The sequence below is a fragment of the Marvinbryantia sp. genome (assembly GCF_047017445.1).
Taxonomy (GTDB): Bacteria; Bacillota; Clostridia; order Lachnospirales; family Lachnospiraceae; genus Marvinbryantia.
In genome coordinates, this window is sequence record NZ_JBKXTT010000011.1 from 1 (window position 1) to 57,671 (window position 57,671).

Here is a 57,671-nt window from a genome sequence, read left to right on the forward strand (position 1 = left end):
TTTTATATTCGTTTGGCGTTATCCCGTATCTCTTCTTAAATACTTTAATATAATATCCAAAATCTTTATAGCCTACCATTTCTGCTATTTCATACTGCTTGTACTTATTTTCCTGAATAAACTGTTCTACATGACGAAAGCGTACGTCTGTCAGATATTCAAGAAAGCTCTGTCCTGCATATCGTTTTAAAAGACGGCTTACATATGTGCGGCTCACGTGGAATTTTTCAGTTAAATCCTCCATAGACAAATCTTCTGAATAATTTTTATCTATATACTGCAAAATGCTTTGTACAAGCTTTTTATTTCTCTCGTCAGCTCCTTCTGTATTCTGCTTAATCATAGTTTCAAACAGAGAAAGAAGACATTCTACCACCCTTTCTGTATTTTGGCATTCCGAAATTCTTCGTACTCCATCTTGTAAAACCGATACATTCCAGTTTTTATTTTGAATTTCACTTTCCACGGCACATGTGTATGGAAATTTCATACAGCTTATCAAAAGCTCCATAGCAGAAAACTTTACTGCCGAAATATTCTGCGGAGCCCTGCTGTAAATCATCCGTAGTTCCTCTTCTGCTTTTAGAAAACTCTCCTGAAAAAGCAGCATCATAAAGTGTGTTTTCTCTCCCGTCGTAATCACAAATTCTTCCTGATTTTCATATTGCATTTCATCATACTTAAGAATCACATTTTTTCCCAGATATACACATTGACGACATGCTTTCTGCGCCTGCCTGTACTGCACATTTGCAAGATACCCGTCTTCGCATATGCTGCTGATGCCAAAATTCATGGAAAAATTCAAATATTTGTCCATTTCCTGCTGAATTTCCGCACATGCCTCTACAACCCGCTTTATACACTCCAAATTCTCTTCCTCTTTCGGAAACATAAGAATAAAATTATACTCCATAGCTGCCGTATTATAGTCACTAAGCACCTCCATTTGAAACTTATGAAAAATTTCCTCAAAAATATTAATACAGGCAAATTCCTCAATCCATTTATCGCATTTATCAATACGTTCTTCCTTAAATTTTCTTCCTACGCAGACAAGATATTTTTCTATATGAAGATGAAAGGAATCCTCCTGAGCTCGCATCTCCGCTCTTCCCTGAATACGTCCGTGAAGAAGATTTCCTACAAATTTAGAGCGAAGTTCCGGAAGAGAACTTTGAAAATATTTCTGTAAATCATGTACCTGTTTCTGCTTTGCTTTTTTCTCCCGGATTTCTTCTGAAAGACGCAGTATCATCTCCTTCATACCTTCATAATCCACCGGTTTTAAAAGATATTCTTTCACGCCAATGCGAATGGCCTGCTGTGCATATTTAAAATTATCATACCCTGTTAAAATTACAACTGTAGTATCCGGATATTTCTCCTTCGCCCTTCCGGAAAATTCCAGCCCATCCATTCCCGGCATTTTAACGTCACTTAAAATCAAATCCGGAACCGTCTCTTCCAGCTTTCTCATTCCCTCGACTCCGTTTTTTGCAACTGCTGCCACTTTACACCCATAATCTTTCCAGGGAAACGAACAAAGTCCGTCAAGTATAATCGGCTCATCATCTAATATCATTACCTGAAGTTCCATCTGCAACTGTCCTCCTTATTTCTTCAAAAGGAATTCTTAACACAACTTTTGTTCCTTTTCCCTCTTCTGATTCAATATTGATTTCTGCAGATTTATGATACACATAATCCATTCTCTTTTTCACAGCATAAATTCCAAGACGGGTATGTGTTTCTCCTGCTCCTGTTTTTCTCTCTTCTGTATTTTCAAACAGATTCGTAAGCTTCTCTTCTGTCATCCCCACTCCGTTATCTTCTATTGTAAACACAGCCATATTTCCTCTTTTCACTCCGGTAACCAGCAAAAAACAATCCCAGGTAGCATTTTCCACACCATGAACAACTGAATTTTCCACCAGAGTCTGTATTGTCATTTTAGGAATCTGAAGATCATAAAGTATCTCATCGACTTCTATATAAGAAGTAAATCTATCCCCGTACCTTGTCTCCTGTATATAAAGGTAATCCTGTATATATTTGATTTCTTCCCGAACCGTTACCATGCTCTTTTTATTACTGATGCTTGCCCTCATAAGGCTGCTGATTGCAGTAACCATGTGGCAGATTTTTTCCTCCCCCTTCTTTCTCGCCATCCAGTTTATAGTATCTAAAACATTATACAGAAAATGGGGATTTATCTGTGCCTGTAATGCCTGAAATTCAATATCTTTATTCGTAGTTTCCATCTCTACCAGCTGTTTTAAAAGTCTTTCTATTTCTTCAATCGTGTGATTAAATACAGAATTCATACTTCCAATTTCATCTGTTCTTCCTTCCGGAAGGCGTACTGTAAAATCTCCGCCTGCAAATCGTTTCATTGCTTTGCTTGTCTGCTCAATTGGTCCTGCAATCCCTCTTGCAAGCACTTTTGTTAATATAATGCAAAGAACAATGCTGACTACAATAAGGACAGACGCTATTTTTTTTAATTCTCCGGCAGTCTTCTCCAATACACTCATGGGAATCATTCCGACCAGAATAAATCCGGTATCTACGCTTTTCTGATATACACAATTATATGTTTTCCCATCCGCTTTCTCCTTGAAGCTTCCATTTATATCAGTAAGTTTTTCTCCCCATAAATCCGAAAAATCTTTTCCATTATTAAAAATCACCTGTTTTTCCTCATCAAGAAGAAAAATTTGAGCTGCCAGAGACTCTCTTGCAGATGCTGCCATCTTTTCCAGATAATCCACTTTGATAGATGCTCTCAGGATTCCCAAAGGCTCCATTGTCAACGCATCTTTTATCTGTTTTGCGATATATATCACATCTTTATCTTCTTCTCTGTCGTAATAATAAACGCAGCTTCCATTTGCTTCTTCCGCCATACTGCAGACGGTTTCTTCTATATTCTCTTTTTTCTGACGTTCATTTGAAAGAAGATGATTCGCCCCATTATAGCCATAAAGCTGAATATCCTTCATATAAACGCTGGTATATCCCTGTAAAAGAAGTCTTCGTATCTGTCCCGCCCTTGAATAATAAGAATATCGTTCCGTCCCATCTGAACGATAAGGTTCATCTGATTCCAGTTCTTCCTGAACCACATTATTATTTGCTATGTAATCAAAAGAGTTCTCTACCAGTTGAAAATAGTGATCCAGATTTACAGATAATTCTTCGATCACTCCCGCTGACTGTTTTCTTGTCTGAGCTGTCACAATTCTTGCTGCCGCTATATATAATGAAAGGCTGGCTGATAATATTAAAATGAGACTGATTCCTACTGTACAATATAGCAATTTTCTTTGTATGCTGAGATTTATAAACCACTTTTTGACACCTCGCATCTGCACACACCTCCGGTTCTTTTTATGTCGTATTTATCCCATAATAGCATAATTATCTGCAACATTCCATTTATCGTTTCACTTTCTCCCACTGCATTTTTCCGCTCTTCTTCTCATCTAGGCTTACTTTTCCCAGACCATAATAACCCCCAAACACAATTTTTAAATATTTCGCCTACACTCCCCTTGCAACTATGCTATAATATGACATATCAGAAGAAAATCACCTGGACTGCATAGCAGACATTTGATTTTCCTCACAAACCATAAAGGAGACAACTAATATGAATCAGAAACGTGAATGCGGGGTTCTGCTTCCTGTAAGCAGCCTGCCCTCAAAATACGGAATCGGCTGCTTTTCCAAAAGCGCCTATGACTTTGTGGATGCATTAAAAGAAGCAGGACAGAGCTGCTGGCAGATTCTACCTCTTGGACCGACAAGCTACGGGGATTCCCCCTATCAGTCCTTTTCCACCTTTGCCGGAAATCCTTATTTTATCAGCCTGGAGGACTTAATCGAAGAGGGTGTCCTCACAAAAAAAGAATGCGACCGCGCAGATTTTGGAAAAAACAAAACAAGTATCGACTATGCCAAAATCTATAAAAGCCGGACTACCCTTCTTCGCAAGGCATACGAGCGAAGCAAAATCAGTGAAAATCCAGATTTTGTAGAATTTCAGCAGAAAGAAGGCTGGTGGCTTAAGGATTACGCACTTTTTATGGCTGTAAAAGAACGTTTTGACGGAGAACCCTGGAGCGAATGGGCGGAGGATATTCGCTTCCGCTGGCAGAACGCCTTGGATTACTACAGAAGAGAATTATACTTTGACATTGAATTTCAGGAATATATGCAGTTTAAATTCTACGAGCAGTGGAAAAAATTAAAAGCTTACGCCAATAAAAAAGGAATCCGAATCATCGGAGACATTCCTATCTATGTGGCAATGGACAGCGCAGATACATGGGCAAGCCCGTGGCTCTTTAAATTAGATGAAAAAAATCAGCCCACACAGGTAGCAGGCTGCCCGCCTGACGGATTTTCCGCAACAGGACAGTTATGGGGAAATCCGCTTTATAACTGGGAGATTCACAGACAGTCCGGCTTTGACTGGTGGGTCAAGCGGATCGAGCACTGCTTCTCCATGTACGACATCGTGCGCATTGACCATTTCCGTGGTTTTGACGAATATTATGCCATTCCATTTGGAGATAAAACAGCAGAAAACGGCTGGTGGGAAAAAGGTCCCGGCATGGATTTATTCCGCGCCATTTCAAACCGCCTTGGAGAAAGAGAAATTATTGCGGAGGATCTCGGCTTTATGACAGACTCTGTTATTAAGCTTGTGGAAGATTCCGGCTATCCAAATATGAAGGTCATTGAATTTGCCTTTGACGAGCGTGACACAGGAAATGCCAGCGATTATCTTCCTCACAATTATCCGAGAAACTGCGTGGTATACACAGGAACACACGACAACGAAACGCTCGTTGGCTGGTTTAAGGACATTGCGCCCGGTGAGCAGAAGCAGGTTCGGGAATACTTAAATAACTTCCACGACAGCGACAAAGAAATTTATAAGGATATTATCTGCCTTGTTATGAGAAGCGTGGCAAATCTCTGCATCATTCCCCTGCAGGATTATCTGGGACTTGGGAATGATGCACGTATTAACAAACCGTCCACACTTGGCTGCAACTGGAAGTGGAGAATGACAGAAGGGCAGTTTTCAAAAGAGCTTCGTGCAGAAATGAGAGCTCTTGCCAAACGGTACGGTCGGCTGAATACAAAAGGAGTGTAATCCTATGAGGCTTAATACATTCTGTCTCTGCTGCCAGATCAACAAGCAGGCTTCCATGATTGGCAGCTTCCCGGACGAAAAAAAGAAGCTTGCCTATATGCAGGACGTCCTCTCCCGGCTTACAAACCTTCAGGAGGACGACAACTCTCCAAGCCTTTATACAGAATTTCAGAAACGCTTTACAAAAACATGGGGAATTGCGCCAAAAGATTACACGAAATTAAAAAAAGAATTTAATCAGCTTATGATGGATCTGGAAGAAGAACTGATGCGCTCCATACAGGAAAGCAGCGATCCTCTGGAGCGCGCGCTGATCTACTCCAGAATCGGCAATTACATTGACTTTGCCGCCCTTTCTCATGTAAAAAAAGAGGAGCTTTTGTCTCTTATTGAGGAGGGAAAAAGAGAAGCTCTTGATAAAGAAGAATACCGGCATTTCTGCGAAGAGCTTGTCTCTGCCCGCTCTCTTGTTTACCTTACAGACAACTGCGGCGAAATTGTTCTTGATAAGCTGGTGATCCGTATTTTAAAGGAGCGCTTTCCGAATCTTGATATTCAGGTTATTGTAAGAGGTTTTCCTGCAGCCAATGACGCAACAATGGAGGACGCTCTCATGTGCGGTCTTACAGAACTTGTGCCTGTCATCGGAAACGGAAACGATGTGGGCGGCACATGGCTTCCCCACATCAGCGAAGAAAGCCTCTTTCTCATTGAAAATGCCGATGTGATCATCTCAAAGGGGCAGGGAAATTTTGAAACCCTTCACGGCTGCGGTCTTAATATTTACTATCTGTTCTTATGTAAATGCGAATGGTTTATGAGAATGTTCCAGGCAGAGAAATTTCAGGGAATGTTTGTAAACGAAAACAGGATTTCATCGGATTGCTGATTCTTTTGACATAATGACGAAAAATCACTTCTGCTTTTTTCGTCATTATGTCAAGAAGCTGCAAAAAACTTTGTACAATTCTTCTCTAGCCCTTTTTTCCTGTTTTCGTTATACTGTTTACAGTGAATAACACAGAAAACTATAACAGTTTATATAATAATTTTTTTTGGAGGAAAGCAAAATGGCAAGTTTATCTTTACAGCACATTAACAAAACTTATCCAAACGGTTTCCAGGCAGTTAAGGATTTCAACCTGGACATCGAAGACAAAGAGTTCATCATTTTCGTAGGTCCTTCCGGATGTGGTAAATCCACAACTCTTCGTATGGTTGCAGGACTTGAGGAAATCACAAGCGGTACTTTAAAAATCGGCGATAAAGTTATGAACGATGTTGAGCCGAAAGACCGTGATATTGCAATGGTATTCCAGAACTACGCTCTGTATCCACATATGACAGTTTATGACAACATGGCTTTCGGTCTGAAACTTCGTAAAGTTCCGAAAGATGAAATTGATAAAAAAGTTCGTGAGGCAGCAAGAATCCTTGACCTTGACAAACTGCTTGACCGTAAACCGAAAGCTCTTTCCGGTGGTCAGAGACAGCGTGTTGCTATGGGACGTGCTATCGTTCGTGATCCGAAGGTATTCCTTATGGACGAGCCGCTGTCAAACCTGGACGCAAAACTTCGTGTTCAGATGCGTATTGAGATTTCCAAGCTGCACCAGAGACTGGGCGCAACCATCATCTACGTAACACATGACCAGACCGAGGCTATGACGCTTGGTACCAGAATCGTTGTTATGAAAGACGGTATCGTTCAGCAGGTAGATTCTCCGCAGAACCTTTACAATCATCCGGGCAACCTGTTCGTAGCAGGATTCATCGGATCTCCGCAGATGAACTTCATGGATGCTGTTGTAAACGTAAAGGGCAACGATGTAGACCTGAAGGTTGGCAGCTTTGACATCAAGCTTCCGGCTGCAAAGGCAAAAGCTCTCATCGACGGCGGATATGCTGGAAAGACGGTTGTTATGGGTATTCGTCCGGAAGATGTACATGATGATGCGGCATTTGTTGCAGCTCATCCGGATACCAAGATTGAAGCTACCATCAGAGTATACGAGCTGCTTGGTGCAGAAGTATTCCTGTATTTCGATCTGGAGAACTTCCCGATGACGGCACGTGTAAACCCGACGACCACAGCAAGAACAGGCAGCAATGTTACATTTGCGCTGGATGCAGACAAGATCCACGTATTCGACAAAGAGACAGAACTTACCATCACAAACTAGTATTTATAGATATTTCGGGAGATGCTTATGCGGCATCTCCCTTTTTTGCAGCGAACTCAACTCTTGTGGCACCTTCTTATTCATGGTATACTTATAATATAGGATCGTTGGGGCTTTTGACCCCGACATCATACTTGTAACCCCAAAAGAGGAAAACCTATGAAAAGATCATTTTTCCCGGTCACGGCGGGCATTTTACTGTGTGCCGCGCTGACCATCGGCATGTGGATTTATTTTCAAAGCAGCACACGCAGCATCGACCTGCAGGAGAACGGTACACAGGAAAGGTACGACCGGCATTATGTGCTTCTGGCGGACGGTATGCGCTCCAGTCTGTGGCAGGAGGTGTACGAGAGCGCCCGGGAGGAAGCCCTGAAAAGCGGCGCATACCTGGAGCTGGTAAACTCTGATACAATGACAGATTATACACTGGAGGATTATCTGAAAGTCAGTATTGCGTCCAAGGTGGACGGCATTATCATGCAGCCGACGGGGGAGCAGAAAATACGCGACCTTATCCACGAGGCGACGGAAAACGGCATCCCGGTGGTAACGGCGCTGGAGGATGACCCGGAGAGCGAGCGCATCAGCTTTGTCGGGATAAACAGCTACCAGATGGGAACGGCATATGGCGAAGAAATTCTGCGGCTTTTGAAGAAAGCGCGCACCAGCGTATTGATTCTGGTAAATTCGCATACGCGCGACACCGGCACGAATCTGGTGCTTTCGCAGATATCAAACGTGGTGAAGGAAGGGGCAGGCGCGGACCGCACGGTAGATATTTCCGTTTATGATATAGATATTTCCGGAAACTTTGACTCTGAGGAGGCAATCCGTGACATTTTTGTAAACCGTGGGAATATCCCGGACATCCTGGTCTGTCTTGACGAAATCATTACGGAGTGTGCCTGTCAGGCGGTGGTTGACTATAATCAGGTGGAAAATGTGGACGTTATCGGGTATTACACCTCAGATACGATTCTGGACGGCATCAGAAAGGGCACCGTCACAACGACGGTTTCCTTCAGCACGGAGGAAATCGGCCGTTACAGCGTGGATGCGCTGGAGGAATATTATTCTCTGGGGCACGTGAGCAATTATTTTAACGTCGGGCTGAATGTCGTGAGCCAGCAGAACATTAACACATTCCCTGTCGGGGAAAGCGGGCAGGAGGGATGAAATGTGGAAAAAACTGAGAATAACAGACAGGAATAAATCCATCCAGAGCAAGCTGATCTGGACGCAGGTGCTTATGATGGTCTGCATTTTATTAATGAATCTGTTTATCTACCAACAGATTAATCAGACGGTTCAGCGCATCGACGCCGTGTTTTCCAGCAATGTGACGGTCAATGAGCTTTCCGGGACGCTGGAGCAGATACAGAACAACGTGTATGAGTATCTGACAACGAAAAGCTCCGCTGCGCTTGAAGACTATTACCGCTATGAGCAGGAATACCGGACGATGATTGAGCGGCTGAACAGCCAGAATATGGACAGCGAAGTTAAGATGCTGGAGAAAAATATCCGCAATATGTCCGAGACATATCTTGAATGTACGAATGACACCGTGCAGGCAAAGCGTGGGCGCAATGTGGAGAAGTACAAGCTGCTCTACGAAGAAGAGACGCAGCTTTACGAGTACATCAATACCTATATGTACAAGCTGAATAACCTGCGGTTTCACCTTAATTCCAGCAATTACCAGGTGCTTCTGCACGTGATGAGCATTCTGGAAATTATGAGCATCCTTATGATCGGAGTCGTCGGGCTGATCTGCACCTTTATAGCGGTGGCTGTCATACGAAACATGATCAGACCGCTGACAGGTCTGTCCGTGGCGGCGAATGAGGTGGCGCAGGGGAATTTCGAGGTGGAATTTCCGGCGGTTATCTCGGACGACGAGGTGGGAATCGTGACAAACGCCTTTCACCAGATGGTCGACAGCATTAAGGAATATATTGAAAAGCAGCGCGTCAGCATGGAAAACGAGGCGATGATGAAGGAGAGGGAACTTTCCATGGAAGCGCATTTAAAGGAAGCGCAGCTTAAATACCTGCAGGCGCAGATCAATCCGCATTTTCTGTTTAACTGCCTGAACGCCGGGGCGCAGCTTGCGGCGATGGAGGACGCCGAGCGGACGGCTGTCTTTGTGGCGAAAATGGCGGATTTTTTCCGCTATAACGTGCGCAAGATGGAAGAAGACGCCAACCTCTACGAGGAAATCGAGGCGGTGGATAACTATATTTACATATTAAATGTGAGATTTGCAGGGGATCTCTGTTACGAAAAAGAGATTGACAGTGACGTAGAAAATATCCGTGTGCCGAGCATGATTCTGCAGCCAATCGTGGAAAATGCCGTGCAGCACGGTGTCCGCGACCGCATGGAGAATGCCAGGATCTGGCTGCGCGTGGCGCGCGAGGAGGGGCAGCTCTGCGTGACGGTGCGCGATAACGGTGTCGGCATGACGGAGGCGCAGATCCAGGCGGTGCTTTCCGGAAATATCCGCCAGGAGCGCAGGGAAGGGGATTCCACCGGAATCGGTCTGGATAATGTGATAAACCGGTTAAAGCTGTATTACAACCGGGAAGGTCTTTTCGATATTTACAGCGAGGGACCGGAAAAAGGAACGGAAGTGACGATTTTGCTTCCGCTGGAAACAGAGGCAGGAGGAACGGATGTATCGGATATTAATAGCTGATGATGAGGGAATTATGCTGGAATCCCTGAAGAATATTATTTCTCAGAATTTCGGAGGACAGTGCGAGGTGGTGACGGCAAAATCGGGGCGGATCGTTATCGAACAGGCGGAGATCTGCCACCCGGATATCGTGTTTATGGATATCCAGATGCCGGGGATCAACGGCATCCAGGCGATTAAAGAGATAAGGAAGTTTAACACGTCGGCATTATTTTATGTGATTTCCGCGTATGACAAATTTGATTACGCGAAGGAAGCGCTCAACCTGGGTGTGGAAAAATACCTCACCAAGCCGATTACAAAAAGCACGGTTATCGCTGTTGTGGAAGAGGCGATGAAGAAGGTGGACCAGAATCGCAAGGTGCGCAGCGACCAGCTTCAGATACAGGAAAAGCTGGAGATTATCGTTCCGGTGGTGGAGAGCGGTTTTGTAAACAATGTGATGTTTCAGAATGACGCCAGCGATATGGATTACTACAGGCTCCTGCTGGACATCAGGGAGGACTATGGATATGTGATGGCTATCCAGTTCGGCACTTCGATAGAAAACGGCAGGCTTATCAGTCCGGTCGGCATGAACATTAAGGCGCAGGAGTTTTATCCGGAGCTTTCCGCAATTATCAAATCATACTTTCATTGTATTACCGGTCCGATGATGTCAAACCGGGTGGTTGCGGTGGTGCCCCATGCCGGGGATGCGATTCCGTATGACGAGCGCATTCGTATCATCGAGACGGCGAGGGAGATGGCGAACCGTCTGGAGGAGCGTCTGGAGGCGAAATTCCGCGTGGGTATCGGCAGAATCCGCAGGCTGGAGGAGCTGAGCGGTTCTTACCAGGAGGCGGTGCGCGCGCTCAGCGACCAGATCAGCCGGGTCGTTCACGCGGAGGATCTGCGGCTGGAGGGAAATTATGAGGAATCCTTTCCGGTGGACACGGAAAATAAGCTTTTCCGTATGCTGCTGAAAGGGGACTTAAATGGAATGGTGTCGGCGGCGAATCAGTTTTTTGACTGGATGGTGAAATGTTACCCGGAGGATAAAAATAATATTCGCCTGAAGGTGCTGGAGTTTGTCACCTGGGGCGAGCGCGAGGCGTTCCATGTGGGAGCGATGAATTATGGCTTTAATTCACGCCGCGGTTATCTGGATACGGTGATGGCGCTGGAGGATTACGAGGAGATCCGCGCGTGGTTCCTGGAAAAAATGATGCAAACGTGCTACAGCATCCGCGACAAAAATGAGGACCGTTCGGAGTCGCTGGTGGAAAAAGCGCGCAGCTATATGCAGGAAAATTACAGCAGGGACATTTCGCTGGACGACGTTTCGAAGGAAGTAAACGTCAGCCCGTATTACTTCAGCAAGATCTTCAAGGAGGAGTCCGGGGAAAATTTCACGGAGTACCTGACGAAAATCCGCATCAATAAGGCGAAGGAGCTGCTGGAGGATGCGGAGCTTTCCATCAAGGAGATCGGCGTGATGAGCGGCTACACCGATCCGAATTATTTCAGCAGGATTTTTAAAAAGCACACGGGGATAACTCCAAGGGAGTACAGGGAAAGGTATTGCGGATGAGCATGGAAAAACGGATGCGAAGATGGCTGTTTTTTGTGATGCTGGCACTTGCGCTGACAGGCTGCGGCAACAGCAGACAGGAAAATGAGAATACGGTGGAGAGAGACGCTCCGATGCAGATCGGGCTGAGCTTTGATTCATTTGTGATCGAGCGCTGGACGCGTGATCGCGATATGTTCGTCTCGACGGCGCAGGGTATGGGCGCGCAGGTGAATGTGCAGGTAGCGAACGGTGATGTGCAGGAGCAGATATCGCAGATTGAATATTTTATAAAGAAGAAAATGGACGTGATCGTGGTGATCGCGATTGACGGAAATGCGCTGACGGATGTCATGAAAAAGGCACAGGAGGAAGGCATAAAGATTATCAGCTATGACCGTCTGATCGACAATGCCAACGCGGATCTCTACATCTCCTTTGATAATGAGATGGTGGGGACGCTGATGGGCGAGAGGCTGGCGGCGGAATGTCCGGAGGGTGGAAATATTTTTACGATCAACGGATCGCCGACGGATAACAATGTGACGGATGTGGTGAAAGGCTTCACGGAAGCGATCGAGGGAACGGGGCTGCGGATAGTGTACACAAATTATTGTGATAACTGGCTCGCAGAGCTTGCGTATGATATGGTAAACGAGGGGCTTTCGCAGACGGACGACATTGTGGGTGTGATGTGCGGAAACGACGACCTTGCAAGCCAGGCGATCAAGGCGCTCGCGGAAAACCGCCTTGCCGGGAAGGTACCGGTGGTCGCGCAGGACGCGGAGCTTTCCGCCTGCCAGCGCATCGTCGAGGGCACGCAGACCATGACGGTGTACAAACCGGTGGAGGAGCTTGCGAAAAAGGCGGCGGAATTTGCGGTGAAAATCGGACGGGGTGAGGATATCACGGCGGAAATTGATGGGAAAACTGCTTTCGATGGAACCTACGACGTACCGTGTTATTACATTGAGCCGATAGCGGTCACGGCGGAAAATATGGACGACACGATCATCGAGGATGGATTTCACCGGGCGGAGGACGTGTATTTAAATATTCATTGAAGCAAAAAAATACCTGTTTTAGTGATCCGGAAATATCACAAAAGACAGGTATTTTTTCTCAAATTTTTGTAAATTTAACGGATTTGGCGAGTTAGCGGTTGCGAAAATAAAAAAAATGATTTATCATAAAACAAGAACCTTTACAGCCAATATGATGTTAGGAGGGAACACATGATTTCAGGGCAGGTAATACAGACATCCATAGATGAACTGCGCGCGATCACAAGAATCGATCTGTGCGTTTCAGATTTAGAGGGAAATGTTGTCGCTTCCACGATGCCGGAGGACGACATGCAGCGCGAGGCGATCCAGTTTTTCGTAAATTCGGCGGCGGACAGCCAGGTAATGCAGGGATACCACTTTTTTAAGATTTTGGACGACGGCGTTCCGGCGTATGTGCTGGTTGCGCGTGGTAACGGCGAGGACGCATACATGATTGGAAAAATCGGCGTCAGCCAGATCCAGAATCTCATTATTGCATATAAAGAGCGCTATGATAAAAATAATTTTATCCAGAATCTTTTGCTGGACAATCTTCTGCTGGTTGATATCTACAACCGCGCGAAGAAGCTTCATATTGATATAGAAGCAAAGCGCATCGTTTATCTGATCGAGACGCGTCAGGAAAAGGATACCAGTGCGCGCGAGCTGGTAAAGACAATGTTCGCAGGAAATCCGCGTGATTTTATCACGGCGGTTGACGAAAAGAGCATTATTCTTGTGAAGGAGCTGGCGGAGGATGAGGATTATGAAGCGGCGGAGCAGGTGGCAAAGACGCTTCTGGACATGCTGAACAGTGAGGCGATGTCGCAGGTGCGCGTTGCCTATGGCACGATCATCCATGAGATCCGTTCTATTTCCAAGTCCTACAAAGAAGCGAAGATGGCGCTGGATGTAGGAAAGATTTTTTACGAGGACAAAAAAGTCATCGCATACAGCACGCTCGGGATCGGTCGTCTGATCTATCAGCTTCCGCTTCCGCTGTGCGAAATGTTTATGAACGAGGTGTTCGGCGGCCAGCAGCTTCCGGATTCTCTGGATGAGGAAACGCTGACGACGATTAATAAATTCTTTGAGAACAGTCTGAATGTTTCCGAGACCTCCAGACAGCTCTACATACACCGCAACACGCTGGTGTATCGTCTGGAAAAGCTGCAGAAGAGCACCGGACTGGATGTGCGTGTATTTGAGGACGCGCTGACTTTCCGCATCGCGCTTATGGTATCAAATTATATGAAGTACATGGAGCGGGAAGAATACTAGGATTGCATACAGGAGGAAAATTATGATTAAATTATATGACGGCGGCGCTTATCTGGTAAACGGTGCTGAGATTATCGAGGATAACGCGGAGGCGGGTGCGAAGATCAGGCAGCTTACCGGAGATGTTCCTGCAAAGGAGGAGGCGGCGAAGGAGACGATCGCCTATGGCATTCTGGAGAGCCACAATGTTTCCGGAAATATGGAGAAGCTGCAGATCAGGTTTGACAAACTGACCTCCCACGACATTACATTTGTCGGAATTATCCAGACGGCGCGCGCGTCGGGGCTGGAGAAATTTCCGGTGCCGTATGTGCTGACGAACTGCCACAACAGCCTCTGTGCGGTCGGCGGGACCATCAACGAGGATGACCACATGTTTGGGCTTACCTGTGCGAAGAAGTATGGCGGTGTTTATGTTCCGCCTCATCAGGCGGTTATCCACCAGTTTGCACGCGAGATGCTTGCAGGCGGCGGCAGAATGATCCTCGGTTCCGATTCTCACACCCGCTACGGCGCGCTCGGCACGATGGCGATGGGCGAGGGCGGACCGGAGCTGGTAAAGCAGCTTCTCTGCAAAACCTACGATATCAACATGCCGAAGGTGGTCGGCGTTTATCTGACCGGCAAACCGATCGCAGGCGTGGGACCGCAGGACGTTGCGCTGGCGATCATCGGTGCAGTGTTTGCGAATGGCTATGTAAATAATAAGGTGATGGAATTTGTGGGACCGGGCGTTGCGAACCTGAGTGCAGATTTCCGCATCGGCATCGACGTTATGACGACCGAGACCACCTGCCTGTCCTCTATCTGGCAGACGGACGACACCATTAAGGAATTTTACGAAATCCATGAGCGCCCGGAGGACTATAAGGAACTGCAGCCGGGCAAGGTTGCATATTATGACGGTATGATCTGCGTGGATCTCTCCGAAATCCGCCCGATGATCGCAATGCCGTTCCATCCGAGCAACACCTATACGATCGAAGAATTGAATGCGAATCTTGACGATATCCTGGCGGATGTGGAAAAGCGTGCGCTGGTGAGCCTGGACGGTGCGGTTGATTTCACGCTGCGTGATAAGGTGCGCGACGGCAGACTGTACGTGGAACAGGGCATCATCGCGGGCTGCGCGGGCGGCGGCTTTGAAAATATCTGTGCGGCAGCCGATATTTTAAAAGGCGCTTCTATTGGAGCGGATGAGTTTACACTGAGCATTTACCCGGCGAGCACGCCGATTTATATGGAGCTGGCAAAGAACGGCAGACTTGCCGATCTGATGGCGACCGGTGCGATTGTAAAGACGGCATTCTGCGGACCGTGCTTCGGCGCGGGCGATACGCCGGCAAACAATGCGTTTAGTATCCGTCATTCCACAAGAAACTTCCCGAACCGCGAGGGAAGCAAGCTGCAGAGCGGACAGATTTCCTCTGTTGCTCTGATGGATGCCCGATCGATCGCAGCGACGGCGGCGAACAAGGGCTATCTGACGGCGGCGACTGACATTGATGCAAACTACACGAATCCGAAATATTTCTTTGACAGCACGATTTACAAGAACCGCGTCTTTGACAGTAAGGGCGTGGCGGACCCGTCCGTGGAGATCAAATTTGGTCCGAACATCAAGGACTGGCCGGCGATGCCGGAGCTGACGAAGAATCTGGTTCTGAAAGTGGTTTCCGAGATCCATGACCCGGTGACGACGACGGACGAGCTGATCCCGTCCGGCGAGACCTCCTCCTACCGTTCCAACCCGCTCGGTCTGGCAGAGTTTACGCTTTCCAGAAAGGATCCGGCGTATGTGGGACGCGCAAAGGAAATCCAGAAGGTGGAAAAAGCCCGCGAGGCAGGCGAGTGCATCGGCGAGGCGTTCCCGGAAATCTGCAAAGTGATGCAGAAGATAAAGGAAGTTTTCCCGGAAACCTGCAAGAAGAACACCGGTTTTGGCAGCACCATTTTTGCCGTGAAACCGGGCGACGGTTCCGCGCGTGAGCAGGCGGCTTCTTGTCAGAAGGTGCTCGGCGGCTGGGCAAACATCGCCAACAGCTACGCTACCAAGCGCTATCGCTCCAACCTTATCAACTGGGGTATGATGCCCTTCCTTATCGACGAGGGCGAGCTTCCGTTCAAAAACGGCGACTACCTGTTTATCCCGGACATTCGCGAGGCGGTAGAGGGCGGAACCACGGAGATAAAGGCATATGTGGTCGGAGATAGTTTAAAAGAATTTACCTTAAAGCTCGGCGAAATGACCGACGATGAACGCACGATCATTCTCGACGGATGCCTGATCAATTACTATAGACACTGATAACAGACCTCCCGCGGAAGGCGAAAGCCGGATGCGGGAGGTTCGTTTGTAAGGACATTCCCAAAGGTCCAGAAAAAGCGATTCTGCGGCAGGCAGGATTTAGGCAGACACAGAAATAAAACGAGAAAAATTTTCAATGGCGGTGGATTGCCTTGCAGGATATCTCTATTCTTGTAAAATGGATGGGGAACCTGTTCCGGATGCTTCTGAATTAAGTGATTCTTTGCTTGCGGATGTTCAGCGTGAGCTGGAGTTGGATGTGCAGGAAGAGTTTGTGAATATGGTTGCTGTAGATGTGGAAGAATATGCCAGACAGCATTTTAACAAATCGGTAAAAAAGACATTGACAATTCCGGCGTGGCTGAATAAGGCGGCGATGGAGCAGAATATTAATTTTTCTCAGGTGCCGCGTGATGTTTGCTGCTGATGCTGATCAGCAATGAAAAGTTGGAATGCGGGATAGGAGAATAATAATGGGCTTATATGAAGAAATCGAACGGTATCAGCCATTTAACGAGCAGGAAACGCGTGACCGGGAGCTGATGCTGCGCTACATCAGGAGCTGCTCTGATTATCTGGAGAGGGAAAATCTGGTGGCGCATTTTTCGGCGTCCACATGGACGGTCAATAAAGAACATACGAAGATCCTGATGGTGTATCATAATATTTATGATTCCTGGTCATGGAGCGGCGGACATGCGGACGGGATCGGGGATCTGGCGTCCGTGGCGCTGCGGGAGCTTACGGAGGAGACCGGCGTAAAGCATGCGTCGCTGGTCAGCCGGGACATTTTCAGCCTGGAAAGTCTGACGGTGGATGGTCACATAAAAAGAGGCATGTATGTGCCAAGTCATCTGCATCTGAATGTCACTTATCTTGCGGAAGCGGACGAAAAAGATACGCTGCTGGTAAACGAAGAAGAAAATCAGGCGGTGAAATGGTTTTCTTTTGAGGAGGCGCTGACGGCGCCGAGCGAGAAGTGGATGGTCGATCGGATATATAAAAAGCTTGTAGAAAAATGCAGACGTCTGGCATGAAACCAAATTATGCAACAGCAGTCAAAAGATACCACAAACGGCACTTTTATGAGTGTCGTTTTTCGTTATAATTATTATATGATGGAGACTCATTTTTCGGGTAACTCATATGATTTTGGGTATTGCATAAAAGGGGGAAAGCTTAAATGAGATATGGATATTTTGACGAGAAGAACCGGGAATACTGCATTGACCGCGTCGACGTGCCGGTTTCCTGGACGAATTACATCGGGGTGGAGGATATGTGTGCGGTGGTGAACCACACGGCGGGCGGTTATCTTTTTTACAAGACGCCGCAGTATCACCGCATCACACGATTCCGTCCGAACGGGGTGCCGATGGACCGTCCGGGGCATTACGTGTATCTGCGCGATGAGGCGGACGGCGATTACTGGAGTATTTCCTGGCAGCCGGTCGGGAAGCCGCTTGATAAAGCAACTTATTGCTGCAGGCACGGGCTTTCTTATTCCACATATGAATGTGAGTACAAGGGGATTAAGGCATCGCAGCGCCTGATGATTCCTCTGGGAGACAACGTGGAGCTGTGGGATGTGAAGATTAAAAATGAGAGCGCCGGGGAGCGGCATTTGAGCGTCTTTTCCTACTGCGAATTTTCATTCCACCATATCGACATGGATAACCAGAACTTCCAGATGAGCCTGTACGCCTCCGGCTCCTCCTGCGAGGACGGCATCATCGAGTACGATTTATTTTATGAGGAGTTTGGCTATCAGTATTTTACGGCAAATTTTGTTCCGGACGGTTTCGACTGTGTGCGCGATAAATTTATCGGCGCGTATCGGACGGAGAGTAATCCGATCGCAGTGGAAAAAGGTGTTTGCGGCGGTACGCATGAAAAGGGCGGAAATCACTGCGGAGCTTTGCAGAAACGCATTATTTTAAAGCCCGGAGAGGAAATCCGGCTGGTGTTTATGCTCGGTGAAGGAAAAAGAGAAGATGCAAAGACAATCCGCGAAAAATATAGTATAATGGAAAATATCGATGAGGCGGCCGAAAAACTGGCGGCGTACTGGGAGGATAAGCTTTCCAGACTGCAGGTAAAGACGCCAAGCGACGACATGAATACTATGCTGAACACCTGGAATCTGTATCAGTCGGAAATTAACATATTGTTTTCGCGCTTCGCGTCCTTTATCGAGGTGGGTGGGCGCACAGGGCTGGGCTATCGCGACACGGCGCAGGATGCTATGACGGTGCCGCATTCGAACCCGGAAAAATGCCGGCAGCGGATCGTTCAGCTTTTAAATGGGCTTGTGTCGAAGGGTTATGGATTGCATTTATTCGATCCGGCATGGTTTGAACCGCAGGAGGAGGCGCGCCCGTTTGCCTCGCCGACGGTGATTCCGGTGCCAGATAAAAACGATCGCATTCATGGCCTGAAGGACACCTGCTCGGACGACGCGCTCTGGCTGATTCCTTCTATCATGGAGTACATCCGGGAGACGGGTGAGAAAGGGTTTCTCGATGAGGTAATCCCCTACGCGGATGAGGGAGAGGGAACCGTTTACGAGCATATGAAGCGGATACTGGATTTCTCTGCGGAGCAGGTCGGCGCGCACGGCGTCTGCCTGGGGCTGCGTGCGGACTGGAACGATTGCCTGAACCTTGGCGGAGGGGAGAGCGCGCTGGTTTCCTTCCTGCATGTGTGGGCGCTGGAGCATTTTCTGGAGGCGGCAAAGCTCAAAGGAATGACAGAGGATATCACGAAATATCACACAATGTACGAGCACGTAAAAACAATATGTCAGACGCAGCTCTGGGATCAGGAGTGGTTTATCCGCGGCATCACAAAAAGCGGACGGCGCATTGGCACCAGCGAGGATAAAGAAGGGAAGATCCATCTGGAATCAAACGCCTGGGCAGTGCTTTCTGGCGCGGCTACGCAGGAGCAGGGCGAGCGGGCAATGGACAGCGTGGACAAATACCTGTACACGCAGTACGGAATTATGCTGAACGGTCCGTCGTACACTGTGCCGGATGAGGAGGTCGGCTTTGTCACCAGGGTGTATCCGGGCGTGAAGGAAAACGGGGCAATCTTCAGCCATCCGAATCCCTGGGCGTGGGCGGCGGAGTGCAGGCTTGGAAGAGGCGACCGCGCAATGAAATTTTATGAGGCATTGTGTCCCTGCAGGCAGAACGACATGATAGAGATCCGTGAGTCGGAGCCGTATTCCTACTGCCAGTTTATCATGGGAAAAGAGCACACGGCATTTGGACGGGCGCGGCATCCGTTCATGACCGGAAGCGGAGGCTGGGCGTATTTTTCAGCAACCAGATACATGCTTGGAATCCGTCCGCAGATGGACGAGCTGCAGATTGATCCGTGTATTCCAAAGGCGTGGGACGGCTTCGAGGCAGTGCGCAAATGGCGGGGCGCCACTTATCATATCCAGGTGAAAAATCCGCAGCATATCTCTAAGGGGGTAAAGGAGATTTCTGTGGACGGGGAGCGGGCAGAAAAAATTCCGGTGTTTGCGGCAGAAACGGAACATGAGATTGTGGTAATCATGGGGTGATGTGTACAGAAAGCTATATTGCAGCACAGAAGGAAGGAGAAGGCATATGATAAAGTTTGGAACGGGCGGCTGGCGTGCCGTCATCGGGGATGGGTTTACAAGACAGAATATCCAGCTTCTTGCAAAATCGATGTCTATTAAGATGAAGCGCGAGGGCATAGCAGACGAGGGCATCGTTATCGGCTATGACAGGCGGTTCCTTTCGAAAGAAGCGGTGAAATGGGCGTGCGAGGTGTTTGCGGCAGAGGGCATCCATTGCTGGTTTGTCAATCGTTCCTCACCGACGCCGCTGGTGATGTTTTATGTGGAAAAGCATCAGATGCATTATGGCATGATGGTGACGGCGAGTCATAATCCGGCGATCTATAACGGTTTTAAGGTGTTTACCTATGGCGGCAGGGACGCCAGTGTGGAGCAGACTGACGAGATCGAGGCGATCGCCGCGGAGGTGGAGCCGCAGGGAAGCATCGCGTACATCGAGTATGCGCAGGCGAAAAAAGAGGGACTGGTGACGGAGTTTAACCCGCTGAACGAGTACCTGGACAACATTATTGACAAAATTAATATGAGAGCAATCCGCGACCGCGGGTTACATATTGTTCTGGATCCGATGTACGGCGTCAGCCAGACATCGATCAAGACGATTCTCTCGACGGCGCGGTGCGAGATCGATCTGATCCACGAGGCGCATGACACCCTGTTCGGGCGCAGAATGCCGGCGCCGAGCAAAGAGGCGCTGACGGAGCTCCGCACGTATGTCACAGAAATGGAATGTGATCTTGGAATCGCCACGGACGGCGACGCGGACCGGCTCGGCGTGGTGGACGATCAGGGACGCTATCTTCACGCGAACGACATTCTGGTGCTGCTGTACTATTATCTTCTGAAATACAAGGGCTGGACGGGCCCGGCGGTGCGCAATGTCGCTACCACGCACACGCTTGACCGGATTGCAGATTCTTTTGGGGAGACCTGCTATGAGGTGCCGGTAGGCTTTAAGCACATTTCAGCGAAGATGACGGAGACGAACGCGGTGATCGGCGGCGAATCCTCCGGCGGTCTGACGGTGCGCGGACATATCAACGGCAAGGACGGCATCTATGCGGCGTCGCTGCTCGTGGAGATGGTAGCAGTGTCCGGCAAGCGTCTTTCTGAGCTTTACGCGGAAATCGTGGAGCAGTACGGCAGCCTGTATATGGAAGAAACGTCGTTTGCATTTTCGGCGGCCAAAAAGAGTGATCTGATGCGGATTCTCATGGAAGAAAAACAGCTTCCGGCATTCGATATCCCGATCGAGAAGGTTTCCTATCTGGACGGCTGCAAGGTATATTTCGAAAATGGCGGCTGGATCATCGTGCGCTTCTCCGGCACCGAGCCGCTGCTGCGCATCTTCTGCGAGATGAAAAATGAGGATGAGGCGAAAAAATACTGCCGTATCTTTAAGGAATTTTTGAGTGTATATTTATAAATGAAAGGAACTCATATGAAGGAATCAGTCAGAAGCAGAAAAAGATACTCTATGAAATGGAGGCTGGTCGGAATCCTGCTGCTTTGCTGGCTGATTCCTTTTTCTGTGATGTTCGGTGTGATGGTGGTTTATGTGGCGTCGAACAACGGAGCAGAGACGGCGGAGAATTTCCGGAACCAGCTTGAATTTAATAACACGATCTGTATGGAGCGTCTGAATGCGGCGGTGGAAGCGTCGAGGCAGGCGTCGTATGACGGGCAGCTCCTGGATGCGCACAGCCGTGCGGAGGCGGGCGCCCTGACGGAGATTGCAGCGCGAAGGGAGTATATGAATTATCTGGCGGCACATTATCTGAAAAATGCCGCCGCTTCCTGTACCTTCCTGTGGTTCTACAGCGATCCGGAGACGTTTTACAGTGTCTACAACGTGGGCGCGGAGGGGAGCTACCAGAAATCAAAAACCTTTCAGGAACGCGATGTTGATGAAATCAGGAGCTATGCGGAAAATCTGGATACGAAGGTAGGATTTCTTCTGCGGGACGGCAGGCTTTATCTGATCCGCAATCTGGTGGACAGCAATTTTCAGAAAAAGGGCGTGCTGGCGATCCGCCTGAATAAAGAATACTGTTTTCAAAGCCTGGCACAGTATCCATCCGGGGACGGTGTTTATCTGAAGCTGAATGATCTGGAGCTGAGCTTTCACGACCGGGACGGACTGGTGAAAGGCTGGTGGGAAGAGCAGGAGAAACAGGAGGCATTTGCATGGAGCGGCGGAAGATTGTATGTCTCCGACAGCCGTTTTGGAAACAGCTTTCGACTGGAAACGGTGATGCGGATGCAAAAAGAGATCACAAAATATCCTTTCTACGGTTATCAATATGTGATGGGCGGACTGCTGCTTAGCCTGATCCCTCTGCTTCTGGTAATGATCGCTGCGGTGCGCAGGCAGGTGACGATCCCGGTGCAGCTTTTAAGCGATGGCGCAAGACATATTGAAAATGGGGAGATCGGCTACCAGGTACAGGAAATTTCGGCAAACCAGGAGTTTTCCTATCTGAGAAACAACTTCAATGAGATGTCGAGCCACTTAAAGCAGCAGTTTGACCGCATTTATGAGGAGGAGGTGGCGCTGCGCGAGGCGAAGATCATGGCGCTGCAGTCACATATTAATCCGCATTTCCTGAACAACACGCTGGAGATCATCAACTGGGAAGCGCGTCTGAACGGAGACGAGAAGGTTTCCGGCATGATCGGGGCGTTGTCGGATGTGCTGGATGCGGCACTCGATCGCCGGAAATGCCCGGAGGTGCGGCTGTCGGAGGAAATGCGATATGTGAATTCCTATTTATATATCACAAAAGAGCGTCTGGGCGAACGTCTCACAGTAATGACGGACATTCCGGAAGAACTGCTGGACTGCATGGTGCCGCGGCTGATCCTGCAGCCGGTGATCGAAAACGCGATTGAACACGGCGTGGTGCCGAATAAATCCGGTCTGATCGTGATACGCGGTTATCGTGATGAAAATTATTTATATCTGGAAACGCAGAACGACGGCGGAATGACGCCGGAGGACAAAGAAAAAATAGCGCGTCTGCTCGCGCCGGATTATAGCAGCCGCAGCGAGAAGAGCGGAAATCTTGGCATTGCGAATGTGAATCAGCGCTTGCGGATTCTTTTCGGGGAGCCGTGCGGACTTTCTATTACGGAGATGGCGGACGGGCGCGTGTGCGCGAAGCTTACGATACCGTATAGCAGAGGAAGCCTTGATGTCACATATGAAAAAGATGTATAGACAGAGAAACAATTGCTTTGTAAAGAATGACAAGAAAATACAATAAATCACAGCTCCAGTTATTCAAATTTCACGAAGGATAGGGCATAATAACATTACAAAGCAACCGAAACGAAATTATAAAAAAGACTGGAGGGTATGAAATGAAGAAGAGATTAGGATGCATGATGGCGGGCGTAATGGCGCTTTCGATGCTGGCAGGAGCAGCAACCGTGCAGGCAGAGGGCGTGGAGCTGAACGTGACGACGACGTTCGCCGGCGAGGACGGAAACGCACAGAATTTTAAGGATGCTGTGGCAGCCTGGGAAGAGTCTACCGGAAATAAAGTAAACGACGCTTCCGCAACGTCAGACGAAACATTTAAAGCACGTGTGGAAATGGATTTCCAGACCGGCGCGGATCCCGATGTACTGTTTTTCTTTAACGGCGCAGATGCAAATTCCTTTATCGAGGCGGGCAAGGTTGTTTCTATCGACACCATCCGCGAGACGTATCCGGAGTATGCCGCAAACATGAACGACGATCTGATCACGCCGTCTATTGTGGATGGAATCAGATACGCGGTTCCCGTAAACGGATACTGGGAAGCAATGTTTGTGAATACGGAGGTGCTGGAGGCAGCGGGCGTTGAGGTTCCGGGCGCAGACTACACCTGGGACGCATTCCTTGCAGACTGCCAGAAGATTAAAGACGCGGGTTATTCCCCGATCGCGGCGGCTCTTGGCAATATTCCGCATTACTGGTGGGAATTCTGTATCTTCAACAATGGCGATGTGGTAAATCATCTGACGATTCCGGCTTCCATCGAAGAGGCAGGCGCATGGGTAAACGGCATGGAAGACATCAAGGCGCTGTATGAAGCAGGTTATTTCCCGGAAAATACGCTTTCCGCAACGGATGATGAAACCTTCGCTTCCTTTATCGACGGCAAGGCAGCATTCCTTATCGACGGTTCCTGGAAGGTTGGCGGCATTGCAGGCGCATGCCAGTCTGATCCGGAGGACGCATCCACACTGGATACGGAAAAGCTCGACAAATTTACCGTAACCTATGTGCCGGGCAAGGGCGAAAGAAAAGCAACCGATCTGATCGGCGGTCTGTCCATGGGCTATTACATCAGCACGGCGGCATGGGAAGACGATGCAAAGCGCGAAGCGGCAGTCAGCTTCGTAGAATATATGACAAGCGACGAGATGGTAGCAAAATTTGCACAGCACACGGCGTCTGCTCTGAAGGCAGCTCCGGAGGTAGACGAATCCACATTCAACTCCCTGCAGGTGAAGGCAATGGAGATGATGTCGGGCGTAACCTCTCTGACTGGCGCGGTACAGGATCTGTTCAACGGCGAATGCAGAGTATCCACCTTCGACGGAATGCCGCAGATCGTGACGGGCGAAGTGTCAGCAGAAGATGCAGTGGCAGAAGGTCTTGCAATCTACAATGGACAGTAAGTAACAAAGAGCATAACCTGCGGTGAGGTTTTCGCAGACAGAAACGCCGGACGCGGGTAAATCGGGGGCATTGCAAATAGGATAGGGAGTTTGCAGTGTCCCTTTTCTAATGGAAAACAGGGAACGGAAACATTCTCTGTTTCTGGATGGGAGGTAAAAATGGGAGCAAATATTTATCGAAACAAAAAGCCGCTGCTGTTTTTTCTGGTTCCGGCGTTTGCATTTATGGTCGTGTTTCTGCATTATCCGTTCGTCATGAATATTCTGAACAGCTTCCAGAATATTGGCGGTCTGGCAGCGCAGGGCAAGGGCTTTCTCGATCCGTGGTATTCTAACTACACGGAGATGCTGCATGACAAAAATCTGTGGACTGCGCTGAAAAACACGCTGATCCTGATGGCTTCAACCGTGGTGTTCCAGGTGGGGATCGCGCTGGTGCTGGCGATCATGGTCGACCAGATCACCGTCGGAAAGAAGTTTTTCCGGGTGGTTTATTTCTTCCCGATCGTTATTTCGGCGACGGCGCTTGGTCTTTTATTTAACCTGGTGTTCCTGCGTGACAAGGGCATGGTGAACCAGTTTCTGGAGCTTTTTGGAAGAACGGAGCTGATCGACTGGAAGGATAAGAGCCGCGCACTCGTGACGATGCTGCTTCCGGTTATGTGGCAGTATGTTGGATTTTATTTTGTGATTATTGTGACGGGACTAAATAATATCTCAGATGATTTATATGAAGTGGCGTCGATCGACGGGGCGACAAGATGGCAGAGAATCCGATACATCACGCTGCCTTTGCTGCATAATGTTCTCTGTACCTGCGTGGTGCTTGCCGTTACCGGCGCGCTGAAGGCGTTTGACCTGCCGTGGATCATGTTCCCGAAGGGGATGCCGCTCAACTCGACCTGGCTGACCAGCACCTACATGTATTATCATGCGGTGGAGTCGCGCAACACGGATTACGGCTGTGCGATCGCGGTGCTGATCGTTATTCTGGGTATTGTGTCGGCGAAAATCGTGAATGCGGTATTTAAAGAGAAGGACTATTGAGAGGAGGGAGAGGAATGCGTAAAAAATCAAGAAACGGCAGCGGGCTTTGGCAGGTTCCGGTGTATGCGGTGCTGATATTCTGGGCACTTACCACGATCTATCCACTATTCTGGGTGGCAATAAATTCTTTTAAAGTAAAAAACGAGATCCTTGCAAATTCCTTCTCAATGCCGGTCGGGGAGCTGTTTACGCTGGCGAATTACAGGAGGGCGTTCGACCGCGTTCCGATCCTGGGGGCTTACGTGAACAGCCTGATCCTGTCCGGCACGGTGACGGTGGTGGTGATGGCGCTTGCGGGGCTTGCCGCGTTTGCGTTGGTTCGCTATCAGTTTAAGGGACGGGAGTTCCTGATGTCAGTCGTGGTGGGAAGCATGATGTTTCCGGCGTTTTCCACAATCGTTCCGGTGTTCCGCATGGAGGCTTCCTGGGGGCTGGTGAACACGAGCAACCGTTGGATCTCGCTGTTTTCCTGCGCGCTGCCGCAGATTGCCGGAAACCTTTCTTTTGCGATCATCGTGCTGTCGGGCTATATCCGCTCGCTCCCAATCGAGCTGGAGGAGGCGGCTTATATGGAAGGCTGCACGACCTTTAAGATTTTTACAAAAATCGTGGTGCCGATGACAAAGCCGTCGTTCGCGACGGTGGCGATCTTCTCCTTCCTCTGGAGCTACAATGATTTGTTTACGCAGACCTTCTTCCTGCGCATCCAGCCGCAGTGGGCGATCACCCGCCTGCTCAAGGAATTGACGGCGATGGAGGGCACCAACTACGGTCTGATGGCTGCGGCGGTGACGATCGTGGTCGTTCCGGTAATTATCATCTATGCATTTTTGCAGAAATATATCATAAAAGGGATGACAGCGGGGGCGATCAAGGGTTAGACTGTATACAGGAGGGAGCGCAATGTATAAGGTAGTGGTGGTGGATGACGAGCCGATCATCGTGAAAGGTCTCACAAAGCTTGTACCGTGGGAGAAGTATGGGTGCAGAGTGGTGGGAACGGCGGAGGATGGCATCGAGGGGCTGGCGGTGATCCGCGAGCAGCGGCCGGACATTATTTTTTCGGATATCTACATGCCCAGGATGAACGGGCTTTTGATGGCGGCGGCGCTCAAATCGGAGTTTGAGGATACGCAGCTTACGATCCTGACTGGCTACCGCGATTTTGAGCTGGCGCAGGAGGCGATTAAGCTGGGCGTGACGCGGTTTATCTTAAAGCCGTCTAATATGGAAGAGCTGGAGGAGGCGCTGCGTGTGATGGTGCAGAACCTGCAAAGGCGCGGAATTACCGGGGAAGAGCGTGAGGAAATCGCGCAAAATCCTCCGGGGAAGCCGGGTGATCCGGAGAACGAAGCAAAGCCCGGGAGGCGCAGTGATCCGGGAAAGAAAACCGGGGAAAATCTGCGGGAGACGGGTGAGACAAAAACAGCGGCGGGCAGTTTTCTGGTGAACAAAGCTCTTGAATATATGCGGAAGAATTACCGGCATAAAGTGACGCTCACCGATGTCGCCGACAGCATTTTTGTCAGTCAGTGGCATCTGAGCAAGCTGCTGAACAGTCATACCGGGCAGAGCTTTTCCGAGCTGATGAACAGTATCCGTGTGGAGGAAGCGAAAAAGCTTCTGGAAGATCCGGCACTGCGCGTGGGCGATGTGGCGGAGCAGGTGGGATTTGTGGATATGGCGCATTTCTCGCGCGTGTTTAAGAAGGTGACGGGAATCTCCGCAAATGAATTCCGCAACCGGTTAAAGTAAGCGGCGCGATTTGCATGGAAGACGCATTCGTATTAGAGGGTAGACGGCGCCTGCAATTCCGTGAGCGGCGCAACCGGCGCGGCTTCAATACAGAAAGACAGTCCGTCAAAGACATCCTCCAATGATTCTGTGAGTGCGTTCAGCGTGCGGAGCGTCGTGAAATATTCTTTAGAGGTTTCCGCATTCTTCCAGCAGGGCACAAGCAGAAGCACGTGATTTCCCATCACGGGACCGATGACAGCCTGTGGGATGCTTTCCAGTACCGTTTCCCGAAACTTCATATAATCCTTCTGAAGATGCACGGCAGAACCGACCGGGTTTTGCAGGGCATCTTTTTTCTGCTGCAAAAGCGCGCGCATGGCGGCACGGTCATAGCTGCCGGGCTCTGCGGTATGTGATGCTTTACTTTCATCTGCGGAAATGGAAGAGCGCACTTTGCCGGGATCCGCTGCGGAATCGCCGGAACGGGCTGTCCCTGCTGCGGCCGGAACGTGCGGGCTGTCTGCGGAGGGGGGCAGTTCACCAAATGTTATCGTGACAATGCGTCCGTAATTCTGGGAAATCCCCAGAAGCGTCTTATATTGTTTCAGTGACTTTACATAGCTGTCCGGGAAAAACAGCTGGTTGATCAGACCGTGCTCTACTACCGGGACAGCAGCGTCAAAGCGTTCCTGTACCATGCGGTTCTGCTGCTGGCGTTTCTGCGAATGAGCGACCATGGAAATCGCCGTCTCCAGTACAGGCAGCACCTTTTCGCGGAACAGAGGCTTCGTAAGGTGCGCAAGGATGTTCAGATTTTTTGATTCTGTGTGATAATACGCTTTGTCGGAGGCAGACACTGTGATAAACAGGCATTTTAAATGATAAGAGCGGATTTCGCGCACCACTTCAAAGCCCCGCATACCGGGCATCTGAATGTTGATGATGGCGATATCCGGAACAAACTTGCGCGCAAGCGTCCGCGTATAAAGCGTCGTCTTTGACACGCGGATATCACAGTTCTCATGAAAATGACTGTGAATCATATTAATAAGCGCATTTAAAACAACGCCCTCATTGTCTGCAAGAAGAATCTTGTACATCTGGCTCCTCCGTTTTGGCTGTCCTGGTTTGTATGTGACATTCCAGAATTAATTTTAACTGATTTTTTGGTAAAACTCAAGCCAACTCAGGCAAAAATGATTTTGGTGTATAGAATGAAAAAATATACGGCAGGTACAAATTATATATTTGCGCTTTTTCCTGAAATGGTCTATAGTTAATATTGAACATTGTGAAATAGGAGAAGAAACATTGGAGGATTACAGAGGAACGGCGCGGAACATCGGAGATGTATACCGCCATATTTATAGAAACGAAACAAGCTCACGGCAGATGGTTGCGGCGGATCTTGGCATCAGCCTTCCGACGGTGACGCAGAATCTGAATTATCTGAGGGAGGGCGGGCTGATTTTTAATGCCGGGGAGTTTGAATCCACCGGCGGACGCAAAGCAAATATGCTCAGTATTGTGCCGGAGGCAAGGCTGGCAGTGGGAATGGACGTTACACAGACGCATGTCTCGGTGGTGCTGACCGATTTAAAGCTGAATATTCTGGATTCGGTAAAGACGCATGTGCTGTTTCGTGATGCGGACGATTACTACGAAATGCTGGCGAATCATGTGAGAATGATACTGGAAAAAAATGAAGTCGACCCGGAGAAATTCCTTGGCGTTGGCATATCGCTGCCGGCGATTGTAAATGAGCGGGAAAATATGATTTCTTATTCAAAGGTCATCGATATTCCGGATGATTTTTATGTGCAGATGCAGAAAAAGCTGCCGTATCCGGTGCGTCTGTTCAACGATGCAAATGCGGCGGGCTGGACGGAGCTGCAGGCGCGCGGAAAGCAGCAGCCGATGGTATATCTGTCCCTGAGCAACAGCGTGGGCGGCGCTGTCCTAATGAACCGCGTATATACCGGACGGAACTGGCGGGGCGGCGAGTTTGGTCATATGACGATTGTGCCGAATGGAAAAGAGTGTTATTGCGGACGGCGCGGCTGTCTGAATGCGTACTGTTCCGCGAGAGTATTATCGGATTATACGGATGGGGATATCCAGCAGTTTTTCTATGAAATGAAGGCTACCGGAAACCGGGGTTACCGCCGTGCGTTTGAGGATTATATGCAGTATCTCGCATTGGCGGTCAATAATCTGAGGATGTGTTTTGACTGTGACGTGGTGCTTGGCGGTATGGTCGGCGCGTGTATGGAAGAGTATGTTGAGGAGTTTAAAAAGATAGTAAAGAAGTTGACGCCGTTTGAGAACAGCGCTGAATATGTGAAAATCTGTTCCTTCCGCACCGAGCCGTCGGCGGTGGGAGCGGCGCTTTATTTCGTTGACGATTTTGTACGGCAGATGTGAAACAGGTATGTGAGCAAATCCCATTCGCGAAGCGAATTTTAAATGGATCTGCGAAGGTTACTGCGAACGGAGTGAACAGTAACTTGGCGAATTGTTTTGTGCTGCTTGTCAAAAAATTATCAAAATTCATCAAAAACGAAGAAAATGGATATGCATTTTGCATATCTATTTTTTTAACTTAAATAAAATGCTTTTCTTAAGTAAAAATTTAAAGAATATAAAAAAATCAAAAAACGCTGAAAAAAGAGAAAATCATAGGGCAAAATATACAAAAATATAATACCAAATTTGGAGTGATTTTACAAACTTGCGTAAAACGATTAATAAATGATTGACTAAATTGTAAAAAGAGTATATAACTATGTTAACAAGTTAATCCGTTTTCAGGGAAGTAGGGGACGAAGTATATGGATGAAATCAAATTGAGAGTAAGCGGAATTGAAAAATCATTCCCTGGGGTGAAAGCGCTGAGTAATATCGACTTTGCAGTGCGAAAGGGTACCGTCCATGCACTGTGCGGGGAAAACGGCGCAGGAAAATCCACGTTGATGAAGGTTTTGACCGGTCTGTACAAGGCAGACAAAGGGCAGATTTACATAGACGAAAAGCCGGTCGAAATCAAAAATCCGCTCCAGGCAAGAGAGTACGGGATATCCATGATAGCCCAGGAGCTGAACTATGTATCGGAACTGTCCGTAGAAGAAAACCTGTTTATGGGGCGTTTGCCGGTAAATAAGTTTGGGAAGGTTGACTGGAAAAAGGTCCGCCGCGAAGCGGAGAAGTTTTTGGAAGAAGAGCATTTAAGCTATGCGCCGGACCAGAAGCTGAAAACCCTGACCGTTTCCGATATCCAGATGCTGGAGATTATTAAGGCGGTTAATAATAACGCCCAGGTGGTACTCATGGACGAGCCGACTTCCTCCATCTCACAGAAAGAGGTAAAGCTGCTGTTTGAAAAGATTGCGGAGCTGAAGGCAAAGGGTGTAAGCATCATCTATATCTCGCATAAAATGGACGAGGTATTCCAGATTGCCGATGACATCACTATCATCCGTGACGGCGCGGTGGTTTCCTCGGACAGGGCGGAGAATCTGGATATTGAAACAGTCATTGCCCGTATGGTTGGACGGAAAATGGACAATGCCTATCCGAAGGAAATCCTTCCGCTTGGCGAAAAGAATTTCGAGGTGCAGAATTTTAATTCCAAAGGCATGTTTGCAGATATCAATTTTTATGCCCGCAAGGGTGAGATTGTTGGATTTGCCGGGCTGGTAGGCGCGGGGCGTACCGAAGTCATGCGTGCGATTTTCGGAATGGACCACAAGGACAGCGGCACAGTGAAGATCGACGGACAGGAAGTGACGATTAAAAGCCCGCATGACGCCATTGCGAAAAAGCTGATCATGCTGTCGGAGGACCGGAAAGAATACGGTATCATCCCGGTGCGAAGCGTTATGGAAAATGCCAGCATCGCATCACTGAAACGCTATTTCTTTGCAGGAAAGAACCACAAGAGCAAAGAGCGGAGCGAGGTGGGCGAGATCTTCCGGAAGATGAATGTGAAAACGCCGTCTCTGGATACACTGATTGCCTCACTGTCCGGCGGAAACGCGCAGAAGGTTCTGCTGGCAAGATGGATGCTCTGCGATCCGGAGATTATGATTCTGGATGAGCCGACAAGAGGAATTGATGTAGGCGCAAAATTTGAGATATACAAACTGATGACGGATATTGTCAAAGAAGGAAAGACGATTGTTATGGTGTCCTCAGAGCTGCCGGAGCTGATCGGTATGTGCGACAGAATTTATGTGATGTGCCAGGGCAGGATCATGGGATGTTTAAACAGAGAAGAATTTTCACAGGAAACCATTATGATGCATGCGACCGGTCTTTTCGGCAAGACAGGGAAAGGAGATAAATAATGAACAAAAATAAACAGCTTTCCGCTTTTTTACAGAGGTTTTCCATTTTTATTGTTTTGATTGTAATGTTTCTGGTCTGTTCTTTGCTCAGCCCGTATTTCCTGAAAACGAACAACCTGATGAACATTGCCAGACAGCTCTGCGTTGGTATTCTGATAGCTTATGGCGAAATGATTCTGATTGTCAGCGGATTCCTGGATTTGTCGGTAGGTTCTGTACTTGCGCTGGCAGGTGTGCTTTCGGTAGCTGCTTATAAGGCAACCGGCTCGATGGCGCTGGCGATTCTGGTAGCGCTGCTGGTGGGTATGGCGTGCAACCTGTTTAACGGTATTTTCGTTGCACAGTTTGAAGTGCCGGCGTTTATCGCAACGCTGGGTATGCAGCAGATTGCCCGCGGTATTGCTCTTTACTTTACCGGCGGAGCAAATATCCTGCAGATTGGCAAATATGTCAATATCGGACAGGGCATGATTGGATTTATGCCGGTTCCTGTTATCATCGTTATACTGATTACGATCGCCGTCTGGTACATGTTCAATCATACCAGTTATGGGCGGAGCCTGTATGCAATCGGCGGCAACCGCAAAGCGGCGGAAGCAAGCGGTATCAACGGAAAGCTGGTCATTTACAAATCGTATCTCATAAACGGTATGCTTGCCGGACTTGCCGGAGTGATCTTTATGGCGAGAAACAATTCGGGTCTTCCGAATGGTGCGGTCGGCTATGAAATGACCGGTCTGACGGCGGCAATCGTGGGCGGAACCTCTTTCTCCGGCGGTGTCGGCACGGTTATGGGAACGGTGGCAGGTGCTTTTATCATCGGTATCCTGGAAAATATCATGAATCTGCTTGGTGTAAACTCTTACATACAGAATATCATCGAAGGAGCAATTATCGTTATTGCCGTGGCATTTGATATCATGAGCAAGAGCCGCAAGACGAGCAAGATGATTATGGCGGTGGACGATACAAAGAAGGAAAACAGCTCCGCTAAGTAGAATGCGTTACTGCATGGACGCAGTGTTTATTTTACAATATTTACCTACAAAAAAGAAAGGATGGGAAAAAAGAAATGAAGAAAATGAGAAAATTGGCGGCAATGACAATCGCAGCGGCAGTTGCGGCAACATCCATGACGGGCTTCACAGCGTTTGCAGAAGGAGAAACCTATCGCGTTTGTTTCATCGCACGTGCAAGTGCAGATACTTTTGCGGCATGGCTGACAGATTCCATGAAGAAAGCGGCAGACCAGTATGATGATATTGAGCTTACCTGCGTGAGCGGTGAAGCAGATGACAACACAATGGCAACGCTTCTGGAAGACTGTATTACAAAAGAATACGACCTGGTTATCGTACAGTCCAACAACAATGCGGCACAGGCTCCGTATGTAAAGCAGGTTGCGGATGCAGGCATCCCGGTTATCACAACGAACCCGACGACACATCAGAGTGACCTTGACGGTGTAACTGGCGACGAGGAAGTGGACAATGCAGTTATGGCAGGTACCGGTACTGTTGACGCGGACCCGGTTGAGCAGGCTTCCCGCGGTGCGATCCGTGCCGTAGATGAAGTTCCGGAGAATGGAAATGTTGTTGTTCTTCGCGGACCGTCCGGAAACTATCACGCAGAAAAGCGTCGTGAAGCATGGGATACTTATTTCTTCGCAGAGCGCCCGGATGTTACGATTCTTTACGAAGATTATGCAAACTGGAACAATGATGAGGCTATGACTCTGATGGAGACATGGACACAGGGCGGAACCCACATCGATGCAATCATTTCCATGAATGATAACATGGCAGCAGGTGCAATCGAGGCTATCCGCAACAACTCCGAGTATATCAACGAAGACGGCACACCGAATTTCCTGGCATACGGCGTTGACGGAACAGCACAGGGATGTATGTTAGTCAAGGAAGGTCTTCTTACAGCTACCGCTCTTCAGAATGCAGAAGAAATTGCAAATCTGAACATGGAATACGCAGAGAAGGTTCTGAATGGCGAAATGGAGTACACCGATGTTGCAGATTTCGTGGAAGCTCCGGAAATCAACGCAGATAACGTTGATGAGTTCATCCAGATTTATATCGATAACGGTGAACTTACAGAGGATGCACTTGCAGAGTAAGTAATAAAAAGATATAATGAATCTGTATAGGAAAGTCCTGAGAAAAAGGCAAGGTAAAATATTGTAAATAGCTGCCTGGCAGGCACCCGCTTGCCAGGCAATGCGTTTTACATACAATACAAAAACAGAAAGGGAGCATAAAGACATGAAAATGAGAGCAGCTTTTATGAACGGCGTCGACAAAATGATTATTAAGGAAGTCGACAAGCCAACTGCAGGAGCAGGACAGGTAGTAGTTAAAATGGAGTATGTCGGAATCTGCGGTTCCGACGTGCATTATTTCCATTCCGGAAGATGCGGTTCCTATGTGGTAACGGATGACGAATTCATGCTGGGACATGAGTGCGCGGGAACCGTTGTGGAAGTAGGCGAAGGATGCAAGGAGCTGAAGGTGGGCGACCGCGTTGCGCTGGAGCCGGGTATCACCTGCGGCGAGTGCGAATTCTGCAAATCGGGTCGTTACAACCTTTGCCCGGATGTTGTATTTCTGGCAACACCGCCGGTACAGGGATGCTACGAGGATTTCATTGCATTCCCGGAGAATATGTGCTTCAAGCTGCCGGACAACGTTTCCACGAAAGAGGGTGCGCTGGTTGAGCCGCTTTCCGTTGGTATGCACGCTGCAAACCAGGGCGAAGTTACGCTTGGCGATACCGTTCTGATTCTCGGCGGCGGCTGCATCGGTCTGGTGACGATGATGTGCTGCAAGGCGCACGGCGCAAGCAGAATTATCGTGGCGGACCTTGTGGATGCGCGTCTGGAGAAGGCAAAAGAGCTGGGCGCAACCGATGTGATCAACAGCGGCAAGGTGGATGTATTTGAGGAAGTAAAGAGACTGACAGACGGAAAGGGCGCCGACAAGGTATTTGAGACGGCAGGCTCTCCGGTGACGATCGCGCAGACCCCGTTCTTCGTAAAGCGCGGCGGCACCATCGTGCTGGTAGGTATTTCTGCAAAAGAGGAAATCACTTATAATTTCGCGCAGATCATGGACAAGGAAGCGACCATCAAATCCGTATTCCGCTACAGAAACGTATATCCGCAGGCAATCGCAGCGATTTCCAGCGGCTCTATCCCGGTAGCGAAGATCGCGACCCACGAATTCGACCTCGACCATATCCAGGAGGCATTCGAGGAAGCAATCAACAATAAGACCGATCTTGTAAAAGCAATTATAAAAGTAAACTAAATATTATGATGCCAAAGAAAAATGCCGCGCGGAGAAATCCGGGCGGCGTTTTTTTCGGGAGGTTTTGCAACAGGGAAGCTTGCCGGAAACGTTCCGGAACATTGGGAAAATTCCAAATAGCATTGAAAAAAACAGAAGTTTTGGGGAAAATTTTCCTAAAAATATTGATAATCCAAAAGTTTTGGGATAAAATATACTAAAAATATTATTTAAATGAACGTTTTGGGATTACAGATATAAATGAATAGGAGGGATTGCCTGTGGCTGTCAGACGGATAGAGAGAAAAGAGTATCTTGAAAAACTCATTGCATTTCGGGATAAAAATATAATAAAAATCATCACGGGAGTTCGTCGGTGCGGAAAATCAACGCTGATGGAAATGTATCAGGATTATCTGAGAAAAAACGGCGTATCCGGCGAACAGATTATTGCGGTAAATCTGGAAGATTACGATTTCTATGATTTGCGGGAGCCCAGAGCGCTTCATGCATATATAAAGGAACGCCTTGTGCAGGATAAAATGACCTATGTTTTTCTTGACGAAGTACAGCACTGCGATGATTTTGCCGGGGTTCTGGACAGTCTGTTTATTAAAAAGAATGTTGATTTATATGTGACAGGTTCAAATGCTTATATGCTGTCGTCGGAAATTGCCACACTGATTTCGGGACGGTATGTGGAAATCAGGATGCTGCCGCTATCATTTAAAGAATATGTGATGAGCACAGGAAATATGCAGGAGCTTGGGAAAAAGTATGTGACATATCTGGAAAACAGCTCTTTCCCATATACGCTGGAGCTTGCAGGGCGACCGAAAGAAATCCGGGATTACCTTGACGGAATTTATAACACCATTGTGGTAAAAGATATTGCAAAACGAAATAAGTTTCCGGATACGATGATGTTGGAAAGCATTGTACGGTTTCTGTTTGATAGTATTGGAAGTCCGCTTTCCACAAAGAAAATTGCGGACACTATGACGTCGAACGGCAGAAAAATTGATACAAAAACAGTAGAAAAATATCTGGATGCGTTAATGGAGAGCTACATTATTTATCAGGCAAAAAGATATAATATAAAAGGAAAGCAGTATTTAAAAACGCTGGAGAAGTATTATGTGGTGGATATTGGTCTGAGATATATGCTGCTGGGAGCCCGTTCTGCCGATGTGGGACATATTCTGGAAAATGTAGTTTATCTGGAGCTGATACGCAGAGGGTATGATGTATATGTCGGCAGGCTGGATGAAATGGAAGTTGATTTTGTGGCAATGGATTATAAAAGAATCACATATTATCAGGTGGCGGCTTCTGTGCGAGATGAGCAGACATTGCGGCGGGAACTGGTGCCGTTGCAGAAAATCAATGACCATTATCCCAAATTTCTTCTTACGCTGGACGAGGACCCGGAGGGGGATTACGAAGGCATCCGGCGGGTAAATGCGCTGGAGTGGCTTATGGGAATGACGGAGATATAGTGTTAAATACAGTGGTTTCGTTGCAAATTGCCTGCAACGATTTCCTGCGATGCAACAGGGCAGCCAGGCTGCCCTTGTTATCTGTTAATCATAATCGATAAATACTTTTTCGTTTCGCCGGAATACATCTGCATGGATATGGTAGAGCTCCTCCACCAGCGCGGAGCTGATAACGTCGTCCGGTCTGCCGTCGCACAGGTTCTGTCCGTTCTTGAGCACGTAGATACGGTCGCAGAATTTTGAAGCGAGACTTAAATCGTGCAGTGCGGTCAGCACTGTTTTTTTCGATGCTTTCAAAAGCGACAGCGTTTTTATCTGGCTGCCGATATCCAGATGGTTGGTCGGCTCGTCCAGAATAATCATTTCCGTTTCCTGCGCCAGCGCGCGGGCAATCAGTACCCGCTGCTTTTCGCCGCCGGACAGGCTCAGAAAGCTTCTCTCCAGAAAATCTTCCATTCCGACCATTTCCAGCGAATGGCAGACCACCTCGCGGTCGTGGTCGTTGGCGGCTTCCATCAGACGTTTTCTGGGATAGCGCCCCATCTGCACAACTTCTTCGACGGTGAAGTCAAAATTTGCCTCGCTTTCCTGCGAAACCACCGCAATGCGTTCCGCCATCTGCCGGTTTGACATTTTCAGAAGACTTTTTCCGTCCAGAAGGATATCTCCCGAAACGGGCACAAGCATTTTGTAGATATTTTTCAGCAGCGTCGACTTTCCGCTTCCGTTGGGACCGATGACGCCCACGAATTCCCCCTGGTTTACGGTGAGGGAAATATCCCGGATAATCTCCACCTGCCGGGTGCGGTAGCTTACTTTTTCTGCACTGAGCATAGGTCCGCCTCCCTTAAGATTTCCCGAAGGAATATTTCCGTACCCGTATCATCCACAGGAAGACAGGTGCTCCGAGCATGGAAGTAATAATGCCGATAGGAATTTCACTGGGCTGGTCGAGCATTCTGGCACCGACGTCCACCCAGACCAGGAAAATCGCTCCCAGCAGCGTGGAAATCGGAATCACCTTCCGGTGGTCCGCACCGACCATCGACCGCACGATATGCGGGATGACAAGTCCGACGAAACCGATGCTGCCGGTCACTGCCACTGCCGTTCCGGTCAGTGCCGCCGACAGAAAGACGGTGATTTTGCGCACGAGATTAATATTGATTCCCAGCGTCACCGCGCTGCTCTCTCCCATAAGAAGCGCGTTCATGGAGGTGGAGAGAGCATACAGGCACAGAAAGCCCGGTATCAGTACCACAAACAGGGGAAGAAGCTCTTCCCACTGGGCACTGGCTACGCTGCCAAGCGTCCAGAACGTCACCTCCCGGATTTTGCTGTCATCCGGGGCCTTGTAAATGAGAAAGTTTGAAAATGCGGTAAACATGGCGGAAATAGCCGTTCCCACCAGAACCAGCTTGATGGGCGCCACCTCTTTGCCGCTTTTCGCCATGTAATAAACAATTAAAATTGCCGCCATCGCGCCGATAAAAGCGCCGCCCTGGACAGAGTATGCGCCAAGGAAGGAGAGCGCTCCGGTGACAATGGCAAGTGAAGCGCCGAAGGTTGCGCCGGAGGATACGCCCAGCACATAGGGACTTGCCAGCGGATTTTTGGTAAATGACTGCATGGCGACGCCCGAAAGCGTCAGCGCCGCGCCTACCATAGCGCCCATCAGCACCCGCGGCGTCCGCAGATGCCAGACGATGTTCTGCGTGCTCATGCGGATATCTTCAACATCGCCTATGCCGGTCAGACGATGAAGAACCACCTGCCAGACCGTTTGGAAAGGGATGCTGACAGGTCCGATTCCGATGGCAAGAATCATCGACAGAATCAATAGTATTAGCAAGAACACGCAGGTTATCCCCACGTGTTCCCTCATGAATTTACATAACCGTTTCATATGAAATTATTCAAAACACTCCGGATGGAATGCCTGGGCAAATTTTTCAATCGTATCGCCCACACGGGTGCTGGCGAATACTTCCGGAAGCGTGATAACCAGGAAGTTTTCGTTCTTGATGGCAGTTACATCGGAAAGAGCTTCGTTGTCCAGCAGGAACTGGATTTTCTCGTCTGCGGTCGTATCGCCGTAATCATTGATGACGATAACCTCCGGGTCTGCCTCTACAACGGCTTCCCAGCTTACGGTGTTCCAGGTTTTTTCAAGGTCCTCAAATACATTGACGCCGCCTGCGTGACGCATCAGCTTTGAGGTGAAGTTGTTTCCGGGCGTGTAGGCGCCGCCGTCCATTTCGCAGTCAAAGTTGAATACCCGCACTTCCTCTGTACCGGCAATTTTCTCTTCTACTGCCGCAATCTGGGCTTTCATACCGTCTACGATTTCATTTGCTTTGTCTTCAACCTGGAAAATTTTGCCGAGGTTGTAAAAATCCTGATAAACATCTTCCACGTCGCAGCCAAGCTTGTAGCCTTCGATGGAAGAAAGGGACATGATGCCGTACTCGCTTAAGGCATCATGTGTGGCAATCGCCGTGTCAGAATCGCTGAAAGCAGAGCTTCTTCCATAGATGAAATCCGGTTCCAGGTCCAGAACTACCTCCAGGGACGGATAACCGTTGTTGTCGGAGATCACCGGCTTTGATTCGTATTCTTCGCGGTACTGCTCCGGAAGCTGGGCGTTGTTGTAGCAGGTTCCGATAATTTTGTCGCCGAGACCAAGCGCCATAAGCTGCTCTCCGGTGTTGGGATTGGTGCTGATTACACGCTCCGGAACATGTGTAAAGGTGACCTCCTGGTCGTCCTTTGTCACCAGCGTGAAAGGAAATACGTCGCCATCTGCGGCTTCTGCGCCGTCAGCTTCTGTCTCCGCAGCTTCGGTTTCCACAGCGGCTTCCTGTGTTTCGGCTTCTGTTTCCTCAGCAAAAGCTGCTGCCGGGGAGAGCGCCATTACGCCAGCCATAATCAGTGTCAGTAATTGGTTCCTTTTTTTCATCTTGCACCTCCATAGGTATTATGGTCGGGACTTTTGCCCCAACATCATGAAATGAGTGATTGGTTACTGGAAGTCCATAAAAAAGAATCGAGCCTGTCTTCACAGACAGGCATACCAGACAGACCGTTTTGTGCGCAGTAGTCCGGACCGGGCTTTGCAGACGACTGCATGAACCGGAAAAACGGAACTGCTGCGTGTGTCGTAGATACGAACAAATCTGCGAGGATGCTTTGCATGGAAGCTTCTTTCGCACAAGGCAGGCAGGTTTCCTGGCTCACAGATTTGCGCTTGTCCCTCCTTCTCACGGCATTCGCCGCAATGGATATCCGGGGAAGCTCCCTGCTCACAGTGACCGCATCGCTCAGGCTTTTCCTGATTCCCTCTCATTTCCGGATACGGAAATTCACCTGCTTTGTTTCGACAAAATTCATGATAGCATATAGCTGTCTGCTTTGCAAGAGAACTTTTTTGTTGATTTTATCTAATCCCAGATAATCAGATGCATGACTTTTTTGGCGGCTGTTACTATTCTTGAAGATAAATAACTTCTGGCAAGTTTTCTTTTGGAATAGCTCCATATGGGATTGCCCTGTGTCTGCTCAGACAGTAATTTAGTAAAAAACTGTTCCCAGCTGGCGTACTTTTCACTTTCGATATAATTTTCCGGTTTTTGGAGGATTGCAGATACATTTACATCCGGAATGGCATTTGTAGACAACAATAACCATTCAAAGGATTCCGGCGCGTATAGCGCTGCATTTTCTGCGCTGTCGAGATAGCGCATGATTTCGCGCATTTCTGAACCAAGCGCCGCCCCGTCTGCAATGACCAATATTTTTTGGGCGGTCGCTTCGGTATTCTTCAATACTTTCAGAATATTTGACTTTCCATTGGCAGATATGCATGAGATATTTTTCTGTCTGCACAACTCATTGAAAAATTCATATCCCGAATTTGAATCTTCTGTTATTACCAGATGCGGATTTATGCCGTCTGTTTCCGATATTTCTCCATAAAGATTATATATTTCGTTGTACTTCTGCTTCGCTTCGTGAAATTTTCCGGATTCACGGAAGCCGTATATTTCCCGGACACTGTAAGGAAGCATTGGCAGCTTTTCCCGTGTTGCGAGCACAAAGTAGTTATCTGATTTCAAAGCAAGCTCCGCGAATTTTTTTGAAGCCAGAAAGCGGCTGCCTTCATCAATAAAAATGATGGAACCGGATATGCCTTCCAACTGCCGCTCCCAGTCTTCGCTGTCTAATGTCCGGCAGGGAAGGTCGCAGGAGACCACAATGCCGCTGTCAGTACCGTATCTTCTGTAGTCACGGATAAAATCAATCAATACGGTTTTACCGGAGCCGCTGTCTCCAGTGAGAATGGTGATATTTCTTTTAATGGTAAAATCGTATCGGATTTTCTTTGATTCAACAATGATTCTGTGAGCGCCCTTCATAATATATTACTCCTGTTTCATTTTGTTCAGATATTCAGAGGCAACGGGAATCAGCTCTTTCATTGAATGCACGATTTCTCCGCCGTTCCCGACAACGATGGTGAATTTTGTGTCTTTCCCAAAATCCATCAGATGCCGGAGATTGATGGTCAGGTTTTTGCTTTCCGCTATCTTCAGAATCCATTTTGCGCAGTTATCCCCGCACGTGGAGGCGTTGAAAATTTTATCCGGTTCATTCAGCATAAGAAGCAGCGTTTTTACACCGCCGGATAATCTTTCGGGAGGAATCTGTCCCAATACCGGGCTCTGGATACATTCGCCGCTCAGAACATCTGATTTATCTATATCTTTAACCATCTGCTTTGCCAGAGCGGAATCGAACCATTCTGGCTCATAAGTATTTTTAAAATAGACAGCGGTATTGTAGACGCTGTTTTCCATATCTCCAAAAAAAATTGTCAGCATATAAGCACCTCTCTCTTGCTTTCTACGGATTATTTTAGCATTGAACCATTGTAAATGCAATCCGGGCATTTAAATCCGGTTCGGATACAGAAAGCGTTCCCGGATGAGGTATACGCCGCCAAGAAGCACGGAGGTGTCCTGCAGGGTGGAGGGCACCAGGCGGCAGTAGCCCTTCATGTTGTTGTGGAGCTGAGCCGCGATGTCGTCGCACAGTCCGGCGTGGCACATGGTGAGCGAGCTGTTGAGCACGATGATGTCCGGATTGAAGGTGTTCAGCAGATTGTTGATGCCGACAGACATATATTTGATAAACTGCTGCATGGCGCGCACAGCGGCAGGGTCGCCCTGGCGGTAAAGTCTGCCGTAGACCTCGGCGTTTACCGGATAGCCCTTTTGGGCGGAGAGCTCCGCAAACAGTGCGCGCTCGGAGGCATACTGCTCCAGACAGCCGTGATTGCCGCAGGGACAGGGACGTCCGTCCACTTCGATAATAGTATGACCAAATTCGCCGGCGTAGCCGTTTTTGCCTTTGACGAGCTGGTTTTTCATGATGATGCCGGCGCCGATACCGGAGTGGACGCTGATGTAGAGCATTTCATTGGTATCGTGGCAGTGCGCCCATTCGCCCAGCGCGGAAAGATTCGCCTCGTTTTCCATCACGACGGGTACGCCGTAGATATCGCCGAGGCGGGACACAAAATCGATATCTCCGAAAGAAGAATACGGAAGAAAAATGATTTTGTTATGATGGACAACGCCATGAATGCCGAGGGCGATGCCGAGAAGCCCGTAGCGCGTCTTCGGGAGAGCGTTTATCGCCTGGTCAATCCGTTCCTTTAAAAGAGGAAGCAGAAATTCCGTATTCTTCGGCGTGGGAAACTGTGTCAGACGGCAGTTGCCGCCCAGCAGGTTTGCCGTCATCAGGGTGATATTTTCTGTGGCAAGGTCGATAGCAACGACGTAGCCGCAGTCTTTGTTTAGCTGAAGAAAAATCGGCTTTCTGCCTTTTCTGCCCTCCGGCGCGGTGTCGCTGCTTTCCGCCTCGAAAATGATGCCGCGGTCGAGAAGCACCTGTACGATGGCGGAGACCGTCGCCTTTGTCAGACCAAGCTCGGAGGCAATGGAAGCACGGGAAATAGCGCCATGCGTAATGATGGTGCGGAGGACCGACTGTGTGTTGATATCGCGGATGAGTTCCTGATTGCCGGTAAGCATAATTTTTTCTCCTTTTTATGAAATAGGTCTGTCAAGCATTTTTGAAAATGTCCCGAAAAAACTGAAACATTAGCACCGGTTTTCCGGTGCTGATTTCATATGGCTACGTGGCAGATGTCCTCTGGAAGCTTAGGGCTCTGCCCTAAGAACCCGCAAGGGACCTGTCCCTTGACCCATAATCGGGCCCTGCCCGAACCCGCCCCGCAGGGGGCAGGAGAAAGGGCATATATCCTTTCTCCTTAGAAACAGCGTTTTCCGTGAGGCTTATCTCAAGAGACTTTCGCGGCATAACGGGGCCCCAACCCCATTATTCCACGGTTCTCCTGACAACGCCTCCGCTCCCTGTTCCTTCCGCCTTTTTTCGGGCGATCTCCTCACGGATCAGCCGTTTTACGGCTCCCTGTTTTGACGGCTGTTCCCAAAACCAGCGGATGATATCAAGGTCTGTGCGGAGGTTCAGTTTTAAGTAAATTCCCTGTGTATGTTCTTTATCATATTTTTTCTGTGCTTTTGTATGCGCTTCGATGCAGTCGATCCAGTCCCTCATGTGATCTCTCCTTTCGGTAGGTATATACCTATCATCTTTTTCTGCTGCTTTTTATGCTGGAACGTCATCCATTAGATGGTGCTCCTGTGTCTTTACGAATTTCTGGAAAGTTTTGCTGCGCCAGGGATGGCTCATTGGCGGAATATAATGTCTTTTTGCTTTGGGCGGCTGATAGTCTGCATCCAGATCCCGGGATCTTTCCATATGTTCGGGGATCTCCTCCAGTGCATGGACATCCTTGTCATTGACACAGCAGAAAAGGCTTCCGTCAAAAGCCTGGATAACCATTATTTTTGTGCCTTTGCGGTAATGTACCTGTTTCCCTCTGGCGTCCAGCATCCGGTAATGGCGGTGCCGGAACTGGATCGCATGCCCGCAATCCACGGTCCGTTCTGTCAGGACAGCGAGAACCAGGTTGATTTTTTCATTTTCCGGTTGCGTTTCAAACACAGATTTGATACCATTAAGGGGAAGCGCGAACTTCTCATTGAATTCTTTTATGTATGAGTGGAGGAATTCATTGGCAGCATCTATGGTCGTGATCCCTGCTAATCGTAATTCGATTGGCAGGCGCGACTGTAGTGTCTGGTTGAGGCGTTCTACGCGGCCTTTGGCCTGCGGGACACTGCTGGATTCCAGCTGAACACCAAGCTGCTTGCAGGCATAAGCGAATTGGGTATAGGTATCCTCATCAAGAGATGGGGAGTTTTTCTTTTTATAGGTAAATACCGTACGGCGGTCTGTGAAGATCCTGTAAGGGATGCCGTAGGTGGTCAGGATCTGGTGGAATACGTGATAGTAGCCCTTTAAGGTTTCCTGCGTGTCAAACCAGGCTCCGGTGACCCGGCCGGTAGCATCGTCAATAGCCAGGTGGAGGTGCCATACCTGCCCGGGGATCCATTCATAGGGAGTTGCGTCCATCTGCTGCAGTTCCCCAAAATAAGCACATCTTGGACGTCTTGAATGAGCATCTTCAACCGCTACGAGATTGGTTTGGAGCACAGCGGCTTCTTTCAGGCTGCAGGCACTTTTCTTTTTATCCTGAAGCTCCTTTTCCATACGCTTTTTCTTGGCCTTTGTAACTTTCGGAGAAAGAATATATTTACTTTCCAGGATCTTAGCTACAGAAGAAGGTGAGACGCAGATGTGTTCATGGGCCTCAAGGAGTTCTGAATAATGCTGGAAATTAGCATCAAAATATTTTGTAAGGTAGAGATCGATGATGCGATTGCGGGTCTCGTCAGGGATGCTGGTGGACGGTTTACGTCCCCTATTGCCATGGATAAAGAAAGCCTTTCCTTCTTTGCGGTATCCAGCCAGCATACGGTTGATATGGCGTTTGGTGCAGCCAAGGGTGAGGGCAGCCCTGTCCTTATTCCCATCCGGGTGATCTGCCAGAGATTTGATCACTTCGTATTTTTTCTGTTCATCCATTGTAAGTATTACCTTTCTGATAATGATTTCCTCCAATCTAAAATAGATAGAGGATATTTTACCACATCCGGGACATTTTCATATGTGGTATACTAGGACATTATCATAAATGGCTTATAATTTTTTCTCCTTTTTATGAAATAGGTCTTGCAAAAATACGTTGGATGCGTTATGATAAGTATACCACAATTAGTTTAGAAAGTAAACTAATTCGTAAAATAAAAAAGGGAGGTTTTTCAAATGCAGATTAAAAGCGTAACAGACAGCGCTTTCCGCAAGTACGGACGGGTATTAAACCTGGAAGTTCCGGACCTTTTGAAGCGCCTGGCGGATACGCCGCTTCCGCAGGATGTTGTTTATGTTGCATCTGCACCGGAGCTGGAAGCCTGCGCGGAATATGAGACGATCCGCGACAGCGTATACGGCGGTATGCCGATTCAGATTGGCTATTGCAACGGCAACAATCACAAATTAAATGCCGTAGAGTACCACCGGGATTCCGAGATCAACATTCCGCTGGAGGGCGCGATTTTTATTCTCGGTTCGGAGCAGGATGTGGAGGATGATTTTACATACGATACATCGAAGATGGAAGCTTTTGAGGCGCCGGCAGGAGCAGTGCTGGAGTTTTACGGCACCACGCTTCATTACGCTCCGTGCAACGCGGTAGAAAAGGGCTTCCAGGTGGTAGTCGTGCTTCCGAAGGGAACAAACACTGAGCCGCCGCATCTTTCTGGAAAGCTGCCGGAGGACAAGCTTCTCACCGCAAGAAATAAATGGCTGATCGCACACGCAGAGGGCGGCGTGGACGGCGCATTTATCGGTCTGAAGGGTGAAAATTTAGAAGTGTAAGATACATGCGTGCACATTCCGGTGCGCGCGGAACCGGCATCAGTAACCGAAAGCGGGCATGATGCGGGCGCGCAGATTTTTGCAGGTGCGGGAAACGTGAAAAACGCGATGCAGACGAAGGAGTACGCAGCAGAACAAAAACGGAAACAAAAACATTCATATAATATAACAGGAGGATACTTGAAATGAACAACATGCCAGAAGTAAAAATCGGAATCGTTGCGGTAAGCCGCGACTGCTTCCCGGAGTCTCTGTCCGTAAACAGAAGAAAAGCACTTGTAGAAGCTTACAAAGCAAAATATGATGAGAAGAACATCTACGAATGTCCCATCTGTATCGTTGAGAGTGAGATCCATATGGTGCAGGCTCTGGAGGACGTCAAAGCAGCCGGCTGTAATGCGCTGGTAGTTTACCTTGGCAACTTTGGTCCGGAAATTTCCGAGACACTGCTTGCAAAACATTTCGAGGGACCGAAGATGTTCATCGCAGCGGCAGAGGAAACTCAGGATGACCTGGTTGGCGGCAGAGGCGACGCTTACTGCGGTATGCTGAATGCAAGCTATAACCTGCAGCTCCGCAATGTTGAGGGCTACTATATTCCGGAATATCCGGTTGGCGACGCAGAAGACTGCGCAGACATGATCGCAGAATTCGTTCCGGTCGCACGCGCATATGTTGCAGTAAAGGATCTGAAGATCATCAGCTTTGGTCCGCGTCCGCTCAACTTCCTTGCATGTAACGCACCAATCAAGCAGCTCTTCAACCTTGGCGTTGAGATCGAGGAAAACTCTGAGCTTGACCTGTTCGAAGCATTCAACAAACACGCAGGCGACCCGCGTATTCCGGACGTTGTAAAGGATATGGAAGCAGAGCTTGGCGAGGGCAACATGAAGCCGGAGGTTCTTCCGAAGCTGGCTCAGTACGAGATTACGCTGCTTGACTGGGTAGAGGCACACAAGGGCTACAGAAAGTATGTTGCACTGACCACAAAATGCTGGCCGGCATTCCAGACGCAGTTCGGTTTCGTTCCGTGCTACGTAAACAGCCGTCTGACAGGTCGCGGAATCCCGGTATCCTGCGAGGTTGATATCTACGGAACACTGTCTGAGTTCATCGGTACAGCGGTAAGCGACGACATCGTTACCCTGCTTGACATCAACAACACCGTTCCGAAGGATATGTACAAAGAATCCATCGAGGGCAAATACAACTACAAGCTGAACGATACCTTCATGGGCTTCCACTGCGGAAATACCTGCTCCAAGAAGCTGTCCGCATGCTCCATGAAGTATCAGATGATTATGGCAAGAACCCTTCCGGAGGAAGTTACCCAGGGTACTCTCGAAGGCGACATCCAGCCGGGTGAAATCACCTTCTACCGTCTGCAGAGCACCGCAGACAACAAGCTGCGCGCTTACATCGCAGAGGGCGAAATCCTTCCGGTAGCAACACGCTCCTTCGGCGGCATCGGCGTATTTGCTATCCCGGAGATGGGCAGATTCTACCGTCATGTGCTGATCCAGGGCGGCTATCCGCATCATGGCGCAGTTGCATTCGGACATCATGGAAAAGCACTCTTTGAGGTATTCAAGCTTCTCGGCGTAGACGTAAACGAAATCGGCTACAACCAGCCGGCAGGCGTAAGATATCCGACAGAGAATCCGTGGGGCTAGGAGGAAAATCATGTTATACATTGGCGTTGACCTTGGCACATCAGCAGTAAAGCTCCTGCTGATGGATGGCGAGGGCAAGATTCACAATATTGTTTCAAAGGAATATCCGCTGTATTTCCCGCATCCGGGCTGGTCGGAGCAGAAGCCGGAGGACTGGTGGAGCGGCGTTATGGAAGGCTTAAAGGAGCTGACCGCAGACTGCGACAAGAGCCAGATCGCCGGTATCAGTTTCGGCGGACAGATGCATGGTCTGGTTGCGCTGGATGAAAACGACGACGTAATCCGTCCGGCAATCCTCTGGAACGACGGACGTACCCAGAAGCAGACCGATTATCTGAACAACGTAATCGGAAAGGACAAGCTGTCCGAGTACACGGCGAACATTGCATTTGCGGGCTTTACCGCTCCTAAGATCCTCTGGATGAAGGAAGAGGAGCCGGAAAATTTTGCAAAAATCAAAATGATTATGCTGCCGAAGGACTACATCGCATTTAAGTTGTCCGGCGTTTACTGCACGGACGTATCCGATGCATCCGGTATGCTGATCTTCGATGTAAAGAATAAATGCTGGTCAAAGGAAATGCTGGAGATCTGCGGTATTACCGAGGCACAGGTGCCGAAGATCTTCGAGAGCTGCGAGGCGGTCGGCGACATCCTTCCGGAAATCGCAGAGGAGCTTGGCTTCCCGAAGAATGTAAAGATCGTAGCGGGCGCAGGCGACAACGCGGCGGCTGCAGTCGGAACCGGAACGGTTGGCGACGGTATGTGCAACATATCCCTTGGCACCAGCGGAACGATCTTCGTATCCAGCAAGAGTTTTGGCGTGGATGAAAACAATGCGTTGCATTCCTTCGCACATTCAGACGGCCATTATCATCTGATGGGCTGTATGCTGTCCGCAGCATCCTGCAACAAGTGGTGGATGGATGAAATCATCGGTACAAAGGATTACGCGGCGGAGCAGGCGAAGATTGAAAAGCTTGGCGAAAATCACGTATTCTTCCTGCCGTATCTGATGGGCGAGCGTTCCCCGCACAACAACCCGAATGCGAGAGGAACCTTCATCGGCATGACGATGGATACTACCCGCGCGGATATGACGCAGGCGGTTCTGGAGGGCGTGGCTTTTGCGATCCGCGATTCCTTCGAGGTAGCAAAATCACTCGGCATCAAGATCGAGCGCACGAAGATCTGCGGCGGCGGCGCAAAGAGCCCGCTGTGGAAAAAGATCATCGCAAACGTGCTTGGCATCAAGGTGGATGTCATTGAAAGCGAAGAGGGACCGGGATACGGCGGAGCCATGCTGGCAGCAGTGGCATGCGGCGAATTTGCATCCGTTGAGGAAGCGGCTGCAAAGCTTGTAAAAGTTGTGGATACTATAGAGCCGGATGCGGAGCTGGTAGAAAAATACAACGACCGCTATGCGAAATTTGCAAAGATCTACCCGACCGTAAAAGAGCTGTTTGATACGGTAACCATTTAAGGATATCATTTATAATCCAGTAAAGAGAGGCATGAGGCGCTTTGAAAAGGGCGTTTCGTGCCTTTTTTGCGCTGAAAAAATGCCTGTATTTTATCACAGGGCTTTCTGTGAGCACATTACTGCTTTTTAATTAGCACAAATCCATCACAAAATAATGCTATTTTCGCTGCTCTCTTGTTAAAATTCCACAAAATAATGCGAGTGTTTTTGATTTTTGTCTAGTGACATACACGGTACTTTTGTGTTATAGTCAAAATACCGAAAACGGAATAAAATTGTAAACGGAGGAAATGCAAAATGAACAAAAAACTTTTAACAGCAGCTCTCGCAGCTACAATGCTGGCAGGTCTTGGACTTACCGCTGGTGCAGAAGGTGAAACGATCGGCGTTGCAATGCCGACACAGGATCTTCAGAGATGGAACCAGGACGGCGAAAACATGAAGGCTCAGCTGGAAGAAAAAGGCTACGTAGTAGACCTTCAGTATGCAGGAAATGATTCCGCTACACAGGCTTCCCAGATCGAGAACATGATCGCTAACGGCGACCAGCTTCTGGTTGTTGCTTCCATCGACGGCGACTCCCTTGGAACCGTTCTTGCACAGGCAAAAGAAGCAGGCATCCCGGTTATCGCATATGACCGTCTGATCATGAACACGGATGCAGTTTCCTACTATGCAACCTTCGATAACTACCTGGTAGGTAAGACACAGGGTGAATTCCTTGTAGACGCTCTGGATCTTGAGAACCAGGACGGACCGTTCAACATTGAAATGGTAACAGGCGACCCGGGCGACAACAACGTAAACTTCTTCTTCGGCGGCGCTATGGACGTTCTTCAGCCGTACATCGATGCAGGTAAGCTGGTTGTTCCGTCTGGTCAGATGACAAAAGATGAAGTAGCTACCCTCAACTGGGCAACTGACGCTGCACAGTCCAGATTCGAGAACATCCTGTCCTCCAACTATGCAGACGGCACGACTCTTCACGCAGTGCTTGCTTCCAACGACTCCACAGCACTTGGCGTTGTGAACGCTCTGGCAGCTAACTACACTGGCGAGTACCCGATCATCACCGGTCAGGACTGCGACATCGCAAACGTTCCGCACATCGTTGACGGCACACAGGCTATGTCCGTATTCAAGGATACCCGTGCTCTGGCATCCAAGGTTGTTGAAATGGTTGACGCTATCATCACAGGGGCTGAGGTTCCGGTAAACGATACTGAGACATATGACAACGGCACAGGCGTTATCCCGTCATTCCTTTGCGAGCCGACAGCAGTTACCGCTGACAACTACAAAGAGATCCTGATCGATTCCGGTTACTACACAGAGGATCAGATCCAGTAAGACATACACAGCAGAAAGTCTTATACAGGCGGGCCTTTCGCCCGCCTGTTCTTTAGTGATTGATAAGAAAAGTTTGGAGGGAGCAATTTTGGCAAAGATACTACTGGAAATGAAAAATATCACCAAAACATTCCCCGGTGTGAAAGCGCTTGACAACGTAAATCTTCAGGTAGAGGAGGGCGAGATCCACGCGCTCGTCGGCGAGAACGGAGCGGGCAAATCCACTCTGATGAACGTGCTCTCCGGCGTTTATCCCTTCGGTTCCTATGAAGGCGATATCATCTACAACGGCGATATATGTAAATTCCATCATATTAAAGAGAGTGAAGAAAAAGGGATTGTTATTATTCACCAGGAGCTTGCGCTGATTCCGTACATGTCGATCGGCGAGAACATGTTCCTGGGAAATGAACGCGGAAAAAAAGCTTCTATCAACTGGGACGAGACCTATGGGGAAGCTGAAAAATATATGAGACAGGTGGGACTGACGGAATCCTCCCGCACACTGATCAAGGACATCGGCGTCGGCAAGCAGCAGCTTGTGGAAATCGCAAAGGCGCTTGCGAAGAATGCGAAGCTTCTGATCCTGGACGAGCCGACGTCTTCCCTGAACGAGACGGATTCAAAGGCGCTGCTCGACCTGCTTCTGAAATTTAAAAAAGAGGGAATGACCTGTATCATTATCACGCACAAGCTGAACGAGGTTTCCTATGTGGCGGATAAGATTACCGTCATTCGCGATGGTGCCACGATTGAGACGCTGGTGAAGGGCGTGGACGAATTTACCGAGGACCGCATCATTAAGGGCATGGTCGGACGTGAGATCGCAGACCGTTTCCCGAAACGCCACAATGTAAAGATCGGCGAAGTCAATATGGAAGTGAAAAACTGGACGGTCTATCACCCTGTTTATAGTGAGCGCAAGGTAGTGGACAACGTTTCCATCAAGGTGCGCAAGGGCGAGGTAGTCGGGATCTCCGGTCTGATGGGCGCCGGACGTACCGAGCTTGCAAAGAGTGTTTTTGGAAAAAGCTATGGAGCAAACATCAGCGGAACGCTTCTGCTGAACGGCAAAGAGGTGCATTTAAAGAATGCGCGTGACGCGATTCATCACAAGCTTGCATATGTGACGGAGGACCGCAAGGGCGACGGACTGATCCTTTCTAATTCGATCAAGACAAACACGACGCTGGCAAACCTGGAGGGCGTCAGCGACGGCGTGGTTATCGACAAGGATAAGGAATATGCGGTAGCCGTGGAATATAAGGAAAAGCTGAAAACGAAGTGTCCGACAGTGGAACAGAACGTCGGAAACTTAAGCGGCGGAAACCAGCAGAAGGTGCTTCTGGCAAAGTGGATGTTCGCAGACCCGGATATTCTGATCCTGGACGAACCGACCAGAGGTATCGACGTCGGTGCAAAATACGAGATTTACTGTATCATCAATGATCTGGTAGCGGCGGGAAAATCAGTGATCATGATTTCCTCCGAGCTTCCGGAGGTATTGGGAATGTCAGACAGAATCTATGTCATGAACGAGGGAAGGATCGCCGGCGAGCTGACGCAGGCGGAGGCGACGCAGGAGAAGATTATGGCATGTATTCTGAAGTCGAGTAAAGGAGAGTAAGAGATGAATAGCGCAAAAGTAAGAGATTTTATCACAAAATATACCATGATAATTGTATTGGTGCTGGTAACACTGTTCTTCACCTGGGGCACACAGGGCAAGATCCTGTTCCCGCAGAATATTACAAACCTCATTTCACAGAACGCTTACGTGTTCGTTCTGGCAACCGGTATGCTGCTCTGTATCTTAACCGGCGGCAACATCGACCTTTCCGTTGGTTCCGTTGTCTGCTTCGTCGGCGCGGTAGGCGGTGTTCTTATGGAAAACATGGGCGTTCCGGTTTTCGCTGCAGTCATTCTGATGCTGCTCCTCGGCGCTCTGATCGGCGCATGGCAGGCGTTCTGGATCGCATTTTTCCGCATCCCGCCTTTCATCACCACCCTGTCCGGTATGCTTGTATTCCGCGGACTTTCCAACGTGGTGCTCGGCGGTAAGACGCTCCCGATCAAATCGGAGACCTTTACCGTACTGTTCGGCGGCGGCGCAAACTGCTACGTTCCGGATTTCCTTGGCGGCGGAGAGGGCTTAAACCGCGTGGCGATGGCGGCAGGTATTATCGCATGTCTGATTTACATATTCGTGACGGTGCGCGGCCATATGAACCGTAAGAAAAAAGGCTACGAGACAGGAAATGTCGTTGCAATGTACATAAAAATGATCATTATCTGCGCAGTTATCATGTTTTTAACTGTCAAGCTTGCGCAGCACAAGGGTATCCCGACCTCCCTCGTATGGGTACTGATCGTGGTACTGATCTACGGCTATATCACAAGCAAGACGACCATCGGACGTTATTTCTACGCAGTCGGCGGCAACGAGAAGGCGACAAAGCTTTCCGGTATCAACACCGATATGGTTTACTTTATCGCTTACACAAACATGGGTCTTCTTTCTGCACTGGCAGGTATGCTTACCATCGCGCGTCTGACCTCCGCACAGCCGACCTACGGTCAGAACTACGAGATGGATGCAATCGGCTCCTGCTTTATCGGCGGCGCTTCCGCATACGGCGGAATCGGTACCGTGCCGGGCGTTATCGTCGGTGCGCTTCTTATGGGTATCATCAACCAGGGTATGTCTATCATGGGCACCGACCAGAACATGCAGAAGGTTGTAAAAGGTCTTGTGCTTCTGGCAGCCGTTATCTTCGACGTAGTATCCAAGAAGAAATCTTCCTAAAAAGTTCAGATAGTGTTTATTGGAGCTGCCGTACCGGGCAAACAGCGGGTGCGGCAGCTTTTCCTATGCAAATATTGTCTAAAAATAGCAAAATATTTTTATGCGAAGATTGCATAAATATGATATAATATATGTAGAAAACTGAATATGGAGGGAAGTATTGTGGAGGAGCAGCGCTATCTGATTTCCGATGCGGCAAAGATGGTCGCAGTGGAAGCCCATGTTCTCCGCTATTGGGAAGACGAGCTTGAAATTCCCATCGGCAGAACAGAGCTGGGGCACCGATACTACACCCGAGAAAATATTGAGATTTTTCAAAATGTGAAGAAACTGAAGGAAGAGGGGCTGCAGCTGAAGGCAATAAAGGCAGTCCTGCAAAGCACGAATTACAGACCGGAGGAGAAAATACAACAGGAGCAGTCGGCGGCAGAACAGACATCCCTGATAGAAATGCAGAATAACGCAGAAAAGCTTCGTCAGTTTAAGGAGTTAGTGGAGGAGATCGTAGAGCGAGTTGTAAAAGACAACAATGAGGAACTGCAGAGCCGGCTTGAAGAATCTATGGCGAAAGAGACAGATTATCTTCTGCGTATGCAGGAAAAGCATGAGGAAGAACGTTTCCGGCGGCTGGATGAGATTATCCGGGCGCATCAGAAGGTGGCGGCAGCACGGGAGAAGCGCAGCTTCTGGGACATGCTCAGGCGAAGGTAAGGAGACTGTTTCGAGCATAAAAATCAGGGCGTGCAAAGCACGCCCCATAATTTCGGTAATTCTCCGGATTATTCAGCAGAGATAGCGCCTGTCGGGCATTCGCTCTCGCAAGTACCGCACTCAAGACATGCATCTGCATCGATCACATACTTGCCATCGCCTTCGCTGATAGCTTCTGCCGGACATGCATCTGCGCAGGTTCCGCAGCTTACGCATTCATCAGAAATTACATATGCCATAATACTTGTCCTCCTTTAATATTTATTATGACTTCATTCTAATACATAAAAATCAAATATACAAGTGAAAAATTCAGGAAAGGCAAATAAAATATATGGAGATGGAAGGATTCGCTTATATCCGCAGCAGAAGAAAAACAAATCTGCTGATGGTTCTGATCAATACAGCAGTGTTTCTGGTCGTCACGGCGCTGAGCGGCGGCGTCCCGGACACAGAACAGATGCTTTCCTGCGGGGCAATGTATCCTCCGTATGTAATTGAGAACGGGGAGTACTACCGATTGTTTACCAGCATGTTTCTTCACTTTGGATGGCAGCATTTATTTTATAATATGCTGCTTTTGTGGTTTGCCGGGGATATGCTGGAGGCGAGGAGCGGCGCAGCCCGCTACCTTGCGATTTATCTGGCAGGCGGCGTGCTTGGAAATGTGCTGTCGTTTCTTGTCGGAATGGACCGGGAGGCAGTATCCGCGGGAGCGTCCGGCGCGGTGTTTGCAGTGATCGGTGCTCTGGTCTGGATCGTGGTGAAAAACCGGGGAAAGGCGGAAGGAATTGATAACCGCGGCATCTGCATGATGGCGGTGCTTTCGCTGGCACAGGGGTTCCTGGACGCTGGTGTGGATCATTTCGCGCATCTTGGCGGATTTATCGGAGGGTTCCTTTTGGCAGCCGCACTTCGAACACCGTCGGATGCCCGCACGAAAGACATCTGAGTGTGCCGCCGTGTGCCTCGGTGATCTGACGGCAGATAGCAAGACCAAGCCCGGTGCCGTTTTGCTTATGTGTGACAAACGGATCGAATAAGGTATCCAGGTATTCCGGGTCGATACCGTAGCCGTTATCGCATATTAAAATACAAAGCGCATCACCGCTCATGGAAGCAGAGAGCGACAGTATCCGGGAGCTGTCGTCGGATTTCTGCGCAAGCGCCTCCAGCGCATTGCGAATAAGGTTGTCCAGTACCTGACGCAGGCGGACGGGATCTGCAGGGAGCACAGGAAGCTTCCGGGAGATATCCGCAGAAAACGCAACAGAAGCATTTTGTGCGAGCAAAGGCGTCAGCGAGGCGGCATATTCGTTCAGATAGGCCGTCATATCGATTGGCTCCGTATGCAGGCGGGATACGTTCTGGTAAGATGAGATATCCTCCAGAAGAGCACGCAGATGCGTCATTTCCTGCCGTACAGTATCCCAATATTGGCAGCTGCAGATTTCCGGATGCGTTTGTTCGATTAATTGAAGATAACTGTTTATGAGTGTAACAGGATTGCGTATCTCATGGGAAATAGCCGATAACAGCGTCTGATACTCTTCTGGAGTCTGCATGAGATTCCTCCTTCCTTATATGAAAAATGTATGGTATTATTTGCTAAATGAAAAAAACTTTATATATATAAATACGTGAAAGGAGAAAAAATATGATGGAGAATTGTATTTTTTGTAAAATTGCCGGAGGGGAGATACCCTCAGCCACACTGTATGAGGACGATGATTTCCGGGTGATCCTGGATGTTGGTCCGGCGGCAAAAGGTCACATGCTGATCCTGCCGAAAAAGCATTTTGCCAATATCTGCGAGATGCCGGAGGAGCTTGTCGGAAAAGCGTTTATCCTTGCGAAAAGGATGGCGGAGAAGATGGAGAAGGCGCTTCACTGCGACGGAATCAACGTGCTTCAGAACAATCACGAAGCGGCGGGACAGACCGTGTTCCACTTCCACATCCATCTGATCCCGCGTTTCCATAAGGATAAGGTTGGCATCGGCTGGAAACCGGGAAAACTGACGGAGGGCGATCGGGAAGAAATACTCAGAGCGTTTGCTGAGGTATAAAAAGTACAGATGACAAAACACGAGACATTTACAGAAAATTATAAGCGCTACGGCGCGATGATCATGAAATCTGTGATGGCTCAGACGAAAGATAAAGAACTGGCAGCGGAGATATGTCAGCAGACATTTCTGCATTACTACCGGACAATGGACAAAGTGGATGAGAGCAGGATCAAACCGTGGCTGCTGCAGGTTGCGAAGAATCTGCTGATCGACTACTGGAGGAAAGCCAGTACCAGAAAGGAATTTCTGGTAGAAAGTCCTACCGGTGCGCTGGAAGAATCCGGAGCGGATATGGAAAAGCAATGCATGGACAGGATGTTCATCTGCCGGTTGTTAGAGGATTTGAAAGAGGTAAATGAACTCTGGTACGAAGTCATATACTACATTTTTATTTTGAAGATGGGTTATGACGAAACGGCGAAGCTGCTGGATATTTCACCAGCAACGCTTCGCGCAAGACTTTACAGAGCAAAGAATTATATCAAGGAAAAGTACGGCGAAGAATACCTGTACGGTTAGCGGGAGCTTACGATCTCCTCGATAAGACCGGTGATTTTTTCAATGGCGCTGCTTTGACTGCTCTTTTCCATTGCCCGGATGTAGTCTGCTCTGGAGGTATAAAGCTTTGAGATAGCTTCCAGCAAAAGCTCCGGCTTCAGGTTCTCTTCGAGAAGAACCTCGCAAAAACCCTGGCGCTGGAAGGACTCTGCATTCAAAATCTGGTCGCCGCGGCTGGCGTTCGAGCCGAGCGGGATCAGAAGAGCAGGCTTGCGAAGCTCAAGCAGCTCGCAGATGGCGTTGGCTCCCGCGCGGGATACGACAACATCTGCCAGTGCGAACAGATCGGCAAGTTCTTTCTTGATGTACTCAAACTGTACATACCCTTGGGTATTTTCCAGAGAGGGGTCAAGCTTATCCTTTCCGCAGAGGTGGATAACCTGAAAGGTTTTTAAAAGCTCCGGCAAAATTCCGCGGATGGCGCTGTTTACATTGGCAGAACCAAGGCTTCCGCCGATGACCATCAGTACCGGTTTGTCTGCGCTAAATCTGCAGAAATCAAGTGCGGCAGCGCGGCTGCCTTCGTGCAGCTCTGTGCGGATGGGAGAGCCGGTGAGCACTGCCTTGTCCTGCGGGAGATATTGCAGAGTTTCCGGAAAATTACAGCAGACTTTGGTGGCGGAGGGAATCGCAAGCTTGTTGGCAAGCCCCGGCGTCATGTCGGACTCATGGATGATGACCGGAATATGACAATGTTTTGCAGCGAGAACGACTGGCACGGCAACAAAACCGCCTTTTGAGAAAACAATATCCGGTTTTAACTTTTTCAAAATGCTTCTCGCCTCAGCGTATCCTTTGATAACACGGAAAGGGTCTGAAAAGTTTTTCAGATCGAAATATCGTCTGAGCTTACCGGAAGAAATGCCGTGATATGGAATATCCATTTCTTCAATCAATTTTTTTTCGATACCGTCATAGGAGCCTATGTACTGGATATCGTAGCCCAGCTCGCGCAGGCGCGGAATGAGGGCAATATTTGGTGTAACATGACCGGCGGTTCCGCCGCCGGTTAAAACGATACGTTTCATAAAACAATCCTCCAAAAGATATAACTACTATTATCTTATACTCTTGGAGAGAAAAGTCAAGAAGGGACTTCGCGGTTGTATGAGGAAGAACGGACACTTTTCGGAGTTTGATGATAAAAAAACAGAAGATTTTATCTGGCAGAAAATGTCAGAGGCGGCGGATGCGTACGAGGCAGAGCTGAACGCCGATCCTTTGCTGGACGATGTGTGTCTCACACCGGAAATGATGGAAGACATGATGCAGCGGATCGCAGAGGAAGATGAAAAGAACGCCGAAAGCGCGGAACTGCTTCTCTCCGAGGACGACCGCGAAGCTCTCGAACTTGGCAGAAAAGAACGGGAGCGGCGCACAAAACGGAAAAAAAGCCGCAAAGTGCTGCTCAGAGCAGGAATCGCGGCAGCGGCGCTGGCTGTTGTATTTGGTGCCAGTATGTCAATAGAAGCAAACAGAATCAAGTTGTTGAATGTGTGGAATTTCCTGCAGGGAAAGGAAATTGTAATGCGCGCTGAGAATAATGAAGAGCAGGGGGAGTACGAATCGCAAAGACTGGAGGCATGCATTGACATTTTAGAGAGAACGGGGATACATGCTGTTGTTTTTTTA

The 57,671-nt window shown here is 48.8% G+C and carries 49 protein-coding genes and 1 riboswitch (1 of these 50 running past the window's edge); of the genes, 35 read left to right on the forward strand and 14 right to left on the reverse strand.

All coding sequences use genetic code 11. The annotated features are described in order from the left end of the window. Both ACLU9Q_RS12990 and ACLU9Q_RS12995 read right to left on the reverse strand, forming a co-directional pair. Positions 1-1,600 (reverse strand): response regulator transcription factor (locus ACLU9Q_RS12990; RefSeq protein ID WP_412625385.1); only part of this gene is annotated, 1,600 nt, incomplete at its 3' end. Next, positions 1,572-3,242 carry a sensor histidine kinase gene (locus tag ACLU9Q_RS12995; RefSeq protein ID WP_412625386.1) on the reverse strand — a complete coding sequence of 557 codons (1,671 nt, stop codon included), beginning with the start codon at positions 3,240-3,242 and terminating at the stop codon, positions 1,572-1,574. The genes ACLU9Q_RS12990 and ACLU9Q_RS12995, both read right to left, overlap by 29 nt. A 395-nt stretch (positions 3,243-3,637) precedes the next feature. Between ACLU9Q_RS12995 and malQ the strand changes: the two genes are divergently transcribed. The 18 genes from malQ (at position 3,638) to ACLU9Q_RS13085 (ending at position 27,333) form a co-directional block, all read left to right on the forward strand. Continuing rightward, positions 3,638-5,170 carry a 4-alpha-glucanotransferase gene (gene malQ, locus ACLU9Q_RS13000; protein ID WP_412625417.1) on the forward strand — a complete coding sequence of 511 codons (1,533 nt, stop codon included), beginning with the start codon at positions 3,638-3,640 and terminating at the stop codon, positions 5,168-5,170. A 4-nt stretch (positions 5,171-5,174) separates the two neighbouring features. Beyond that, the gene (locus ACLU9Q_RS13005; protein WP_412625387.1) at positions 5,175-6,059 is read left to right on the forward strand and encodes a damage-control phosphatase ARMT1 family protein; all 885 of its coding nucleotides are present in this window, start codon (positions 5,175-5,177) and stop codon (positions 6,057-6,059) included. Positions 6,060-6,240: 181 nt separating this feature from the next. After that, positions 6,241-7,353, forward strand: a complete 1,113-nt coding sequence (locus tag ACLU9Q_RS13010; RefSeq protein ID WP_412625388.1) for an ABC transporter ATP-binding protein — start codon at positions 6,241-6,243, stop codon at positions 7,351-7,353. Positions 7,354-7,512: 159 nt separating this feature from the next. Then, positions 7,513-8,532, forward strand: a complete 1,020-nt coding sequence (locus tag ACLU9Q_RS13015; RefSeq protein ID WP_296831858.1) for a sugar ABC transporter substrate-binding protein — start codon at positions 7,513-7,515, stop codon at positions 8,530-8,532. Between the two features lies 1 nt (position 8,533). Then, positions 8,534-10,057 carry a sensor histidine kinase gene (locus ACLU9Q_RS13020; protein WP_296831856.1) on the forward strand — a complete coding sequence of 508 codons (1,524 nt, stop codon included), beginning with the start codon at positions 8,534-8,536 and terminating at the stop codon, positions 10,055-10,057. After that, positions 10,035-11,630: a helix-turn-helix domain-containing protein gene (locus ACLU9Q_RS13025; RefSeq protein WP_296831854.1), complete on the forward strand. Its 1,596-nt coding sequence runs from the start codon at positions 10,035-10,037 to the stop codon at positions 11,628-11,630. Before ACLU9Q_RS13020 ends, ACLU9Q_RS13025 begins: the two co-directional genes overlap by 23 nt. Positions 11,631-11,632: 2 nt before the next feature. Beyond that, complete coding sequence (locus ACLU9Q_RS13030; protein ID WP_412625418.1) at positions 11,633-12,673, forward strand: sugar ABC transporter substrate-binding protein; 1,041 nt, start codon at positions 11,633-11,635, stop codon at positions 12,671-12,673. 171 nt (positions 12,674-12,844) lie between these two features. Beyond that, complete coding sequence (locus ACLU9Q_RS13035; protein ID WP_296831850.1) at positions 12,845-13,936, forward strand: PucR family transcriptional regulator; 1,092 nt, start codon at positions 12,845-12,847, stop codon at positions 13,934-13,936. A gap of 22 nt (positions 13,937-13,958) precedes the next feature. Then, positions 13,959-16,244 (forward strand): hydratase, encoded by a 2,286-nt coding sequence (locus ACLU9Q_RS13040; RefSeq protein ID WP_296908448.1) that lies wholly within the window; start codon positions 13,959-13,961, stop codon positions 16,242-16,244. A 136-nt stretch (positions 16,245-16,380) separates the two neighbouring features. Continuing rightward, a complete protein-coding gene (locus ACLU9Q_RS13045) occupies positions 16,381-16,671 on the forward strand; it encodes a hypothetical protein (protein ID WP_296908450.1) in 291 nt (96 codons plus the stop codon). Positions 16,672-16,717: 46 nt separating this feature from the next. Further along, on the forward strand, positions 16,718-17,281 hold the full coding sequence (locus tag ACLU9Q_RS13050) for an NUDIX hydrolase (RefSeq protein WP_296831844.1): 564 nt from the start codon (positions 16,718-16,720) through the stop codon (positions 17,279-17,281). Positions 17,282-17,427: 146 nt separating this feature from the next. Beyond that, on the forward strand, positions 17,428-19,818 hold the full coding sequence (locus tag ACLU9Q_RS13055) for a GH36-type glycosyl hydrolase domain-containing protein (RefSeq protein WP_296908452.1): 2,391 nt from the start codon (positions 17,428-17,430) through the stop codon (positions 19,816-19,818). A gap of 46 nt (positions 19,819-19,864) precedes the next feature. Further along, the gene (locus ACLU9Q_RS13060; RefSeq protein WP_296908454.1) at positions 19,865-21,286 is read left to right on the forward strand and encodes a phosphoglucomutase/phosphomannomutase family protein; all 1,422 of its coding nucleotides are present in this window, start codon (positions 19,865-19,867) and stop codon (positions 21,284-21,286) included. Positions 21,287-21,301: 15 nt separating this feature from the next. Continuing rightward, positions 21,302-23,080 (forward strand): sensor histidine kinase, encoded by a 1,779-nt coding sequence (locus ACLU9Q_RS13065; RefSeq protein WP_296908456.1) that lies wholly within the window; start codon positions 21,302-21,304, stop codon positions 23,078-23,080. Positions 23,081-23,223: 143 nt separating this feature from the next. Then, positions 23,224-24,531, forward strand: coding sequence for an ABC transporter substrate-binding protein (locus ACLU9Q_RS13070; protein WP_296908458.1), 1,308 nt, complete (start codon positions 23,224-23,226; stop codon positions 24,529-24,531). A 159-nt stretch (positions 24,532-24,690) separates the two neighbouring features. Next, positions 24,691-25,578: a carbohydrate ABC transporter permease gene (locus ACLU9Q_RS13075; protein WP_296908460.1), complete on the forward strand. Its 888-nt coding sequence runs from the start codon at positions 24,691-24,693 to the stop codon at positions 25,576-25,578. A gap of 14 nt (positions 25,579-25,592) precedes the next feature. Beyond that, on the forward strand, positions 25,593-26,459 hold the full coding sequence (locus tag ACLU9Q_RS13080; protein ID WP_296831834.1) for a carbohydrate ABC transporter permease: 867 nt from the start codon (positions 25,593-25,595) through the stop codon (positions 26,457-26,459). Between the two features lie 22 nt (positions 26,460-26,481). Continuing rightward, positions 26,482-27,333, forward strand: coding sequence for a response regulator transcription factor (locus ACLU9Q_RS13085; RefSeq protein ID WP_296831832.1), 852 nt, complete (start codon positions 26,482-26,484; stop codon positions 27,331-27,333). 32 nt (positions 27,334-27,365) lie between these two features. Here the strand turns inward: ACLU9Q_RS13085 and ACLU9Q_RS13090 are convergent, their stop codons facing one another. Next, positions 27,366-28,415 carry a response regulator transcription factor gene (locus tag ACLU9Q_RS13090; protein WP_296831830.1) on the reverse strand — a complete coding sequence of 350 codons (1,050 nt, stop codon included), beginning with the start codon at positions 28,413-28,415 and terminating at the stop codon, positions 27,366-27,368. Positions 28,416-28,626: 211 nt separating this feature from the next. Here ACLU9Q_RS13090 and ACLU9Q_RS13095 point away from each other — a divergent pair, with 211 nt between their 5' ends. The 6 genes from ACLU9Q_RS13095 to ACLU9Q_RS13120 all read left to right on the forward strand — a co-directional run bounded on the left by ACLU9Q_RS13095 (position 28,627) and on the right by ACLU9Q_RS13120 (position 36,459). Further along, positions 28,627-29,739 carry an ROK family protein gene (locus ACLU9Q_RS13095; protein WP_412625389.1) on the forward strand — a complete coding sequence of 371 codons (1,113 nt, stop codon included), beginning with the start codon at positions 28,627-28,629 and terminating at the stop codon, positions 29,737-29,739. A 407-nt stretch (positions 29,740-30,146) separates the two neighbouring features. Beyond that, entirely contained in the window at positions 30,147-31,661 is a 1,515-nt protein-coding gene (locus ACLU9Q_RS13100; RefSeq protein WP_296831826.1) for a sugar ABC transporter ATP-binding protein, read from the forward strand. Further along, on the forward strand, positions 31,661-32,659 hold the full coding sequence (locus ACLU9Q_RS13105) for an ABC transporter permease (protein WP_296831824.1): 999 nt from the start codon (positions 31,661-31,663) through the stop codon (positions 32,657-32,659). The genes ACLU9Q_RS13100 and ACLU9Q_RS13105 overlap by 1 nt, the downstream gene beginning before the upstream one ends. A 74-nt stretch (positions 32,660-32,733) precedes the next feature. Beyond that, positions 32,734-33,792: a sugar ABC transporter substrate-binding protein gene (locus ACLU9Q_RS13110; RefSeq protein ID WP_296831822.1), complete on the forward strand. Its 1,059-nt coding sequence runs from the start codon at positions 32,734-32,736 to the stop codon at positions 33,790-33,792. A 145-nt stretch (positions 33,793-33,937) separates the two neighbouring features. Then, entirely contained in the window at positions 33,938-34,981 is a 1,044-nt protein-coding gene (locus ACLU9Q_RS13115; RefSeq protein WP_296831820.1) for an NAD(P)-dependent alcohol dehydrogenase, read from the forward strand. 260 nt (positions 34,982-35,241) lie between these two features. Continuing rightward, a complete protein-coding gene (locus ACLU9Q_RS13120) occupies positions 35,242-36,459 on the forward strand; it encodes an ATP-binding protein (RefSeq protein WP_296831818.1) in 1,218 nt (405 codons plus the stop codon). Between the two features lie 84 nt (positions 36,460-36,543). On the opposite strand, the gene ACLU9Q_RS13125 is transcribed toward ACLU9Q_RS13120, so the two are convergent. The 8 genes from ACLU9Q_RS13125 to ACLU9Q_RS13160 all read right to left on the reverse strand — a co-directional run bounded on the left by ACLU9Q_RS13125 (position 36,544) and on the right by ACLU9Q_RS13160 (position 44,535). Continuing rightward, positions 36,544-37,293: an ABC transporter ATP-binding protein gene (locus tag ACLU9Q_RS13125; protein ID WP_296908469.1), complete on the reverse strand. Its 750-nt coding sequence runs from the start codon at positions 37,291-37,293 to the stop codon at positions 36,544-36,546. Between the two features lie 13 nt (positions 37,294-37,306). Next, entirely contained in the window at positions 37,307-38,332 is a 1,026-nt protein-coding gene (locus ACLU9Q_RS13130) for a FecCD family ABC transporter permease (RefSeq protein WP_296831814.1), read from the reverse strand. Between the two features lie 39 nt (positions 38,333-38,371). Beyond that, the gene (locus ACLU9Q_RS13135) at positions 38,372-39,418 is read right to left on the reverse strand and encodes an ABC transporter substrate-binding protein (protein WP_296908473.1); all 1,047 of its coding nucleotides are present in this window, start codon (positions 39,416-39,418) and stop codon (positions 38,372-38,374) included. A 241-nt stretch (positions 39,419-39,659) separates the two neighbouring features. Next, positions 39,660-39,844, reverse strand: a riboswitch (cobalamin riboswitch). A gap of 55 nt (positions 39,845-39,899) precedes the next feature. Next, positions 39,900-40,874 (reverse strand): hypothetical protein, encoded by a 975-nt coding sequence (locus tag ACLU9Q_RS13140; protein ID WP_296831810.1) that lies wholly within the window; start codon positions 40,872-40,874, stop codon positions 39,900-39,902. Between the two features lie 6 nt (positions 40,875-40,880). Continuing rightward, positions 40,881-41,339: a DUF4869 domain-containing protein gene (locus ACLU9Q_RS13145; RefSeq protein WP_296831808.1), complete on the reverse strand. Its 459-nt coding sequence runs from the start codon at positions 41,337-41,339 to the stop codon at positions 40,881-40,883. A gap of 69 nt (positions 41,340-41,408) precedes the next feature. Continuing rightward, the gene (locus tag ACLU9Q_RS13150) at positions 41,409-42,554 is read right to left on the reverse strand and encodes an ROK family transcriptional regulator (RefSeq protein WP_296831806.1); all 1,146 of its coding nucleotides are present in this window, start codon (positions 42,552-42,554) and stop codon (positions 41,409-41,411) included. A 307-nt stretch (positions 42,555-42,861) separates the two neighbouring features. Further along, positions 42,862-43,101, reverse strand: coding sequence for a hypothetical protein (locus tag ACLU9Q_RS13155; protein WP_412624486.1), 240 nt, complete (start codon positions 43,099-43,101; stop codon positions 42,862-42,864). A gap of 51 nt (positions 43,102-43,152) precedes the next feature. Next, complete coding sequence (locus ACLU9Q_RS13160) at positions 43,153-44,535, reverse strand: ISNCY family transposase (RefSeq protein ID WP_412624485.1); 1,383 nt, start codon at positions 44,533-44,535, stop codon at positions 43,153-43,155. 240 nt (positions 44,536-44,775) lie between these two features. Here ACLU9Q_RS13160 and ACLU9Q_RS13165 point away from each other — a divergent pair, with 240 nt between their 5' ends. From ACLU9Q_RS13165 to ACLU9Q_RS13195, 7 genes are all read left to right on the forward strand, one after another. Beyond that, positions 44,776-45,387, forward strand: coding sequence for a DUF4867 family protein (locus ACLU9Q_RS13165; protein ID WP_006862077.1), 612 nt, complete (start codon positions 44,776-44,778; stop codon positions 45,385-45,387). Between the two features lie 185 nt (positions 45,388-45,572). Next, a complete protein-coding gene (locus ACLU9Q_RS13170) occupies positions 45,573-47,060 on the forward strand; it encodes an L-fucose/L-arabinose isomerase family protein (RefSeq protein ID WP_296831803.1) in 1,488 nt (495 codons plus the stop codon). Between the two features lie 10 nt (positions 47,061-47,070). After that, the gene (gene xylB / locus ACLU9Q_RS13175) at positions 47,071-48,543 is read left to right on the forward strand and encodes a xylulokinase (protein WP_296831801.1); all 1,473 of its coding nucleotides are present in this window, start codon (positions 47,071-47,073) and stop codon (positions 48,541-48,543) included. Positions 48,544-48,879: 336 nt separating this feature from the next. Further along, the gene (gene chvE, locus ACLU9Q_RS13180) at positions 48,880-49,893 is read left to right on the forward strand and encodes a multiple monosaccharide ABC transporter substrate-binding protein (RefSeq protein ID WP_296831879.1); all 1,014 of its coding nucleotides are present in this window, start codon (positions 48,880-48,882) and stop codon (positions 49,891-49,893) included. A gap of 88 nt (positions 49,894-49,981) precedes the next feature. Next, on the forward strand, positions 49,982-51,520 hold the full coding sequence (mmsA, locus tag ACLU9Q_RS13185; RefSeq protein ID WP_296831799.1) for a multiple monosaccharide ABC transporter ATP-binding protein: 1,539 nt from the start codon (positions 49,982-49,984) through the stop codon (positions 51,518-51,520). 3 nt (positions 51,521-51,523) lie between these two features. Then, a complete protein-coding gene (mmsB, locus tag ACLU9Q_RS13190) occupies positions 51,524-52,699 on the forward strand; it encodes a multiple monosaccharide ABC transporter permease (protein WP_296908475.1) in 1,176 nt (391 codons plus the stop codon). Positions 52,700-52,846: 147 nt separating this feature from the next. Next, positions 52,847-53,410 carry a helix-turn-helix domain-containing protein gene (locus ACLU9Q_RS13195; protein WP_296840551.1) on the forward strand — a complete coding sequence of 188 codons (564 nt, stop codon included), beginning with the start codon at positions 52,847-52,849 and terminating at the stop codon, positions 53,408-53,410. Between the two features lie 68 nt (positions 53,411-53,478). Here ACLU9Q_RS13195 and ACLU9Q_RS13200 read toward each other — a convergent pair whose 3' ends face one another. Next, entirely contained in the window at positions 53,479-53,649 is a 171-nt protein-coding gene (locus tag ACLU9Q_RS13200; protein WP_296840548.1) for a DUF362 domain-containing protein, read from the reverse strand. 95 nt (positions 53,650-53,744) lie between these two features. Here ACLU9Q_RS13200 and ACLU9Q_RS13205 point away from each other — a divergent pair, with 95 nt between their 5' ends. Beyond that, complete coding sequence (locus tag ACLU9Q_RS13205) at positions 53,745-54,362, forward strand: rhomboid family intramembrane serine protease (protein WP_296840545.1); 618 nt, start codon at positions 53,745-53,747, stop codon at positions 54,360-54,362. Here the strand turns inward: ACLU9Q_RS13205 and ACLU9Q_RS13210 are convergent. Next, the gene (locus ACLU9Q_RS13210; protein ID WP_296840541.1) at positions 54,295-54,975 is read right to left on the reverse strand and encodes a sensor histidine kinase; all 681 of its coding nucleotides are present in this window, start codon (positions 54,973-54,975) and stop codon (positions 54,295-54,297) included. The genes ACLU9Q_RS13205 and ACLU9Q_RS13210 overlap by 68 nt on opposite strands. Before the next feature lie 95 nt (positions 54,976-55,070). Between ACLU9Q_RS13210 and ACLU9Q_RS13215 the strand changes: the two genes are divergently transcribed. Both ACLU9Q_RS13215 and ACLU9Q_RS13220 read left to right on the forward strand, forming a co-directional pair. After that, a complete protein-coding gene (locus tag ACLU9Q_RS13215; RefSeq protein WP_296840554.1) occupies positions 55,071-55,478 on the forward strand; it encodes an HIT family protein in 408 nt (135 codons plus the stop codon). A 9-nt stretch (positions 55,479-55,487) separates the two neighbouring features. Beyond that, on the forward strand, positions 55,488-56,000 hold the full coding sequence (locus tag ACLU9Q_RS13220; protein ID WP_296840538.1) for an RNA polymerase sigma factor: 513 nt from the start codon (positions 55,488-55,490) through the stop codon (positions 55,998-56,000). On the opposite strand, the gene ACLU9Q_RS13225 is transcribed toward ACLU9Q_RS13220, so the two are convergent. Further along, positions 55,997-57,067 (reverse strand): undecaprenyldiphospho-muramoylpentapeptide beta-N-acetylglucosaminyltransferase, encoded by a 1,071-nt coding sequence (locus ACLU9Q_RS13225; RefSeq protein ID WP_296840536.1) that lies wholly within the window; start codon positions 57,065-57,067, stop codon positions 55,997-55,999. The two genes, ACLU9Q_RS13220 and ACLU9Q_RS13225, sit on opposite strands and share 4 nt — an antisense overlap. Before the next feature lie 79 nt (positions 57,068-57,146). On the opposite strand from ACLU9Q_RS13225, the gene ACLU9Q_RS13230 reads away from it, so the two are divergent. Further along, positions 57,147-57,671: the 5' portion of a DUF4367 domain-containing protein gene (locus tag ACLU9Q_RS13230; protein ID WP_296840533.1), read on the forward strand. 336 nt of this gene lie beyond the right edge of the window; 525 of the gene's 861 nt are visible here — the first part of the coding sequence; the start codon lies at positions 57,147-57,149; the stop codon falls past the right edge of the window.

Coding starts and splice junctions, on each gene's coding strand:
- ACLU9Q_RS13005 (WP_412625387.1), top strand. CDS start 5,175: ATGAGGCTTAATACATTCTGTCTCTGCTGCCAGATCAACAAGCAGGCT.
- ACLU9Q_RS13010 (WP_412625388.1), top strand. CDS start 6,241: ATGGCAAGTTTATCTTTACAGCACATTAACAAAACTTATCCAAACGGT.
- ACLU9Q_RS13015 (WP_296831858.1), top strand. CDS start 7,513: ATGAAAAGATCATTTTTCCCGGTCACGGCGGGCATTTTACTGTGTGCC.
- ACLU9Q_RS13020 (WP_296831856.1), top strand. CDS start 8,534: ATGTGGAAAAAACTGAGAATAACAGACAGGAATAAATCCATCCAGAGC.
- ACLU9Q_RS13025 (WP_296831854.1), top strand. CDS start 10,035: ATGTATCGGATATTAATAGCTGATGATGAGGGAATTATGCTGGAATCC.
- ACLU9Q_RS13030 (WP_412625418.1), top strand. CDS start 11,633: ATGGAAAAACGGATGCGAAGATGGCTGTTTTTTGTGATGCTGGCACTT.
- ACLU9Q_RS13035 (WP_296831850.1), top strand. CDS start 12,845: ATGATTTCAGGGCAGGTAATACAGACATCCATAGATGAACTGCGCGCG.
- ACLU9Q_RS13040 (WP_296908448.1), top strand. CDS start 13,959: ATGATTAAATTATATGACGGCGGCGCTTATCTGGTAAACGGTGCTGAG.
- ACLU9Q_RS13045 (WP_296908450.1), top strand. CDS start 16,381: ATGGCGGTGGATTGCCTTGCAGGATATCTCTATTCTTGTAAAATGGAT.
- ACLU9Q_RS13050 (WP_296831844.1), top strand. CDS start 16,718: ATGGGCTTATATGAAGAAATCGAACGGTATCAGCCATTTAACGAGCAG.
- ACLU9Q_RS13055 (WP_296908452.1), top strand. CDS start 17,428: ATGAGATATGGATATTTTGACGAGAAGAACCGGGAATACTGCATTGAC.
- ACLU9Q_RS13060 (WP_296908454.1), top strand. CDS start 19,865: ATGATAAAGTTTGGAACGGGCGGCTGGCGTGCCGTCATCGGGGATGGG.
- ACLU9Q_RS13065 (WP_296908456.1), top strand. CDS start 21,302: ATGAAGGAATCAGTCAGAAGCAGAAAAAGATACTCTATGAAATGGAGG.
- ACLU9Q_RS13070 (WP_296908458.1), top strand. CDS start 23,224: ATGAAGAAGAGATTAGGATGCATGATGGCGGGCGTAATGGCGCTTTCG.
- ACLU9Q_RS13075 (WP_296908460.1), top strand. CDS start 24,691: ATGGGAGCAAATATTTATCGAAACAAAAAGCCGCTGCTGTTTTTTCTG.
- ACLU9Q_RS13080 (WP_296831834.1), top strand. CDS start 25,593: ATGCGTAAAAAATCAAGAAACGGCAGCGGGCTTTGGCAGGTTCCGGTG.
- ACLU9Q_RS13085 (WP_296831832.1), top strand. CDS start 26,482: ATGTATAAGGTAGTGGTGGTGGATGACGAGCCGATCATCGTGAAAGGT.
- ACLU9Q_RS13090 (WP_296831830.1), bottom strand. CDS start 28,415: ATGTACAAGATTCTTCTTGCAGACAATGAGGGCGTTGTTTTAAATGCG.
- ACLU9Q_RS13100 (WP_296831826.1), top strand. CDS start 30,147: ATGGATGAAATCAAATTGAGAGTAAGCGGAATTGAAAAATCATTCCCT.
- ACLU9Q_RS13105 (WP_296831824.1), top strand. CDS start 31,661: ATGAACAAAAATAAACAGCTTTCCGCTTTTTTACAGAGGTTTTCCATT.
- ACLU9Q_RS13110 (WP_296831822.1), top strand. CDS start 32,734: ATGAAGAAAATGAGAAAATTGGCGGCAATGACAATCGCAGCGGCAGTT.
- ACLU9Q_RS13115 (WP_296831820.1), top strand. CDS start 33,938: ATGAAAATGAGAGCAGCTTTTATGAACGGCGTCGACAAAATGATTATT.
- ACLU9Q_RS13125 (WP_296908469.1), bottom strand. CDS start 37,293: ATGCTCAGTGCAGAAAAAGTAAGCTACCGCACCCGGCAGGTGGAGATT.
- ACLU9Q_RS13135 (WP_296908473.1), bottom strand. CDS start 39,418: ATGAAAAAAAGGAACCAATTACTGACACTGATTATGGCTGGCGTAATG.
- ACLU9Q_RS13140 (WP_296831810.1), bottom strand. CDS start 40,874: ATGAAGGGCGCTCACAGAATCATTGTTGAATCAAAGAAAATCCGATAC.
- ACLU9Q_RS13145 (WP_296831808.1), bottom strand. CDS start 41,339: ATGCTGACAATTTTTTTTGGAGATATGGAAAACAGCGTCTACAATACC.
- ACLU9Q_RS13150 (WP_296831806.1), bottom strand. CDS start 42,554: ATGCTTACCGGCAATCAGGAACTCATCCGCGATATCAACACACAGTCG.
- ACLU9Q_RS13155 (WP_412624486.1), bottom strand. CDS start 43,101: ATGAGGGACTGGATCGACTGCATCGAAGCGCATACAAAAGCACAGAAA.
- ACLU9Q_RS13160 (WP_412624485.1), bottom strand. CDS start 44,535: ATGGATGAACAGAAAAAATACGAAGTGATCAAATCTCTGGCAGATCAC.
- ACLU9Q_RS13165 (WP_006862077.1), top strand. CDS start 44,776: ATGCAGATTAAAAGCGTAACAGACAGCGCTTTCCGCAAGTACGGACGG.
- ACLU9Q_RS13170 (WP_296831803.1), top strand. CDS start 45,573: ATGAACAACATGCCAGAAGTAAAAATCGGAATCGTTGCGGTAAGCCGC.
- xylB (WP_296831801.1), top strand. CDS start 47,071: ATGTTATACATTGGCGTTGACCTTGGCACATCAGCAGTAAAGCTCCTG.
- chvE (WP_296831879.1), top strand. CDS start 48,880: ATGCTGGCAGGTCTTGGACTTACCGCTGGTGCAGAAGGTGAAACGATC.
- mmsB (WP_296908475.1), top strand. CDS start 51,524: ATGAATAGCGCAAAAGTAAGAGATTTTATCACAAAATATACCATGATA.
- ACLU9Q_RS13195 (WP_296840551.1), top strand. CDS start 52,847: ATGGAGGGAAGTATTGTGGAGGAGCAGCGCTATCTGATTTCCGATGCG.
- ACLU9Q_RS13200 (WP_296840548.1), bottom strand. CDS start 53,649: ATGGCATATGTAATTTCTGATGAATGCGTAAGCTGCGGAACCTGCGCA.
- ACLU9Q_RS13205 (WP_296840545.1), top strand. CDS start 53,745: ATGGAGATGGAAGGATTCGCTTATATCCGCAGCAGAAGAAAAACAAAT.
- ACLU9Q_RS13210 (WP_296840541.1), bottom strand. CDS start 54,975: ATGCAGACTCCAGAAGAGTATCAGACGCTGTTATCGGCTATTTCCCAT.
- ACLU9Q_RS13215 (WP_296840554.1), top strand. CDS start 55,071: ATGGAGAATTGTATTTTTTGTAAAATTGCCGGAGGGGAGATACCCTCA.
- ACLU9Q_RS13220 (WP_296840538.1), top strand. CDS start 55,488: ATGACAAAACACGAGACATTTACAGAAAATTATAAGCGCTACGGCGCG.
- ACLU9Q_RS13225 (WP_296840536.1), bottom strand. CDS start 57,067: ATGAAACGTATCGTTTTAACCGGCGGCGGAACCGCCGGTCATGTTACA.